The organism is Thioclava sp. 'Guangxiensis', from assembly GCF_045348365.1.
Taxonomy (GTDB): Bacteria; Pseudomonadota; Alphaproteobacteria; order Rhodobacterales; family Rhodobacteraceae; genus Thioclava; species Thioclava kandeliae.
Window position 1 is genome coordinate 2,318,631 of the sequence record NZ_CP155822.1, and the last position, 56,929, is coordinate 2,375,559.

At 62.4% G+C, this 56,929-nt stretch carries 53 protein-coding genes (2 of these 53 only partly in view); 34 read left to right on the forward strand and 19 right to left on the reverse strand.

Features of this window, described 5'->3' with window-relative positions; genetic code table 11:
* The 5 genes from ABEB22_RS11495 to ABEB22_RS11515 all read left to right on the forward strand — a co-directional run.
* On the forward strand, positions 1-549 hold the final stretch of the coding sequence (locus ABEB22_RS11495; RefSeq protein ID WP_406870324.1) for a cryptochrome/photolyase family protein. It extends 867 nt beyond the left edge of the window; the window shows 549 of its 1,416 coding nt (coding positions 868-1,416); its start codon lies beyond the left edge, outside the window; its stop codon occupies positions 547-549.
* 75 nt (positions 550-624) lie between these two features.
* Positions 625-1,113 (forward strand): TrgA family protein, encoded by a 489-nt coding sequence (locus ABEB22_RS11500; RefSeq protein ID WP_406870325.1) that lies wholly within the window; start codon positions 625-627, stop codon positions 1,111-1,113.
* Positions 1,114-1,160: 47 nt separating this feature from the next.
* The gene (locus ABEB22_RS11505) at positions 1,161-2,300 is read left to right on the forward strand and encodes an NUDIX domain-containing protein (protein ID WP_406870326.1); all 1,140 of its coding nucleotides are present in this window, start codon (positions 1,161-1,163) and stop codon (positions 2,298-2,300) included.
* A 253-nt stretch (positions 2,301-2,553) separates the two neighbouring features.
* Positions 2,554-3,585 carry a cysteine synthase A gene (locus tag ABEB22_RS11510; RefSeq protein ID WP_350935869.1) on the forward strand — a complete coding sequence of 344 codons (1,032 nt, stop codon included), beginning with the start codon at positions 2,554-2,556 and terminating at the stop codon, positions 3,583-3,585.
* Positions 3,582-6,104 carry a DUF3772 domain-containing protein gene (locus ABEB22_RS11515; protein ID WP_406870327.1) on the forward strand — a complete coding sequence of 841 codons (2,523 nt, stop codon included), beginning with the start codon at positions 3,582-3,584 and terminating at the stop codon, positions 6,102-6,104. Before ABEB22_RS11510 ends, ABEB22_RS11515 begins: the two co-directional genes overlap by 4 nt.
* Positions 6,105-6,137: 33 nt before the next feature.
* On the opposite strand, the gene dld is transcribed toward ABEB22_RS11515, so the two are convergent.
* A complete protein-coding gene (dld, locus tag ABEB22_RS11520) occupies positions 6,138-7,817 on the reverse strand; it encodes a D-lactate dehydrogenase (RefSeq protein WP_406870328.1) in 1,680 nt (559 codons plus the stop codon).
* 181 nt (positions 7,818-7,998) lie between these two features.
* Between dld and prfA the strand changes: the two genes are divergently transcribed.
* The 3 genes from prfA (at position 7,999) to ABEB22_RS11535 (ending at position 11,045) form a co-directional block, all read left to right on the forward strand.
* The gene (prfA, locus tag ABEB22_RS11525; RefSeq protein ID WP_339112686.1) at positions 7,999-9,060 is read left to right on the forward strand and encodes a peptide chain release factor 1; all 1,062 of its coding nucleotides are present in this window, start codon (positions 7,999-8,001) and stop codon (positions 9,058-9,060) included.
* 14 nt (positions 9,061-9,074) lie between these two features.
* Entirely contained in the window at positions 9,075-9,908 is an 834-nt protein-coding gene (gene prmC, locus ABEB22_RS11530; protein ID WP_406871148.1) for a peptide chain release factor N(5)-glutamine methyltransferase, read from the forward strand.
* Positions 9,909-10,232: 324 nt separating this feature from the next.
* Complete coding sequence (locus tag ABEB22_RS11535) at positions 10,233-11,045, forward strand: DUF4167 domain-containing protein (RefSeq protein WP_406870329.1); 813 nt, start codon at positions 10,233-10,235, stop codon at positions 11,043-11,045.
* Between the two features lie 56 nt (positions 11,046-11,101).
* On the opposite strand, the gene rsmA is transcribed toward ABEB22_RS11535, so the two are convergent.
* The 6 genes from rsmA to lptF form a co-directional block, all read right to left on the reverse strand.
* The gene (rsmA, locus tag ABEB22_RS11540; protein WP_406870330.1) at positions 11,102-11,944 is read right to left on the reverse strand and encodes a 16S rRNA (adenine(1518)-N(6)/adenine(1519)-N(6))-dimethyltransferase RsmA; all 843 of its coding nucleotides are present in this window, start codon (positions 11,942-11,944) and stop codon (positions 11,102-11,104) included.
* Between the two features lie 95 nt (positions 11,945-12,039).
* Positions 12,040-13,011 carry a 4-hydroxythreonine-4-phosphate dehydrogenase PdxA gene (gene pdxA / locus ABEB22_RS11545; protein WP_406870331.1) on the reverse strand — a complete coding sequence of 324 codons (972 nt, stop codon included), beginning with the start codon at positions 13,009-13,011 and terminating at the stop codon, positions 12,040-12,042.
* A 79-nt stretch (positions 13,012-13,090) separates the two neighbouring features.
* Positions 13,091-14,371, reverse strand: a complete 1,281-nt coding sequence (locus tag ABEB22_RS11550; protein ID WP_406870332.1) for a peptidylprolyl isomerase — start codon at positions 14,369-14,371, stop codon at positions 13,091-13,093.
* Between the two features lie 56 nt (positions 14,372-14,427).
* The gene (locus ABEB22_RS11555) at positions 14,428-16,689 is read right to left on the reverse strand and encodes an LPS-assembly protein LptD (RefSeq protein ID WP_406870333.1); all 2,262 of its coding nucleotides are present in this window, start codon (positions 16,687-16,689) and stop codon (positions 14,428-14,430) included.
* 3 nt (positions 16,690-16,692) lie between these two features.
* Positions 16,693-17,808 carry an LPS export ABC transporter permease LptG gene (lptG, locus tag ABEB22_RS11560; RefSeq protein ID WP_406870334.1) on the reverse strand — a complete coding sequence of 372 codons (1,116 nt, stop codon included), beginning with the start codon at positions 17,806-17,808 and terminating at the stop codon, positions 16,693-16,695.
* Complete coding sequence (gene lptF / locus ABEB22_RS11565) at positions 17,805-18,926, reverse strand: LPS export ABC transporter permease LptF (protein ID WP_339112678.1); 1,122 nt, start codon at positions 18,924-18,926, stop codon at positions 17,805-17,807. Before lptF ends, lptG begins: the two co-directional genes overlap by 4 nt.
* A 229-nt stretch (positions 18,927-19,155) precedes the next feature.
* Here lptF and ABEB22_RS11570 point away from each other — a divergent pair, with 229 nt between their 5' ends.
* The 4 genes from ABEB22_RS11570 to tgt all read left to right on the forward strand — a co-directional run bounded on the left by ABEB22_RS11570 (position 19,156) and on the right by tgt (position 23,298).
* The gene (locus ABEB22_RS11570) at positions 19,156-20,619 is read left to right on the forward strand and encodes a leucyl aminopeptidase (protein ID WP_339112677.1); all 1,464 of its coding nucleotides are present in this window, start codon (positions 19,156-19,158) and stop codon (positions 20,617-20,619) included.
* Between the two features lie 3 nt (positions 20,620-20,622).
* Entirely contained in the window at positions 20,623-21,084 is a 462-nt protein-coding gene (locus ABEB22_RS11575; protein ID WP_339112676.1) for a DNA polymerase III subunit chi, read from the forward strand.
* A 213-nt stretch (positions 21,085-21,297) separates the two neighbouring features.
* A complete protein-coding gene (locus tag ABEB22_RS11580; protein WP_339112675.1) occupies positions 21,298-22,050 on the forward strand; it encodes a YoaK family protein in 753 nt (250 codons plus the stop codon).
* A 117-nt stretch (positions 22,051-22,167) separates the two neighbouring features.
* Positions 22,168-23,298, forward strand: a complete 1,131-nt coding sequence (tgt, locus tag ABEB22_RS11585; RefSeq protein ID WP_406870335.1) for a tRNA guanosine(34) transglycosylase Tgt — start codon at positions 22,168-22,170, stop codon at positions 23,296-23,298.
* Positions 23,299-23,408: 110 nt separating this feature from the next.
* On the opposite strand, the gene ABEB22_RS11590 is transcribed toward tgt, so the two are convergent.
* Both ABEB22_RS11590 and ABEB22_RS11595 read right to left on the reverse strand, forming a co-directional pair.
* Positions 23,409-24,113, reverse strand: coding sequence for a hypothetical protein (locus tag ABEB22_RS11590; RefSeq protein WP_406870336.1), 705 nt, complete (start codon positions 24,111-24,113; stop codon positions 23,409-23,411).
* Between the two features lie 3 nt (positions 24,114-24,116).
* Positions 24,117-24,737: a thiamine phosphate synthase gene (locus ABEB22_RS11595; protein ID WP_339112672.1), complete on the reverse strand. Its 621-nt coding sequence runs from the start codon at positions 24,735-24,737 to the stop codon at positions 24,117-24,119.
* 129 nt (positions 24,738-24,866) lie between these two features.
* Here ABEB22_RS11595 and ABEB22_RS11600 point away from each other — a divergent pair, with 129 nt between their 5' ends.
* The 5 genes from ABEB22_RS11600 (at position 24,867) to ABEB22_RS11620 (ending at position 30,307) form a co-directional block, all read left to right on the forward strand.
* A complete protein-coding gene (locus ABEB22_RS11600) occupies positions 24,867-25,634 on the forward strand; it encodes an RNA methyltransferase (RefSeq protein ID WP_406870337.1) in 768 nt (255 codons plus the stop codon).
* A 39-nt stretch (positions 25,635-25,673) separates the two neighbouring features.
* Positions 25,674-25,925 (forward strand): hypothetical protein, encoded by a 252-nt coding sequence (locus ABEB22_RS11605; RefSeq protein ID WP_339112670.1) that lies wholly within the window; start codon positions 25,674-25,676, stop codon positions 25,923-25,925.
* A gap of 104 nt (positions 25,926-26,029) precedes the next feature.
* Complete coding sequence (gene ctaA / locus ABEB22_RS11610) at positions 26,030-27,172, forward strand: heme A synthase (protein WP_339112669.1); 1,143 nt, start codon at positions 26,030-26,032, stop codon at positions 27,170-27,172.
* A gap of 5 nt (positions 27,173-27,177) precedes the next feature.
* Positions 27,178-28,650, forward strand: coding sequence for a carboxypeptidase M32 (locus ABEB22_RS11615; protein ID WP_406870338.1), 1,473 nt, complete (start codon positions 27,178-27,180; stop codon positions 28,648-28,650).
* Positions 28,651-28,852: 202 nt separating this feature from the next.
* Positions 28,853-30,307 carry a sugar porter family MFS transporter gene (locus tag ABEB22_RS11620; protein WP_406870339.1) on the forward strand — a complete coding sequence of 485 codons (1,455 nt, stop codon included), beginning with the start codon at positions 28,853-28,855 and terminating at the stop codon, positions 30,305-30,307.
* A gap of 27 nt (positions 30,308-30,334) precedes the next feature.
* On the opposite strand, the gene ABEB22_RS11625 is transcribed toward ABEB22_RS11620, so the two are convergent.
* The 8 genes from ABEB22_RS11625 to queF form a co-directional block, all read right to left on the reverse strand.
* The gene (locus ABEB22_RS11625) at positions 30,335-31,699 is read right to left on the reverse strand and encodes a cytochrome P450 (RefSeq protein WP_406870340.1); all 1,365 of its coding nucleotides are present in this window, start codon (positions 31,697-31,699) and stop codon (positions 30,335-30,337) included.
* Positions 31,696-32,928 (reverse strand): hypothetical protein, encoded by a 1,233-nt coding sequence (locus tag ABEB22_RS11630; protein WP_406870341.1) that lies wholly within the window; start codon positions 32,926-32,928, stop codon positions 31,696-31,698. The genes ABEB22_RS11625 and ABEB22_RS11630 overlap by 4 nt, the downstream gene beginning before the upstream one ends.
* Before the next feature lie 60 nt (positions 32,929-32,988).
* A complete protein-coding gene (locus tag ABEB22_RS11635; RefSeq protein WP_406870342.1) occupies positions 32,989-33,690 on the reverse strand; it encodes a M48 family metallopeptidase in 702 nt (233 codons plus the stop codon).
* Positions 33,687-34,337 (reverse strand): DedA family protein, encoded by a 651-nt coding sequence (locus tag ABEB22_RS11640; protein WP_339112663.1) that lies wholly within the window; start codon positions 34,335-34,337, stop codon positions 33,687-33,689. Before ABEB22_RS11640 ends, ABEB22_RS11635 begins: the two co-directional genes overlap by 4 nt.
* Positions 34,334-34,702, reverse strand: a complete 369-nt coding sequence (locus tag ABEB22_RS11645) for a hypothetical protein (RefSeq protein WP_406870343.1) — start codon at positions 34,700-34,702, stop codon at positions 34,334-34,336. The genes ABEB22_RS11640 and ABEB22_RS11645 overlap by 4 nt, the downstream gene beginning before the upstream one ends.
* Complete coding sequence (locus tag ABEB22_RS11650) at positions 34,699-35,880, reverse strand: vWA domain-containing protein (RefSeq protein ID WP_406870344.1); 1,182 nt, start codon at positions 35,878-35,880, stop codon at positions 34,699-34,701. The genes ABEB22_RS11645 and ABEB22_RS11650 overlap by 4 nt, the downstream gene beginning before the upstream one ends.
* A 113-nt stretch (positions 35,881-35,993) precedes the next feature.
* On the reverse strand, positions 35,994-37,253 hold the full coding sequence (locus ABEB22_RS11655; protein ID WP_339112660.1) for a DUF2927 domain-containing protein: 1,260 nt from the start codon (positions 37,251-37,253) through the stop codon (positions 35,994-35,996).
* 782 nt (positions 37,254-38,035) lie between these two features.
* Positions 38,036-38,500, reverse strand: a complete 465-nt coding sequence (queF, locus tag ABEB22_RS11660) for a preQ(1) synthase (RefSeq protein WP_350935818.1) — start codon at positions 38,498-38,500, stop codon at positions 38,036-38,038.
* Positions 38,501-38,707: 207 nt separating this feature from the next.
* Here queF and ABEB22_RS11665 point away from each other — a divergent pair, with 207 nt between their 5' ends.
* The 6 genes from ABEB22_RS11665 (at position 38,708) to ABEB22_RS11690 (ending at position 44,167) form a co-directional block, all read left to right on the forward strand.
* On the forward strand, positions 38,708-39,820 hold the full coding sequence (locus tag ABEB22_RS11665; RefSeq protein WP_406870345.1) for a Ppx/GppA phosphatase family protein: 1,113 nt from the start codon (positions 38,708-38,710) through the stop codon (positions 39,818-39,820).
* A gap of 3 nt (positions 39,821-39,823) precedes the next feature.
* Positions 39,824-40,576, forward strand: coding sequence for an RlmE family RNA methyltransferase (locus tag ABEB22_RS11670; RefSeq protein WP_339112657.1), 753 nt, complete (start codon positions 39,824-39,826; stop codon positions 40,574-40,576).
* A 118-nt stretch (positions 40,577-40,694) separates the two neighbouring features.
* Positions 40,695-41,666, forward strand: a complete 972-nt coding sequence (locus ABEB22_RS11675) for a helix-turn-helix domain-containing protein (protein ID WP_406870346.1) — start codon at positions 40,695-40,697, stop codon at positions 41,664-41,666.
* A gap of 158 nt (positions 41,667-41,824) precedes the next feature.
* Positions 41,825-43,354, forward strand: coding sequence for an aldehyde dehydrogenase (gene adh / locus ABEB22_RS11680; RefSeq protein ID WP_339112655.1), 1,530 nt, complete (start codon positions 41,825-41,827; stop codon positions 43,352-43,354).
* An 82-nt stretch (positions 43,355-43,436) separates the two neighbouring features.
* Entirely contained in the window at positions 43,437-43,778 is a 342-nt protein-coding gene (locus tag ABEB22_RS11685) for a DUF779 domain-containing protein (RefSeq protein ID WP_339112654.1), read from the forward strand.
* 149 nt (positions 43,779-43,927) lie between these two features.
* Positions 43,928-44,167, forward strand: coding sequence for a hypothetical protein (locus ABEB22_RS11690; protein WP_406870347.1), 240 nt, complete (start codon positions 43,928-43,930; stop codon positions 44,165-44,167).
* A 159-nt stretch (positions 44,168-44,326) separates the two neighbouring features.
* Here ABEB22_RS11690 and ABEB22_RS11695 read toward each other — a convergent pair whose 3' ends face one another.
* The gene (locus ABEB22_RS11695) at positions 44,327-45,193 is read right to left on the reverse strand and encodes an AraC family transcriptional regulator (protein WP_406870348.1); all 867 of its coding nucleotides are present in this window, start codon (positions 45,191-45,193) and stop codon (positions 44,327-44,329) included.
* Positions 45,194-45,291: 98 nt separating this feature from the next.
* On the reverse strand, positions 45,292-46,182 hold the full coding sequence (miaA, locus tag ABEB22_RS11700; RefSeq protein WP_406870349.1) for a tRNA (adenosine(37)-N6)-dimethylallyltransferase MiaA: 891 nt from the start codon (positions 46,180-46,182) through the stop codon (positions 45,292-45,294).
* A gap of 133 nt (positions 46,183-46,315) precedes the next feature.
* Here miaA and pyrH point away from each other — a divergent pair, with 133 nt between their 5' ends.
* The 11 genes from pyrH to ABEB22_RS11755 all read left to right on the forward strand — a co-directional run.
* A complete protein-coding gene (pyrH, locus tag ABEB22_RS11705; protein WP_339107381.1) occupies positions 46,316-47,050 on the forward strand; it encodes a UMP kinase in 735 nt (244 codons plus the stop codon).
* Positions 47,051-47,150: 100 nt separating this feature from the next.
* Entirely contained in the window at positions 47,151-47,714 is a 564-nt protein-coding gene (frr, locus tag ABEB22_RS11710) for a ribosome recycling factor (RefSeq protein WP_339112650.1), read from the forward strand.
* Between the two features lie 36 nt (positions 47,715-47,750).
* Positions 47,751-48,542, forward strand: a complete 792-nt coding sequence (gene uppS / locus ABEB22_RS11715; protein WP_406870350.1) for a polyprenyl diphosphate synthase — start codon at positions 47,751-47,753, stop codon at positions 48,540-48,542.
* Positions 48,539-49,333: a phosphatidate cytidylyltransferase gene (locus ABEB22_RS11720; protein WP_350935803.1), complete on the forward strand. Its 795-nt coding sequence runs from the start codon at positions 48,539-48,541 to the stop codon at positions 49,331-49,333. The genes uppS and ABEB22_RS11720 overlap by 4 nt, the downstream gene beginning before the upstream one ends.
* A gap of 4 nt (positions 49,334-49,337) precedes the next feature.
* Positions 49,338-50,501: a 1-deoxy-D-xylulose-5-phosphate reductoisomerase gene (dxr, locus tag ABEB22_RS11725; protein WP_406870351.1), complete on the forward strand. Its 1,164-nt coding sequence runs from the start codon at positions 49,338-49,340 to the stop codon at positions 50,499-50,501.
* A 12-nt stretch (positions 50,502-50,513) separates the two neighbouring features.
* Positions 50,514-51,860: an RIP metalloprotease RseP gene (gene rseP, locus ABEB22_RS11730; protein WP_406871149.1), complete on the forward strand. Its 1,347-nt coding sequence runs from the start codon at positions 50,514-50,516 to the stop codon at positions 51,858-51,860.
* 140 nt (positions 51,861-52,000) lie between these two features.
* The gene (bamA, locus tag ABEB22_RS11735) at positions 52,001-54,346 is read left to right on the forward strand and encodes an outer membrane protein assembly factor BamA (protein WP_406870352.1); all 2,346 of its coding nucleotides are present in this window, start codon (positions 52,001-52,003) and stop codon (positions 54,344-54,346) included.
* A 3-nt stretch (positions 54,347-54,349) separates the two neighbouring features.
* Positions 54,350-55,069: an OmpH family outer membrane protein gene (locus tag ABEB22_RS11740; RefSeq protein ID WP_406870353.1), complete on the forward strand. Its 720-nt coding sequence runs from the start codon at positions 54,350-54,352 to the stop codon at positions 55,067-55,069.
* A gap of 137 nt (positions 55,070-55,206) precedes the next feature.
* A complete protein-coding gene (gene fabZ, locus ABEB22_RS11745) occupies positions 55,207-55,668 on the forward strand; it encodes a 3-hydroxyacyl-ACP dehydratase FabZ (protein WP_339112645.1) in 462 nt (153 codons plus the stop codon).
* 10 nt (positions 55,669-55,678) lie between these two features.
* Complete coding sequence (gene lpxA / locus ABEB22_RS11750; RefSeq protein WP_339112644.1) at positions 55,679-56,479, forward strand: acyl-ACP--UDP-N-acetylglucosamine O-acyltransferase; 801 nt, start codon at positions 55,679-55,681, stop codon at positions 56,477-56,479.
* 22 nt (positions 56,480-56,501) lie between these two features.
* Positions 56,502-56,929, forward strand: the 5' portion of a protein-coding gene (locus ABEB22_RS11755; protein WP_350935794.1) for a UDP-2,3-diacylglucosamine diphosphatase LpxI domain-containing protein. Its footprint extends 370 nt past the window's final position; only the first 428 of its 798 coding nucleotides appear in the window; it begins with the start codon at positions 56,502-56,504; the stop codon falls past the right edge of the window.

Sequence of the window (56,929 nt, forward strand, 5' to 3'; positions counted from 1 at the left end):
CTCGACCATGCGAACTGGCGGGAGGAGTGGAACGGGTTCGAGTGGCGGCGCGATAATAACGAGGCCGAGGACTGGCGGCGCGGACGCACCGGCGAGCCCTTCGTCGATGCCGCCATGCGCGAGATGTTCGTAACAGGCCAGATGCATAATCGCGCGCGGATGATTGTGGCCTCCTATCTGACGAAACATCTGCTGACCGATTGGCGGGTGGGGCTGCGCTGGTTCGAGGACTGTCTGACCGATTGGGATCCGGCCTCCAACGCGATGGGCTGGCAATGGGTGGCAGGGTGCGGCCCCGATGCCTCACCCTATTTCCGCATTTTCAATCCTGCCACACAGGCCGAGAAATTCGACCCCAAGGGCAGCTATCGCCGCAAATGGATCGCGGAAGGGGCGAAAAACCCACCGCAGACCGCGCTGCATTATTTCGAGGCGATCCCGAAATCATGGGAGATGACGCCCGATGACCGCTATCCCGATCCGCTGGTGGACCTCAAGGCGGGGCGCGAAAAAGCGTTGGCGGCCTATGAGCGCCATCGTAACGGGTAAGCGGGCGTCGAATTGCGCCAGTATTTCCAATTTTCGACATATTCCTATGGCATCAAGCCTCTTATCTGAGGCGGCATGGGGCAGGATATGCAGAAGATCGGCTATGGCAATCCGCGGGCGCGAATGCCCACGGCCTCGCGCGCGGTTGCGGCAGTGCTACTGGCGGCAGTGGCGGGTGGCGGGGCGGTGCTTGCGCTGAGGGCATTGCCAGGGGCCGCCATCTATAGTGGCTATAGCATGGTCATGGCAGCCACGGGGCTTTTGTGTGGCTGGTACGGGCTCGGGCGCGAAGGGCTGAACTCGCTCTACCGCGCGATCCTCGGCGGTTTGCGGATGGCCCTCTATCTGGGGGCGATGACCGTAGTCTATCTGGGCGGCTCCGAGATGTTCCGCCATGCGCAGATGGTGAAAAGCACCAATGTTCTGGGCACATTGCTTGATGGTGTAGGCTTCGGGATCAGGGCGGCCGAAAAATTACTTTCTGTTGAGATTGCCGGTATGGTTGTTGCGGGTTGCGTTATGGCTGCTATCTTGACATGGCTTACACAGCGGCGTCTGCCCTGAGGGTGGACCGTTCTTGTATGACCTCCAAGTCCTGATCGGGTGATTGCGTGACCAAAACCTATTTCTTTTACGGAACACTCAGTTACCCGCCGCTTCTGGAGCGCGTTCTGGGACGGATGCCCAATATGCGCCCGGCCTTTCTGGATGGCTACGAGCCGCGCACCGCGCGCCGCAACGGCGAGGACCAGCCTTTCCCGATCCTCGTGCCCTCCGATCTGGGCGTGCCCGGCATCCTGATTGACACCGAGACCTCGGCAGAGGAAAACCGGCTTGCCGCCTATGAGGGGGGCTACCGGCTGCATGCCGTCGAGGTGGTGGCCGATGGCACCGGCGGCACGACACCTGCACAGGTCTTTATGCCCGACGAGGGCGCATGGGAGGTTGGCGAGCCGTGGGATATTGCCGAATGGGCAGAGACATGGGGCGAGCTGGCCACGGAGGCGGTCGAAGACACTATGGCGAGCCTCGCCGATCTGAGTTTCGACGAGATCTATGACCGCCGTGACCAGATGCTGGTGCGCGCTGCCGCCCGTGTGCGGGCGCGCGAGACGAGCCCTGCATCCTTGCGCCGGCAGGCCGCTTTGACGGATGTGGTGGTGCGCGAACGCCGTTCGCCCTATGCCAAATTCTTCGCGGTCGAGGATTGTGATCTGCAGTTCCGCAAGTTCAACGGTGCGTTTTCCGCACCGATGGAGCGGGCGGTGTTCGTATCCTGCGATGCGGCGGTTGTGCTGCCCTATGACCCGCTGCGCGACAGGGTGCTACTGATCGAGCAGTTCCGCGTCGGACCTATGGCACGGGGCGATGGCAATCCGTGGCTTCTCGAGGCGATCGCGGGGCGCGTCGATGCATTGGAAAGCCCCGAACAAACCGCTCTGCGCGAAGCCGAGGAAGAGGCGCATCTGACGCTCAAAGAGCTGGTGCCGGTGGCGCAATATTACTCCTCGCCGGGAGCCAAGACCGAATATATCTATTCTTATATCGGGATTGCGGATCTGGATGATCAGGCGGCCGCACCCGGTGGTCTGGACGAGGAGGGCGAGGATATCCGCCCGCATATGATCAGTTTCGAGCGCATGGTCGAGCTGCTCGATAGCGGCGAGCTGAACAACTCCATGGTCGTCATCTGTGCGCAGGCCCTGATCCGTAAGCGCGAGGCGCTGCGTGCGCAGTTCGGTGCGGCCTGACCACCTTGCGGGGTGCAGGATAAACTAAGGACATTGGCACGTTTGTCGGAGCTTTGATCCGATCACGGCCCGTTCCTGTCCTATACACGGAACGTATGTTTCGCGTATTGCTGTTTCGATATACGTTTGTTCGCCGATATGGCGCAGTGCCGTCCCATCCTGATAAGAATATGACTTGAGGCCGCTCTGGTGGCGTCCTAAGTCTGGTGCCAAGAAAACGGCCGTGACGCGCGGCAAGCGATGGAGGAAGACCATGAGAACATGCGAGGATCTGGCACAGGCGGTTGGTAATACGCCGCTGATCAAGCTTAAGAAAGCCTCCGAGCTGACCGGCTGCGACATCTACGGTAAGGCGGAGTTCCTTAATCCGGGCCAGTCTGTGAAAGACCGCGCGGCATTGTTCATCATCCGTGACGCCATCGCGCGCGGGCAGCTGAAGCCTGGCGGGACGATCGTCGAGGGGACTGCGGGCAATACCGGCATCGGTCTGGCGCTGGTTGGCGCCTCGATGGGCTTCAAGACCGTGATCGTCATCCCCGAGACCCAGTCTCAGGAGAAAAAGGACATGATCCGTCTGGCAGGCGCCGAACTGGTGCAGGTGCCGGCGGCGCCCTACAAGAACCCCAATAACTATGTCCATTACTCGCGCCGTCTCGCCGAGGAACTGGCCAAGACCGACCCCAATGGCGTGATCTGGGCCAACCAGTTCGACAATACCGCCAACCGCGAGGCCCATATCCAGACTACGGGCCCGGAAATCTGGGAACAGACAGACGGCAAAGTGGATGGTTTCATCTGCTCGGTGGGCTCGGGCGGCACCTTCGCCGGCACCGGTATGGCGTTGCAGCCCAAAGGCGTGAAGATCGGCCTTGCCGATCCCGATGGCGCGGCGTTGCATAGCTATTATACGACCGGCGAGCTGAAAGCCGAAGGGTCTTCCATCACTGAAGGCATCGGTCAGGGTCGGATCACCGCCAATCTCGACGGGTTCAAACCGGACTTTTCCTATAACGTGCATGATGCCGAGGCTTTGCCGATCGTGTTCGATCTGCTGCAGGACGAAGGGCTCGTCTTGGGGGGCTCGTCGGGCATCAATATCGCTGGCGCGATCAGGATGGCGCAGGAAATGGGGCCGGGCCACAAGATCGTGACGATCCTGTGCGACTATGGCAACCGCTACCAGTCCAAGCTCTTCAATCCCGAGTTCCTCAAAGAGAAATCGCTGCCGGTTCCCGAATGGCTGGACCGTGCGCCCAAAGCGATGCCCGAGGTCTTCGAGGGATGATCTCAAGCCTTCTGCGCGCAGTCGCCACCGTCTTCTTCCTTATGGTTGCGGGCATGGCCTGCGCGCAGGACCAGACTACCCCCGATTATAAATCATGGGAAAAGCAGGCCGCCTCCGCACAGGCTTTGCTCGACAAGGAGCAGGCGCAGGTCGGCGATAGGGAACTCGAGGACCTACGCGCGAGCCTTGTGACATGGCGCGACAAATTCACCGCTGCGCGTGACACGAATTCCGGTCAGATCAAGACGATACGCGATCAGATTGATGCGTTAGGTCCAGCGCCTGCCGAAGGCGAGACCGAAGACGAGGCGATTGCCAAACGGCGTAGTGACCTCAATGATCAGCTGTCGAAATTGCAGGCTCCCTCGATTACCGCGACCGAGGCCGCGACGCGCGCCGACGGGTTGATCCGCTCTATCGATAGCGAATTGCGCACCCGCTCCACCGACAAGCTGCTGCGGCTCTCTCCATCGCCTCTGAACCCCGTCAACTGGGGCTCTGCGCTTTCGCTTGCGGGCACTCTGACCGGTGCGCTCTATGACGAGAGCGTCACTCAGCTCGAAAGCACGACGCGTTTCGAGCAGCTGCGCGAGAACGGCCCCGTCATAGGCGGGCTTGTCTTGGTGGCGCTGGTGCTCTTGGGGCGTGGGCGACGCTGGATGGAGGACCTTTCGCAATGGCTTTTGGACAGATCCTCGATGCGGGCGCGGATGCTGATCGAGATGATCGTCTCGATCGGGCAGATCCTCGTGCCGCTGGGCGGGATCGTTCTGCTGCTTCTGGCGCTGCAATATTCAGGGCTGTTCGGCGCGACCTGGCAACAGTTCCTGCGTGTGCTGGCAGGGGTGGCAACGGTCACGCTGTTCTCGGCATGGCTGGCGGGGCGGCTTTTCCCGTGGAATGACCGTCAGGCAAGCCCGTTCAACCTGCTCAGCGAGCGCCGCGCCGAGGGACGGCTCCTCGTTGTGTCCATGGGCTTCCTGCAGGCTATGTGGGACCCACTCGGGCGCTGGGTCGTTGATCAGTCTATGGTGCTGACGCGGGCGGAGATCAGTTCGGCCACTGCTGATGCGGCAAGTTCGGCGGCTACCCAGATGGACGGGGCGCTGGCCTCTTTGACCTTGCCGCTGCAGATCCTTGCGGGGCTGGCGCTGTTCCGCACAGGCGCGATCCTGCGCCGTCATGTGCGCAACGATGACCGGCAATCGGCAGACCGTGCCTTTGGAGACGGAATTGTCAAGCTCGTCGGCAATGCGGTCATTCTGGTGGCCGTCATGGGGCCCGTGCTGGGCGCGATCGGCTATATCAACGCCGCCAACCAGCTGATCTGGCCGATGATCAAATCGCTCTTCCTCGCGGGGCTTGTGCTCGTGCTGCAGCGCTTCTTTGCAGAGCTTTATGTGGTGGTGACCAAGCGTGAGGATGACGGGCGCGACAGCCTCGTGCCGATTCTCGCGGGTTTCTTGCTGGTGTTGGCGGCCCTGCCGGTTCTGGCGCTCAACTGGGGCGCGCGGGTCGAGGACCTGATGGAGCTGTGGACGACCTTCCGCAACGGGTTCGACATGGGAGGCGTGCGGATTTCGCCCAGCATCTTTATGGTCCTGGCGATCGTTTTCAGCATCGGCTATGTGATTACACGCGGTGTTCAGGCAGCCCTGCGCTCCACGATCCTTCCCAAAACCAAGATCGACAAGGGCGGGCAGAACGCGATCCTGTCAGGGATCGGCTATCTGGGGATTTTCCTTGCCGCTCTGGTGGCGATCTCCTCGGCGGGGATCGATCTCAGTTCGCTTGCCATCGTGGCAGGGGCGCTGTCGGTGGGCGTGGGCTTCGGTCTCCAGACCATCGTGCAGAACTTTGTCTCCGGCATCATCCTTCTGATCGAGCGTCCGATTTCCGAGGGCGACTGGATCGAGGTGGGCACCCAGATGGGGGTGGTAAAGGCGATCTCGGTGCGCTCTACGCGGATCGAGACCTTCGACCGCACCGAGGTCATCGTGCCCAATGCCGATCTGATCTCGGGGCAGGTCACCAACTGGACGCGCGGCAATATGACGGGGCGGCTTATCGTGCCGCTGGGCGTGGCCTATGGCACCGATACCCGCAAGATCGAGAAGATCCTGCTGGAGATTGCCGAAGACCAGCCGACGGTCATGATGGATCCGGCGCCCAATGTTGTCTTCATGGGCTTTGGTGCCGATAGTCTGAATTTCGAGATCAGGGTGATCCTGTCGGATGTGAACTTCAAGCTGCGGGTCATGTCGGAGATCAACCACCAGATCGCGGCACGCTTCGCACGCGAGGGGATCGAGATTCCGTTTGCACAGCGCGATATCTGGCTGCGGAACCCCGAGGCGCTTTCGGGGCGCTACGAGGACCGTCCTGCGCGTTGGCGCGATACCGATGACGAAGGGCATCGCCGCAAGGCAGGCGATCTGGCACAGGCCGAAAAGCCGCGCCCGCTCGGAACACCACAACCCGGTGAGGGGATGGAAGATCCCGGAGGAGATGGCCGCTGAGGCAAATGAAAAAGGCCCCCGAGGGGGCCTTTTTCAATGGTAGTGCTTCTTGCGGGACTGTTTGCCAAGCCCCGGATTGAAACTGTTTGTCGGATCGCAGGCGCAGTAATGGGCGGCCAGTTCTGGCTTGGCCTCGTAGAGATGGCCCACATTATGCTCGGCCGGATATTCGGCCCCACGCTGGTCGAGGATCTCGAGCATCGCGTATTTGAGCACCTTGGGATCGGCGCTTTTCTTCACGACATAATCCTGATGCAGCACATGGCAGAAGAAATGCCCGTAATAGAGCTTGTGCGCAATCTGGGCGTCGAGCGCTGCGGGCAGGGTCTCGAACCAGTCCTCGTCATTGCGGCGCAGCGCGATATCGAGGGCGACGATATCGGCCACATCCTTCTCGTGCAGCGCCATATAGCGCACCGCAGCCCCTGCGGCGGCAAAGCGGTGCAGTCCTGCGATCTTGGTCTCCCGCGCATCGCAGGCGAAGAAATCGGCGTCCTCGCCGTTACAAAGCGCTTCGAGCGTCTGTTCGGCAGCCTCGATCCCCTCATCTCGCATCTTCAGGATCAGATGATGCTCGAACCGGTCGCGGAAGGCGGTCAGCCGTTTGGGCAGGATCGAGGGCCAGAGAGTGGCAAAGAGTTGCAGGGCCTTGTCGGTCAGGTGGCGGGTCGGGCCGAACCGGTTCAGACGTCCGTCGATCGCGCCCTTGAGCGCGAAGAAGGCGGGCAGCCGGTCTGTGCCGAGCTTGTCGATGGCCAGCACGGTGTCCTTGCCGTATTTCTCGGTGATGTCGAAGGCGTCGCGATGCATGTATTCGCCGGAGATCGGCAGGACGGGGAAATCCTTGAGGATCGTCCGGCGCAAGCGCGTGAGGATCTCGGTCGAATTGGTGCCGATATAGAAGGTCTTGGAACGGTCGGGCCGCGCGAAAGTGTCGAGACGCACGGCAAAGACCGCGAGCTTTCCGGCACAGCCCGAAGCCTCGTAAAGCCGTCCCGGATCGGCGTTGAAACGCGCAGGCGTCGCGGCCTCGATATCGCGCACCCGCGCCGCATAGCCCTGATCGGAGGCATTGCGGTTACCGCCCGTGTCGATAGCCCCCCAGTCCCCGTGCTCGACGCGGCGCAAGATCTCTTCGGGTGATGATCCAAGATCGATTCCCAAGTGATTGACAAGATGCAGATTTCCATCGGCGTCGAGCTGGGCGAAAAGCGCCATCTCGGTATAGGAAGGGCCGCGCTCGATCAGGGCACCGCCCGAATTGTTACAGACACCGCCGATGACAGACGAGCCGATACAGCTCGATCCGATCACCGAATGCGGATCACGCCCGAGCGGGTCGAGCGCCTTTTCCAGTCCGAATAATGTGGCTCCCGGAAGCGCCACGACCTGCCGGCCCCCATCGAGAAGGTGGATCGCGTCGATGCGCAGCGTGGAGAGGATCACCACATCACGGTCATAGCTGCCCTTGGGAGTCGATCCCTCGGTGAGGCCGGTATTGGCCGATTGCATGATGATGATTGTGTCCGCCTTCACGCAGGCCTGCAGCACCTTCCACTGTTCCACGAGAGAGCCGGGGCGCACGACCGCCAGCGCCTCGCCGCTCCCCGATCGGTAACCATGCCGGAAGCGTTCGGTGGCCCGCGGATCGGTGAGAACATGGCGCGCACCCACGATGGATTTCAATTCGGCAATCAGGGGCGTCTCGGCCATGGGGCTCATCCTCGGGTGAAGGGTTACAGACTGGATCGGCATCAAGGATAGGGCGTGGATCCGGCGCAGTCATCCGAAAAATCAGTAATTGGTAAGAAAGTTTATCCAATACTGGTATTGGGTCGCGTAATCCGGCGTGAGCCTCTTGACCGGCGGGTGGAAAACGGCAACAGCGAAACGCATGATACCCACTGACCGCCTGCATCAGATCCGCGACCGTTACGGTTTTCTCGAAGCCCAGCTTTCGAGCGGGCCGGACCCTGCCGCCATTGCGCGTATCTCGCGCGAATATGCCGAGCTAAAGCCGGTGGTCGAGCAGATCGAGAACTGGTTGCAGGCGCAAAACGATCTGGCCGAGGCCGAGGGCTGGCTGGCAGATCCCGAAATGAGGGATCTGGCCGAGGAGGAGCTGCCGCTGATCCGCGCGCGCCTGCCGCAACTCGAACAGGCGCTGCGTCTGGCACTTCTGCCCAAGGATGCCGCCGATGCGCGGCCCGCAATTCTCGAGATCCGTCCCGGAACGGGGGGCGATGAGGCCGCGCTTTTTGCGGGCGATCTTTTGCGGATGTATCAGCGCTATGCCGACCAACGTGGCTGGCGCGTCGAAATGCTGGAATATGCCGAGACCGAGCTCGGCGGGATCAAGGAAGTCATGCTGCGGATCGAAGGCGAGGGCGTGTTCGCGCGGCTCAAGTTCGAATCGGGAGTTCATCGGGTCCAGCGCGTGCCCGCGACCGAAGCGGGCGGGCGTATCCATACCTCTGCGGCCACTGTGGCCGTGCTGCCAGAGGCCGAGGAGGTTGATATCGATATTCCTGCCAGCGATATCCGTATCGATACGATGCGGGCGTCGGGCGCGGGCGGCCAGCACGTCAATACAACCGATTCTGCCGTGCGGATCACGCACCTGCCCACGGGGCTCGTGGTGACCTCCTCGGAGAAATCACAGCACCAGAACCGCGCCAATGCCATGGCGGTGCTGCGCGCAAGGCTCTATGATATGGAGCGCGCGCGGATGGATGCCGAGCGTTCTGCCGCGCGCAAGGGGCAGGTCGGCTCTGGCGACCGCTCCGAGCGCATCCGCACCTATAATTTCCCGCAAGGACGGTTGACCGATCACCGGATCAACCTCACGCTCTATGCGCTGACACAGGTGATGGCGGGCGAGCTGGACGAGATCATCGACGCGCTGATCGCCGACGATCAGGCGCGGCTTCTGGCCGAGATGGAAGGGCAGTCGTGAGGATGCCGGTCATACTGCAGGGCGGGGTCTTGTTGCGCGAGGGCGTGGTGCTTTTGCGCGAGGCGGGGGTGGAGAGTGCCGCGGGCGATGCGCGCAGGCTTCTGGCCCATGCGCTGAAGATCGCGCCGGACCGGTTGACGCTGGCGTTGCATGACCCGGTGGACGAGGCGGCACAGGCGCGTTTCCGGACCTATATCGCGGCGCGCAGCCAGTTCCGGCCGGTGGCGCAGATCACCGGCGAGCGGCTGTTCTGGGGGCGGCCATTCCGTGTGACATCCGATACGCTCGATCCGCGCCCCGAAACGGAGGTTCTGATCGAACATGCGCTCGCGGCGCCGTTTGAGAGAGTGCTGGATCTGGGCACCGGAACGGGCTGTATCCTGTTGACCCTGCTTGCCGAAATGCAATCCGCGCAGGGGCTGGGGGTGGATGTGTCCAGCGCGGCTCTGGCCGTCGCGCAGACCAATGCCGTAGATCTCGGGCTCCAGCAACGTGCGGAATTCTGTCTCTCGGACTGGTTTTCCTCGGTGAGCGGACAGTTCGATCTGATCGTCTCGAACCCGCCCTATATCGCTGAAGACGAGATGGCGGGGCTGTCACGCGATGTGCGCGACTGGGAGCCCCATCTGGCGCTGACCCCCGGAGGGGACGGTCTCTCGCCTTACCAGCGGATTGCCGAAGGGCTGGCGCGGCATCTGGCCCCTGCGGGGCGCGTGCTTTTCGAAATCGGTCCGACTCAGGGCAAGGCCGTCTGTGACTTCTTGAAGCATCAGGGGCTTGAAGAGTGCCGTATCTGGCCCGATCTTGATGGAAGAGATCGCGTGGTCGCGGCACGACGCCCCGCCTGAGGCGGCGCGCGCACATCATTGCGGGCGGAGCGGGCTTCGCTTTACGAAAATGTCACGCCATTTCGGCGACAATGAGCGAAAAAAGCGGAGAGAGAGGCAAATCCAGCTTGCAGGAACCGCCGTGACATGCTTATCAGGGGATGTGCACGGAGAAACCGAGTTTCCCGGCATGGCTCAGCTTCACACTGCGGGCTTGGTTGGAGGGCGCTAGACGCTTCGCACAACCAGACTGTCCCGCTCGGCGCGGTCTGATCACTTTCTGATCCGACCCAGACCTTGTCAAAACCGCTAGAATATATAGGCGGATAAATCGAACGAAAGCAGATGAGATCATCCAAATCACGTTCGCGTTCCAAATCGAACCGGCAGCGTTCCATCGGTAACATCATCAACCGGGTTTTCGAAAGCTCGGGGCCGGAGGGCAAGGTTCGCGGAACGCCGCAGCAGATCATCGAGAAATATCTTGGACTTGCACGGGATGCACAGCTCTCCAACGACCGCGTTGCAGAGCAGAACTTCCTGCAGCATGCCGAGCATTACACGCGTCTTCTGCATGAAGCACAGCGCGAGATGGCGCAACGCCAGAACAACAATCAGGGCAATGGCAACCAGAGCAATGGAAGCCAGAGCAACGGCAATGACGGGCAGGACGGGAATGGCCAATCGAACGGTCAGCCCAATATGCACTCGAACGGCAATGCCGATCAACGGCAGCCCGAAACGTCGGATGCAGAGACAGACACCCAGAGCGAATCCCGGAGCTGGCGCAAGCACGAGAGTGCAGGCGAGAGCGATGCCGTCGAGGCCGATGATTCCAATCTGGTAGAGACCCCCGAGAGCCGTTCGGAGCCACGCGGGAACCGCCGCGCGCCGCGTTCGGTCGAGACGGTCGTCTCCGATGCCGCCGATCTTCCGCTGGAGGCGCCGAAATCCTCGCAACCCGAGGACGCTCCTGCAGAGGCCCCTGCGGCCGAGGAAAAGCCCAAACGCCCGCGCAAGCCGCGTGCGAAGAAAGCCGATGCGGCCGAGGGCGAGAAGCCCAAGACCACGCGCAATCGTCGGAAGCCCAAAGCGGCTGAGGGGGATGCAGCGGACGGCGCGAAATCTGCCGAAGATACATCCAAAGCAGCGAGCTGATCTTCCGTTCCCTATTGAAAAGCCGCCCGTGGTCACCACGGGCGGCTTTTTAGTGTTCAGCGGGCATCGATAATGCGGGACAGGCGGCACCATTCCTCGATGGTGACCCGCTCGGCGCGCTGGGTCGGCGGAATACCGGCGGCATCCAGCTTGGCCTCGATATCGGGAGCGACCGATTTGAGCGAGGCACGCAGCATCTTGCGCCGCTGGTTGAAGCCAGCCGCCACGACGCGCGAGAGGGTCTTGGCATCGGCCGGATAGCGTGGCTCGGGCAGGGCCTTGAGATGGACGACTGCCGAATGCACCTTGGGCGCAGGCGTGAAGGCCTCGGGCGGCAGCGACATCACGATACGTGCTGTCGTGCGCCACTGCGCCAGAATTGCCAGCCGTCCGTAATGGTTATCCCCCGGCTGTGCAACGATCCGTTCGGCCACCTCGCGCTGGAACATCAGGGTCAGGCTATCCCATTGCGGAGGCCATTCCTTGGGGGTGAGCCAGCGTACCAGAAGCTCGGTGCCTACATTATAGGGCAGGTTGGCGGCGATCTTGTAGGGCGTGCGCAGATGGGCGCTGACATCCACCTCCAGCGCATCGCCATTGATCACCTCGAGCCGTCCGGGATAGTGCGCTGCGATCTCGGCCAGCACCGGCATACAGCGCGGATCCTTCTCGATCGCCAGCACCTTGCGTGCGCCCTCGGCCAAAAGGCCACGGGTCAGCCCTCCCGGACCGGGGCCGACTTCCAGCACGTCGTGGCCTTCCAGCGCACCGGCGGAACGGGCGATCTTGGCCGTCAGGTTCAGATCCAGCAGGAAGTTCTGGCCAAGCTGTTTCTTCGCAACCAGCTCGTGGTCGCGGATTACGTCCCGCAGAGGCGGAAGCCCGTCGATCGCTGCCATGGCTCTATCCTGTCTGTTCTCATGCAAAAGGCCCGAAAGCACGGGCTTCCGGACCTGCATGGGGATAGGGGAGCCTCGCGCCTTAGGCAAGGGCCTTAGCGGCGGGCACGACCCATCGTATCGGCCATCTCGAGCGCGGCAATCAGGCTTGCGGGGCTGGCTTGACCGGTGCCCGCAATGTTGAAGGCAGTGCCATGATCGGGCGAGGTGCGCACGAAGGGCAGGCCCAGCGTGACATTTACCCCCGAGTCGAAGGCCAGCGTCTTGATCGGGATCAGCGCCTGATCGTGATAGGGGCAGATGGCGGCGTCATATTGTGCGCGGGCGGCCTTGTGGAACATGGTATCGGCGGGAAGCGGACCGCTGACTGCATAGCCCTCCGCGCGCAGATTGGCGATCTCGCGGATCATCCAGTCCTGCTCCTCGGAGCCCATCGCACCGCCTTCGCCTGCATGGGGATTGAGGCCTGCAATTGCGATCTGCGGATTCTCCAGCCCGAAATCCCGGCTCAGCCCGTTATGGGTGATCCGCACCGCTTTGCGCAGAACTTCCGCATTGAAAGCGGTTGGAACCTCGCTCAAAGCGATATGGATCGTGGCGGGCACAACGCGCAGCTCGTCACAGGCCAGCATCATCACCACATCGGCGCCGCCTGCCAGATGGGCGAGATATTCAGTATGGCCGGGAAAGGCGAAGCTGGCGCCGTCCTTGAGCACCTTCTTGTTGATCGGGGCCGTGCAAAGCGCCGAGCCCTCGCCGCGCATCACCAGATCGACGCCGCGCGCGATCACATCGACCACGGCGCGGGCATTGTCGAGATCGGGCTCTCCGGGAATGGCGGCCTTGGGGAATTCATGCACCAGCACCGGCATGGCGCTTCCGGCATGGCTGACGGCCTCGGACGGATGGCCGATCTCGCGGATCTTGCTGCCACGCGGAAGATGGGCCGGATCGCCCAGCCACACGAAGGGAAGCCGCGCGCCCAGGGCTTCCCATGCCTTCACGGCCAGTTCCGGACCGATACCCGAAGGCTCTCCGCAGGTAAGGATGACAGGTGGTTGAGCCATGGGACTTATCCCTTGTTTACAATTGGTTGGAAGGAACAGCTAGGTCTGTTCCTTCCGCAATCAAGCCCGAAGCTGCCGCTCAGGGACGGGTGATCACCGCCGCATCCCGCAGATCGGCCAATAGCCCGTCCGCCTGGATCTGGATCTGACGGTTCTCGAGACCCGATTGTGCGGATTTCACCGTAGGCGTCTCGATCTGGCCATCCTCGCCCTGGCGTGCCACCTCGCGCGAGCACAGCATCAGTAGCGCCGTATTGGCGCCCTGCGACAGAAGCTCGGTCTCGCCCGGATCAAGCGTGCTCAGCGCCACCGAGATATCCTGCGGGAAGCTCGACGGGCTGCCGCTCTCGCGCACCAGCCGGCTTGCGGGCAGATCCTGCGCCAGCGGGTAGAGCGCATCGCAGGTATGATGGGCCGCACGGACCTGCGCCAGACGGCGGGCCGCTTCCTCGCTGCCTTTGGCGCCCAGCGTATAGAGCGCGTAATCGACCTTCTGGCTGCCCGATTGCGCGGGGCCGTTCTCGTCGATCGCGCGCAGGCGGAACACGGCCACCGCATTCGGGATCTCGATCGGACCGGTGGTCTGGCCCGGTTTCAGCGCAAGGATACGGGCACGCAGCGGTCCGGGCAGGTTCGAGACCGGCATCCAGTCGAGCGCCCCCCCGTTCTCGCGCGAGCGCGAGGCGGAGACATGGCTGGCGATGTCGGCAAACTGGGCGGCGCTTGCGCTGCTGGCCTGCTGGGCCAGTTGCATGGCTTCCTGTTCATGGCCCTCGGTGGGGATGATCAACTCGGACATCAGCACACGGGTTGTCTGGCCGCGCTGCGAGGTCGGGCTCAGCGCGCGCTGGACCTGCAGTTCGGAAATCGCGATCCGGCCGCCGAATTGCGCCCGCACCACCTTGCGCCACAACAGGCCTGCTTTGGTGAAATCGCGGAATGTCTGTGCGTCGACACCTTCCTGACCGATGGCTGCGAGGAATTTCTTCGCATCGAGATTGGCGCGCGAGGCGAATTCTTCCATCCCTTGCTGGATTTCCTCATCCGTCACGCTCAGCCCCATACGCTTGGCTTCCCAGACCTGAAGCCGGTCGGAGATCAGCGCATCGATTGCGGCCTGGCGCGGGTTTTTCTCTGTCGTGCCAAGCACTTCGAGCATCCGCTCTCGCTGGCTGATCTCGTAGCTGGTGATCCCGAGGCCGTTCACGGTCAACTCGGGGGCAAACATGCCCTGCGCGCTCACTGTGCCTGCGGGGGCCAGAAGGGCCAGTGCCAGAACCGAAACGCAGCCAAGTCGCGCCACCGTCCCACGCAATGCTTTAAAGCTCTTGCTTGTCGCCATGCCTGTGATCGCCGTCATGAATATACCTGCTTTTTCGTCATTGGCCCGCCTGCCGCGACAGAGGGGCAACTGCCTTATCTTACACAGACCTTGCTGGCCGAGGTTCCGTCATTGGCACCGCCAAATCCGGCCAGAGCAACAGAAAGTCCGACGCTTGTTTCGGGGTCCACATTAGTCGAGGACGTGAAGCGGCGCGAGAGGGAAAGATCGACGCTCACGCAATCATTTACCCATGTCACGCCGAGTTTAGCTTTGGCTGCGCGCTCGGCCACCAGATCGTAGCGCGCATCGAAGGTGCCCGACCAGCCGCGTGCCCATTTCCATTCGCTATCGAGTTGAAGCTCGGAAATATCCTCGCTCGTGCCGGCCAGGATATCCTTGTCCATCCACAGATAGCCTGCCGCCAGATCGTATTTCTCGCCCGAGAAGGCCAGACGAAGCTCTTCGCGGGTGGCATCGAACTCGTCATCGAACTGCGCGCGGTTCGAGAGCGTCAGCCCGTTCGATGTCTGCAGATTGCTGGCCAGCAGCCAGTCCGAGCGGTTGCCCGACAGCGCGCTGGTGGAGGAGAACTGGTCCAGATCCTCGGCATAGAAGACGCGGCCCACCGTGCTGCCCAGCGACCAGCCGGTGGCATCATAGCGCGTATAGCTGACGCCCAGATTGGCGCGCAGGCCACGCTCGCGCGCATCAAGGCCGGGGTAGCGCGAGAGGCTGAAGAGATTGCCTTCGTCGAACTCGCGCAGCGTGCTGTCCTCGTTTGGCGCGCGGGTGAGATTGTTGGGCGCCCAGACGACCTGCGCGATGGGTTCGATCACATGGGCGGCGCGACCCGTGGATTTGGTCCAAGGCCAGCGGATCTCGGTTGCGAGCTGCGGCTGGGCGCGCAGGATCGTGCTGTCGAAGCTGTCGTCATCATTGATGGCAAAGGCATCGGCGGCCAGCTGCGCCTGCGTGCTGGCGAGAATGCCATAGCCCAGAAGCCAGTTGCGCCGCCAGTTCGCGGTCAGCGAGCTGCGGGTCATGTCGCGCCCGTCGGAGATATTGTCCCAATCGGGGCCATCGGTGGTGGCGTTCGAGCTACGGCGATAGGTCTCGAAATCCCAGCTCGCGGTCAGCTCGCCGCCGATCGTGGAGGGATGGAAGACCTTGGTCCATTCGGCATCGCCCGCAAGCATGGGGTCGGTCTCGTTGCTCTCGTCATCGCGCAGCGTATGGGTGCGACCGGCACGGGCCCAGACCAGCTCGTCGGGGCGCACCCGCTCGAGCTTCAGCCCCGACCACAGCCGGTCCGCATCGTCGATATCGTAATTCAGCAGATAGGCATCATCGGAGACGAGCTGCAGCTGCAGCCCCAGCTTGAACTCGTCGGGCAGGGTGAAGGAGCCATTGGCGAAGAGATAGCCCCGATTTGCCCCCTTGATGATCCCGTCATTGGAGAAGGCGCCCGAGATATCGATATTACCGTCATTGAATACACGGCGGTAGCGTAGGCCAAGGGTGCGGGTCCAGCCGCTCGAGATATAGGGTTCGACCAGGAGATCCTGCGTGGGATCGATGGCGAAGAAATAGGGGATCTTGACGCCCGTGCCGAGGCTCGAGGTGCTGCGGTAGCTCGGCGCCAGAAAGCCCGACATGCGGGTCACCGTAGGGTCGGGCAGACGCAGATGCGGCACCCATAGCAGCGGCACGCCTCCCACGCGGAATTGCGCATCGTCGAAGGCCAACTGGCGGGCGGCCTTGTCATGCGAGATCTGCCGCGCGCGGATCTCCCAGAGTGGGCGTTCGCCAACCACGCAGATCTGGCAGGACGAGGCCACGACATTGGTCATCCTGGTGGTGTTCTCGTCCTCGCGCTCGATCTTGGCGGCGGCGAGTTGCAATTCGCGTGCCAGAACCATCCGTGCGCCCAGAAGGATCCCGTGCTGGAGATCGCGCGACAGCTCGGCCTGATCGGCCAGAATGACCGCACCGGCTTCCTTGGGTTCGGTCAGCCGGATCGGGCCTTCCATCTTGATGGTGTTGGCATCGCGGTCATAGGTCACACGCCGTGCAGTGACGCGGTTTCCCTCGTAATAGATCTCGACCGAGCCATCGGCGACCAGCGTGGTCTTGCCGGCAATCGAGATCCGGTCGGCAATCAGGCTGGCGGGCACATCGGACATCTCGCTTTGCGTGCCCTCGCGGTCCTGCGCGAAGACGGGTGTGCCCAGAGCGGCGGTGCCGAGCACCGTGCCAAGGCACAGCGCCGCCATCAACCTTGCCGCCGGTTGGCCGTGGAAAGTGCCGGAACGGGTCGAAGGACGGGTTGCGGGCAGGGTCACGGGCAAGGTCATGGCTCAGCCATCCTCCAGATGCAAAAGCAGGGCAATCGAAAACATCACCGCAATTCCCGGCGGTGCCCATGCCGCCAGAAGGATCGGGATCTGGCCGCTATCGCCCAGAACCTGCGCCACGTTGCGCAGGAAGAAGACCCCCAACCCAGCGATCAGCGCCAGAAGAACCCGTTTGCCGATCCCGCCAAAACGGGTCGGGCGCATGGTGAACCCTGCCGCCAGTAGCACCATTGCCATCATCATAAGCGGTTGTGCAAGCTCCATCTGGAACCAGACCCGATGCTTTAGGGCCGAGAACCCTGCGGCATCGAGCGTGTCGATGAAGGCGGGCAATTGCCAGAGCGGAATCGAGGAGGGCGCGCCAAAGCTGTCACGGATCGAGCTTGCGGTAAGGCTCGTGGCCACCGTCAGCTGCGAGGAGGTCGAGGCATCGCGCTCGGGATTGGTCGAGCGGCCCAAGGGCCAGTCCTTGGCATTGAAGAGCCGCCAATGGCCTTTTTCCAGAACCGCACGGTCGGCCACGATACGGCGCACGGCGAGGTTGTCGCCATCAAGCACGAGGAAGCTGACATCATAGAGCGAGGTCGCATCGCCATTGGCGCGGGCCGCCGAGATGACCGCCTGACCGCTGCGCTGGACGCCTGCGCTGTCCTTGTAGACGGCGCTCTGGCGCATCCAGACGCCATTGCGCCCGACCGAGACCACATCGCGCGTGCCATCGGTCTGGCTCAGCTCGTCATAGCGGTTCTGCGTGGCCGAAACCATCGGGTTGCCGACGCTGATCAGCAGCCCGCCCAGCACGAGCGCGGTCAATAGAGGGCTGATCAGGATGCCCAGAGCCGAGCGTCCCGAGGCGCGCATCACCACCAGTTCCGAGCTGCGCGCGAGATTGAGAAACAGCACCACCGCCCCGAGCAGCATCACCAGCGGCATGATCGTATAGAGCGTCTCGGGAATATTCAGAAGCGACAGCACGACGGCGCGGGTGAAGGTCGCATCCTCGTCAAGCTTGCGCACCTCCTCGACCAGACCGATCAGGAACAGGATGCCCCAGAAACTGCCCAGCACCAGTGCGAAGCTGCGCAGGAATTTGCGCGCGGTATACCAAGCGAGGATCATACCGCACCTGCCTTATGTCTCACGCGCTTGCGCCGCGCTGAAAGAGCCAGTAGCCCGATACTGAAAATCGCCCCGATGACCGCTGGCGCGAAGAGCACGGGCCAAAGGTCGGGCTGCGATTTGGCGAGGCTTTCGCCGACATTGGTCAGCACCTGCACCAGCACCAGAATGACCACCGCAAGCACGATCTGACGCCAGATCCCGAAGCGCGAGAAACTGCCCACCATCAGCGCGGCAAAGCCCACAAGGGCGGCCACCGGCGCCAGCAGCGGCTGGGCCAGACGCATCTTCAGTTCGAGCCCGATCTGGCCGGCGCTACTGCCTGTCTCCTGCGCCGATTGCGCGGGATGGCGCACGAGTTCCCATGTGGTCAGCTGTTCGAGTTTGCGGTTCACCTCCGTCGAGCCCTTGATCAGGCTGCCCAGATCATAGGTAAAGCTCGAGAACCGCGTGACCGAGAGATTGCGTCCCTCCGCGCGCAGGCTTTGCGCGATCCCGTTGAACAGCACGAGTTTCGGGCCGGTCTCTGTGCGCATGATGACCGCCTTCTTGGCCAGATAGCTCATCCGGTTCTCGGGCTTGCGGTTGTCCCAGAGGTAGAAATCCTCCAGCTCGCCATTATCCGAGATCTTGCGAATGTAGATCGAGACCCCGTTCACCGGATGCTGGAACCGTCCCGGTGTCAGCAGGCTGGCGGTAACATTCTCGGCCAGCTGTGCCTGTCGTACGGCCAGTTGCGCGCGCGATTGCGGCACCAGAAAATGGGTCAGCACCGCCATCATCAGCCCGACGAGCACTCCGAAAAACAGGACCGAGCGCGCGATCCGCCACGGCGAGGCCCCTGCGGCCTGCATCGCCACCAGCTCGGATTCGCTCGATAGCCGGTTGATCGCATAGACCGTCGCGGCAAAGGCCGCCAGCGGCAGCACGACCCGGATCACATAGGGCAGGGTGAGGGCCGTGAATTCCAGCACCACGAGCGCGGTCTGGCCGTCCGAGATCAGTTGCTCGAACAGGCTTACCGCCCGGTTGACCCAGTAGATCGATACCAGAACAAGGGCGAAAAACCCGAATATCGCCATGAATTGCGATAGAAGATATCGGTCCAGACGGGTCACGGGGGCGTTTCTCTCCAAATCGCGGCGCTTGCGCGGCAGTCTTTGTCCCGTCTCTACCGCCTTGGCGCGCGCGGGAAAAGCCCGCATGCGGAATTTAGGCGCACCAAACCTGTGAAACCGTGCAGAAATCCGCCGCTCCCCTGCGCTCCACCGCTTTGCCGCATCCGCTTTTCAATCCCTCCGAAGCTTTGTAGGGTCGGGCCAACCGTGGACCAAAAGGGAGACCACCATGACCGACCCCGTTGCCATCAGCTTCACCGAAACAGATCTGGACGCGCTCGAGACCGCGCCCGGTCTGGTGGTCGTCTTTGCCGAGGCCGGACGCAATCTGGGGCTCGCGGGGCGGCGGGTGAACCGGCTGACGCGCGGGGCGCTCAAGCGCGCGGCGGACTCGGAGGCGTTTGCCAAGCTGGAGGCAGGGGCCGCGCTTCGGCTCGAATGGCCCTCGGGGATGGAGGCCGAGCTGGTGCTTCTGGTGCAATTGCCGCGCCGCGCCGATGTGGCGGTTGCCCGCAAGGCGGGCGCCACAATCGCCAGGGCTCTGGGGGAGAAGGGCGCGACCGTGCTCGTCGAAGGTCAGGTGCGCGCGGCGGAGATTTCCTTCGGGCTGGCATTGCGGGCCTACCGCTTCGATTACCACAGCACCGAGACACCCGCCTATGGGGCTGTGCGCTTCATGGCGACGAACCCCGAGAAGCTGGCGCAGGAAAGCGCGCCGATGGCCGCCTTGGCCGAAGGGGTGTTCTTTACCCGCGATCTGGTGAACGAGCCCGCCAATATCCTGACCACCTCCGATTTTGCCGCCCGTCTGGCGGCGATGCAGGAGCTGGGGCTCGATGTCGAGATCCTCGAGGAGGCCGATCTAGAGGCGCTCGGGATGCGCGCGCTTCTGGCTGTGGGGCAGGGCTCGGAAAGTCCTTCCAAGGTTGTAGTCATGAAATGGAATGGCGGAGGGGACGAGCCGCCGCTCGCGCTGATCGGTAAGGGCGTGGTGTTCGATACCGGCGGGATTTCCCTCAAGCCGGGCGCGGGTATGGAAGAGATGACCATGGATATGGGCGGCGCGGGCACGGTGGCGGGCGTCATGCGCACGCTCGCGCTGCGCAAGGCGCGGGCCAATGTGGTGGGTCTGGTCGGCCTCGTCGAGAACATGCCTGACGGGAAGGCCCAGCGTCCGGGTGATATCGTGACCTCGGCCAAGGGCGTGACCATCGAGGTGATCAATACCGATGCCGAAGGCCGCCTCGTGCTGGCCGATGTGCTCTGGTATGCGCAGGAGCATTTCGCGCCCTCGGCGATGATCGATCTGGCAACGTTGACGGGGGCGGTGATCGTGGGGCTCGGGCACGAGAATGCGGGCGTGTTCACCAATAACGAGAGCTTCTCCGAGGCCGTGCTCAAGGCGGCAAAACTCGAGGGCGAGGGCGCATGGCCGCTGCCCTTGCAACCCGCCTATGACAAGCTGATCAAATCGCGTCTGGCAGATATCAAGAACACCGGCGGTCGCGCGGCCGGTTCGATCACGGCGGCGGCCTTCCTCAAGCGCTTTGTCGAGGCGGATGTACCGTGGTGCCATATCGATATCGCAGGCGTGGCGCTGCCGCCCTCCGAGACGGAACTGGCACCGAAAGGCCCGACCGGCTGGGGCGTGATGACGCTCAACCGGCTGATTGCCGAGAAGTTCGAGGGCTGATCGATGGGGGCTGCGCTGTTCTATCATGTCACCCAGTCCTCGGTGCCGGAAGTGGTGGTCAATCTGGCGACCCGCGCGCTCGATCAGGGATGGAAGATAGAGTTGCGCGGCACGCATCCCGAACGGATGCAATGGTATGACCGCAGCTTGTGGGAGATGGGCGGGCCGGAAGGCTTCCTGCCGCACGGGCTGTCGGGGGGCGCATATGACGCGCTGCAACCGGTCCTGCTGTCGACCTCGCCCATGGGCGAGGGACGTCAGGCGGTGCTCAGTGTCGACGGGGCTGCCGTGACCCCCGAGGAGTTGGACCGCCACGAGCGTGTCTGGATCCTGTTCGACGGCCATGACCACGAGGCGCTCGCAACCGCACGCGCCCAGTGGAAAGAGTTCACGCAGGCCGGTGCTAAAGCGCAATACTGGTCCGAAGAAAGCGGGCGCTGGCAGATGAAAACCGAAAGCAGATAACCTCTGGCTGCGTTATCATCACGATAAGTTCATGGAAATACTGGATAAGGTTTTTTGATGCCGGCATATTGATGCCTCAATCTTACACCTTTGGCGGGAATTTGCTGCACCGCCGCATATCCGACGCGGGGACACTCTTGCCCGCGCGAAAATACTCCCGACATGATGGGAATGGTCCTCCAACCTCCCCGCAACTTCATCGAGGGTTTGCCCATGCCTCATAGAAATGCCTCCCTGAAAGCGATGCGCCTGTTCACTGCCCATCGCCGTGCCCCCGAAGCCGATCGCTGGCTCGGGATCGTTCTTGCGCTTATCTCCGGCTCGCTCAATGCGGGCGCATTTCTTATGATGAGCCAGTATGCCTCGCATATGACGGGCCATCTGTCGCAGATGGCGGGCAGTCTGGTAGCCCATAACATGCGGCTTGTGCTGCTCAGCTTCTGCGTGCTGGTCCTGTTTGTTTCGGGGGCGGCGCTGGCCTCGGCCATGATCGCGCGCGGCTTTACCCGCCACTCGCGGCTGACCTATTATGCGCCGCTTGCGCTGCAGGCGCTGCTGATGGCGGTTCTGTCCAGCGCCGAGATCCTGCCACAGCCCTGGGAGGGGCATGTGGGGTTGGGGCTTCTGGCCTTTATTATGGGGCTGCAGAATGCCACCATCACCCGTATCTCGGGCGCGCGGATCCGCACCACCCATGCCACGGGTCTGCTGACCGATATGGGAATCGAGATCGGGCGCGGGCTATACGGGCGCGGTCGCGAGAGCTGCGAGGACGGGTTCGACCGCGCGCGGCTGATGCTCTTCGTGCAACTTGTTGCGGCCTTCGTGCTGGGCGGGATCGCGGGCGGGCTGGGTCATGGCGCCTTTGGCTGGACCTTCGCGCTTGTGCCCGCGGTCGTGCTGTTGGCGATTGCCGGTCTGACCGCGCCGCGTGCGGTGAAGGCCATGAGCCAGAACATCGCCTGAAACTTGCCAGAAATGCGCGAAACGGGGCCGCTTTGGCCCCGTTTTCATGTTGTCCTGCAGGAGATGCTTTTCAAATGCCCGCATTCGGCCTATGGGGGCTGCGCAAGGAGACAGGTGATGACAGAAAAATTCAGCTTCGAGCTTCAGTCGACGGATGGTGCGGCCCGTAAGGGGGTGATCCATACCCCGCGCGGTGAGATCCGCACACCTGCCTTCATGCCGGTAGGGACGGCAGCGACCGTGAAGGGCATGATGCCCGAATCCGTGGCCGCAACCGGTGCCGATATCCTGCTGGGCAATACCTATCACCTGATGCTGCGTCCCACTGCCGAACGTGTGGCCGCGCTCGGGGGCTTGCACAAATTCATGAACTGGCAAAAACCGATCCTGACGGATTCGGGCGGGTTCCAGGTCATGTCTCTGGCAGGGCTGCGCAAGCTGACCGAAGAGGGCGTAACCTTCTCTAGCCATGTTGACGGCTCCAAACATATGCTGAGCCCCGAACGCTCGATGGAGATCCAGAAGCTTCTGGGGTCTGACATTGTGATGTGTTTCGATGAATGCCCCGCGCTACCGGCAACCGATAAGGAAGTGGCCCGCGCGATGCAGCTGTCCATGCGATGGGCGCAGCGGTCCAAGGACGCATTTGGCGACCGTCCGGGCCATGCGCTCTTCGGGATCATGCAGGGCGGTGTGACGCCTGAGCTGCGCGAGGAATCGGCCAAAGCCCTGACCGAGATCGGTTTTGACGGCTATGCCATTGGTGGTCTGGCCGTGGGTGAGGGGCAGGAGGCGATGTTTGGCGTGCTGGACTATGCTACCGATTTCCTGCCTGCCGACAAGCCGCGCTATCTGATGGGCGTGGGCAAGCCCGACGATATCGTGGGCGCGGTCGAGCGCGGCGTCGATATGATGGATTGCGTTCTGCCCTCGCGCTCGGGGCGCACGGGCCAGGCCTGGACCCGCCACGGGCAGATCAACATCAAGAACGCGCGTCACCGCGACGACCCGCGCCCGCTGGACGAAAACTGCGCCTGTCCTGCCTGCCGCAGCTATTCGCGCGCCTATCTGCACCATGTCTTCCGCTCGAACGAGATGATCTCCGGGATGCTGATGACATGGCACAACCTGCATTATTATCAGGATCTTATGCAGGGGATGCGCGATGCGATCGAGGCGGGGACATTCAAGGCGTTTGTCGCCGATTTCCACGCCAATCGTGCCGAGGGCGATATCGAGCCGATCTGAGCGGCGTGTGTTCGGGGATGGAATAAAAAGGGGGCGCTCGCGCCCCCTTCTTCCGGTCTCCCTGCGGGAGCCGGAATTCAACCCCCGAGGATATTTGGGGACGCTGGAAATCAGCTGTAATCGAGAACGCGCAGATCGGCGGCGCGGCCTTCGGTCAGCAGGATACGGCCATTGGGCAGGTCGTTCTCCTCGACGCGGCGCGTGATTTCATCAGCGGGCAAGCCGTATTTCTTCCAGCGGCGCGTGAGGCGGTCGCGGAGTTCGTCTTCGGGCACATGCAGCCGGATCGTAAGATCGAAAAGCGGGAAGAGATCGCGCCAGCCGTCGCGGTTGAGGAGCAGGTAATTGCCCTCGGTGATGATGATGCGCGTCTGTGCTTCGATCTCGCAGCCTGCGGGAATCACCGCATCTGTATCCCGGTCGAAGGTCGGCACGCTCAGCGGCTGGCCGGCCATGCGCGCCTTTTGCAGGAGTGCGGCAAAACCTGTCGTATCGAAGGTTTCGGGTGCGCCCTTGCGCGGACGCAGGCCACGCGCATCGAGCCAGTCATTGGAGCGGTGGAACCCGTCCATCGGCAGGATGGCGGCAGAGGCGGGGGCTTTGGCGTTGAGCGCGTCGCAGATCTCTTGTGCGAGGCGCGATTTTCCCGAGCCCGGCGCGCCCGCCACGGCGATCACCAGACGCTCGCCCTCGAGCTGGCGGATATGGCTCGCCAGATCGGCGCGGTCCACGCGCAGTTCCGAATGCATGAACGCGCCCCAGTCGCCCATCGGACCGTCGCGCTGGATCGTGGTGTCTTCGGTGCGCGTGACCATGGTTCAGCCCATTGCCGCGATGAGCGTGCCGAGGGTCGCCACCGGATCCTCGGTCTTCCAGATCTCGTCGCCGAAGGCGAACCAGTCGGAGACGGGCGCGAATTGCTGGACGAGTTCGATGGTCAGCGCGCCTTCGGCCACCACCGGCACCTCGATCACCTCGGACCACCACTGGAACAGGTCGAATTCGGCGCGTGCGCCGGTGCCGAGCGCGCTCTCGCCGATCGGACCGAAGCAGATGTAATCGGCGCCGGCCTCGCCCGCATTCATGCCGTCATGCCGCTGGGTGCCGCAATAGGCCCCTACGATCGCATCCTCGCCCAGCTCCTTGCGGGCATGGCGCACGGTGCGCGCGCCATCGGTCAGATGCACGCCGTCAAGGCCATGGCGCTCGACCAGATGGATATGGCTGTCGATCACCAATGCCACATCCTTGGCATGGGCGATCTCGCGCATGGCATCGGCGATCCGGCCCAGTTCGGCCTCGTCCTTGGAGGCATGGCAAAGGCGGATACAGGCGATGTCATGCGCGTCAAGCACCGCCTTGAGTTTGGGCAGGAACGTCTCCGGCTCGAAGCTCGTGGGCGTCAGCAGGTAGATTTGCGGGCGATCTTCGTCTGCCATGGTATGTCCTTGACTGCATCGGCCCGCATCCCGGGCCGGAAAATGGTTTGTGCCCTCATAGCGCAGGAGCCGCTTGCTTGAAAGAGCTTTGCGATGGGCTTATGGGAGGCGTTGTAAAAGGAGCCCGTGATGATCGATCAAGCCGCCGATACGAAAAATGCCCCGAAGCCCAACCAGCCGCATATGGTTCTGGTGCGTCCGCAGATGGGGGAGAATATCGGTGCGGCCGCCCGGGCCATGCTGAACTTCACGCTCAACAAGATGCGCATCGTCGAGCCGCGCGATGGCTGGCCGAACCCGAAAGCAGTGGCGATGGCCTCTGGCGCGGCGGGGCGTGTGCTGGATCATGCGGGCGTGTTCGACAGCGTGGCAGACGCTGTGGCCGATTGCGATTTCGTCTTTGCGACCACGGCGCGCGGGCGCGAACTGCCCAAGCCCATCTACACGCCCGAGACCGCGATGGTCGAGGCGCATCGCCGCATTCAGGCAGGGCAGAAAGTGGCCGTGCTTTTCGGCCCCGAACGCACGGGTCTGGAGAATGACGATATCATCCGTGCGAATGCCATCATCACCATTCCGACCAATCCCGAATTCTTTTCCCTGAACCTCGGGCAAGCTGTGCTGTTGACCTCCTACGAGTATTCGCGACATATTCTGGAGGCGGAGGAGATTACTCCGGGGCTGGCGGGCCATGATCCGGCCAGCGCGGGCGATGTCGAGGCATGGGGAGATCACATCGAGGGCCGACTGGAGGAGGCAGGGTTCTTCTACCCGCCGGAGAAGGCGCCGATGATGAAGCGCAATATGCGCAATATGTGGACACGGTTCGCGATGACGCGGTCCGAGGTCCAGACGCTGCACGGGGCGCTCAAGCAGCTTCTGCGCGGCAAGGGGTAAACCGGTCCGGTCTGGGCCGGCACTGGAGGGAGACCGGTGATGGCACAGATAGTTCCGATCCTGCTGCATCCCGCCTTTTGGGCGGTGCTCTGTGTGGCGATGATCGTGCTGGATGCGGGGCTTCATCTGTGGATGTTCCGGCTGGGCCGTCAGGGGCGGCTGCAGGAAATGTTTGACGATCTCTCGCGCTGGCAGTCGAAAGCCCTGCATCTGGGGATGCAGACGGCCGGAAAGCTGATCGTGCTCTTTGGTGGCTGCACGGCGGTAGCGCTCCTGCATCAGGTTCTCTGAGCGCAGGGGCTCACAGCTACGATAGCGGCCGGTGATCGGCGGAATGGTGCTTGAATGCGGCCCGCCACCCGCCTAGTTTGCGCGGCGACTGAAGGAGAGCCTTGATGAGCCAGAAACGCAGCATTTTCGAGGACGTGGCCGATGCCACCCAGACCCGTGCCGAGCCGAAGGGCGGGATGATCGACCGCCAGCCCAAAGGCGCGCGCAAATGGATCCGCGCCTGGCTGATCGTGATCTTCGCGCTTGTGGTCTGCATGATCGCGCTCGGGGGGGCGACGCGCCTGACCGATAGCGGGCTGTCGATCACCGAGTGGAAACCGATCTCGGGGGCACTGCCGCCGATGAACGAGACCCAGTGGCAGGCCGAGTTCGACAATTACAAACAGATCCCGCAATACGAGCTGGTGAACCCGAATATGACGCTGGAGGGCTTCAAGGGCATCTTCTGGTGGGAATGGGCGCATCGCAACCTTGGCCGTTTGATCGGTATGGTCTGGGCGCTTGGCTTCTTCGGCTTCCTTGTCGCGGGGCGTATTCCCAAGGGATGGGTGCCGAAACTTCTGGGGCTGGGCGCGCTTGGCGGGCTGCAGGGGGCAATCGGCTGGTGGATGGTCCATTCGGGCCTGTCGGGGCAAATGGTCGCCGTGGCCTCCTACCGTTTGGCGACGCATCTGGGCATTGCCTTCATCATCCTTGGCACCATCGCATGGTTCTGCCTGCAGCTCTCGCGCCGCGAGGGCGAACTGTTGCAGGCCCGGCGGATGGGCGAGCGCAAGCTGTTCGGCATGGGCACCGGCGTGATGCATCTAGCCTTTCTGCAGATCCTGCTGGGTGCATTGGTTGCGGGTATCGATGCAGGGCGTGGCTATATCGACTGGCCGTGGATGAACGGACAGTTCTTCCCTTCGGACGCGCTCAATTACCATCCGCTCTGGAAGAACTTCTTCGAGAATCCCGGCATGGTGCAATTCGTGCACCGGATGGTGGCCTATCTGCTGTTCGTCTTCGGGCTGGTTACCGTGCTGAAAGCGCGTAAATCGGCGCATCCCAACACGCGCGGGGCCTTCATGGCGATGGGCGCGATGCTGGTTCTGCAAGTCATCCTCGGGATCGTCACGGTGATGCATGCCGCGCCGATGCCGCTGGGCCTTGCGCACCAGTTCGGGGCTGTGATCTTGTGGGTGCTGATCATCCGTGCACGCTTCCATGCGCGCTATCCGGTGGTGCAATCCGTCAGAGGAGCCTGACCCGTATGACTGCCTATCAAGACCTGCTGTCGCATCTGCGTGAAACCGCAGCCCTCGAGAAGATCGCCCAGCGGCTGTCTTGGGATCAGGAAACGGTGATGCCGCGCGGTGCCGCCGATGACCGCGCGGAAGAGACGGGGGCCCTGGAGGCGATCTTGCATGCGCGGCGCACCGATCCGCGTATATCCGACTGGCTGGCCCGCGCCGAGGCCCGCAATGAGGTGGAAGCGCGTGTGCTGGATATGGCCTCGCGCGACTATAACCGTGCGATGCGTATTCCGGCGCGGCTGGCCTCCGAGCTGGCCCGCCTGACCTCGCTCTCCCAAGGGATCTGGGCCGATGCGCGCGCGGCAGAGGATCCTTCGGCCTTCCTGCCGACGTTTGAAGAGGTCGTGCGGCTCAAACGCGAGGAGGCGCAGGCGCTGTCGGACGGGCGTGACCCCTATGACGCGCTCCTTGAAGCCTACGAGCCCGGCACCTCCGCCAAGGAAATCGGCCGCGTGTTCGACCGGATGCGCCCGCGTCTGGTGGATCTGTGCGAGCGGGTGGCGGGGTCTTCGGTCAAGCCTGCCGCCCTCGATCATGTCTTCCCCGAACAGGCGCAGATGCGGCTCTCGCGGATCTGCGCCTCTGCCTTCGGCTATGACTGGACGCGGGGCCGGATGGATCTGGCGGTGCATCCGTTCTCGACCGGCTCGGGCAATGATGTGCGCATCACCACCCGTGTGGTCGAGCGCGACCCGTTCAATAATATCTACTCGACAATCCACGAGACGGGCCATGCCTGCTACGAACAGGCCATCGATCAGGCCTATAATTTCACGCCGCTCGGCGCGGGTGTGTCGATGGGGGTCCACGAGAGCCAGAGCCGGATCTACGAGAACCAGCTGGGCCGCTCGCGCGCCTTTACCGGCTGGCTCTACCAGCGCATGACCGAGATGTTCGGCGATTTCGGTGTGGCGGATGCAGACGCGTTCTTCGCCACCGCCAACCGTGTGGCGCCCGGCTATATCCGCACCGAGGCCGACGAGCTGCACTACAATCTGCACATCATGATGCGATTCGATCTCGAGCGGGACCTGATCTCGGGCAAGCTGGAGGTCATGGATCTGGAAGAGGCATGGAACACCCGTTTCAAGGCCGATTTCGGGCTGGTGGTCGATAAGCCCTCGAACGGGTTCTTGCAGGATGTGCATTGGCCGGTGGGGCTGTTTGGCTATTTCCCGACCTATGCTCTGGGCAATCTCTATGCGGGCTGTCTGATGAAATCGCTCCGCGGGTCCGTGCCCGATCTCGATACATCGCTGGCCGAGGGGCATGCCGCGCCGGCAACCGACTGGCTGCGCGAGAACCTGCAGCGCCATGGGGGGCTACGCGAGCCGGTCGAGACGATCCGCACCGCTTGCGGATTTACCCCCGATGAGACACCGCTTTTGGATTATCTCGAAGAGAAGTTCAGCGCGATCTACGATCTCTGATCCGGCAGGAACGGGCTTTGTAAGAAAATGTAACAACACCGCCCGATAACTGGCGGTGTTGACAGCGTTTTTATCGCTTGAGGGCTCTCTGGCCGGGCACTCGCCTTGACCTTTTGAGCTAGCACATCAATTGATGCTCCAAACACCGTGAACGCCCGTGGTGACTGTCTCGGGCACGTATTTGAGGTGGAGGAGGAGTATTATGAACGATAATTCGGACGACGGAGTAATGTCCGGTAAGCTATTGATGATTGCCTGCACCGCAGCGCTTGGCGGTTTCCTGTTTGGCTATGACAGCTCGATCATCAATGGCGCAGTCGACGCCGTGCGCAATGGCTTCGATCTCTCGGCAGCGGCCATTGGCTTTACCGTGTCTTGTGCGCTTCTCGGCGCGATGGCGGGCGCGTGGTATGCGGGGGTCTGCTCCGATAAATTCGGGCGCGTGAAGACGATGATGATCGCCTCGGCGCTTCTGTCGATCTCGGCGCTTGGATCGGGGATCGCATTCGGGCAATGGGATTTGATCCTGTGGCGCTTTGTGGGCGGCATCGGCGTGGGCTTTGCCTCGGTGATCGCGCCTGCCTATATTGCCGAAGTGGCGCCCAAGGACGAGCGGGGCCGGTTGGGCACGATGCAACAGATGGCCATCGTCTCGGGCATCTTCGTGGCACTTCTGGTCAGCGCGGTGGTGGCGCGCGTTGCAGGGAGTGCCGCGGGCACGCTCTGGTTCGGTATGGAAGCTTGGCGCTGGATGTTCCTCTCCGAACTGATCCCTGCGATCCTCTATGGGGTGCTGGCGCTGCGCCTGCCGGAAAGCCCGCGCTATCTGGTCGAGAAGGACCGCACCGAGGAAGCGCGCGGCATTCTGGAAACCATCGTCGGTGTCCGCCGCGAGCGTCTCGACAGCAAGATCTCCAAGATCCGTGAGACCCTGCAACGCGAGGATAGCAAGAGCTTTGCCGATCTGACGGGCGGCGCCTTCCTGTTCCGCCCGATTGTCTGGGTAGGTATCCTGATCGCGGTCTTCCAGCAGCTCGTTGGGATTAACGTTATCTTCTACTATTCGACCACGCTCTGGCAGTCGGTGGGCTTCCAGGAGAGTGACAGCTTCATGATCTCGGTCTTTTCCTCCATCGTCAATATCGTGGCCACCATCATCGCCATCCTGCTGATCGACCGTGTGGGCCGCAAGACGCTGCTTCTATGGGGCTCGGCGCTGATGACTGTGTCGCTCGGGGTGATGGCGCTGGCCTTCAGCCACGCTAATGTGACCGACGGCGCCGTGTCGCTGCCCGATCCGTGGGGGCCTGTGGCGCTGGTCATGGCCAATGTCTTCATCATCGGCTTCGGTGCCAGCTGGGGCCCTGTCATGTGGGTGCTGTTGGGCGAGATGTTCCCCAACAAGATCCGCGGTATGGCGCTGGGTGTGGGCGGTGCAGCCAACTGGCTTGCGAATTTCGTGGTCTCCACGACTTTCCCCGTGCTTTCGGCCATCGGGCTCGATCTGGCTTACAGCCTCTATGCGGGTTTCGCACTGATCTCCTTCTTCATCGTCTGGAAGATGGTGTCGGAAACGCGCGGGATGAGCCTTGAGGACATGGTCGAGGGGAAACCTTCGGGTAGGGCGCGACAGGCCGAGCGTGTTGCCGGAGAATAAGGGAAAGCCGCCCCTCGGGGCGGCTTTTTACTGGCGCGGGCTCAGCGTCAGCCAGATGCCGTTGCGGCTGCGCACCGTCAACTGGGCCGCAGGCTCGGGGATGCGGTCGCAATGGGCCTCGAGCCGGAACCTTTGCAAGATCATCGACAGGATCAGCACGCCCTCGGCCATGGCAAATCCCGCACCGGGGCAGACCCGCGCACCGGCGGAGAACGGAATATAGGCAGAACGTGCGCATGTTTTGCCATTCTCGGTTTCCCAGCGGGCAGGATCGAACCCGTCGGGGTTCTCCCACAGCCCTTCATGCCGGTGCAGATGCCAGGGCGAGATGACAATCTGCGAGCCGGGTTTTACCTCACGCTCGCGGAAGGTCTCAGGGCAGGTGGCCTCACGCACAAACATCGGCACGGGCGGATAGAGCCGCATCGCCTCGCGGAAGACGGCGCGCGAGATCTTGAGCTGTTTGAGCACTCCCATCGGCGGCGCGGCCCCGGTGTCGGGCAGGGTGGCGGCCTCAATGGCCACACGTTCCTGCCACTCGGGATGGGTCGCCAGCAGATAGAGCGCCCAGGCCAGTGCCGAGGCCGACGTCTCATGCCCCGCCAGAAAGAAGATCGCCACCTGATCGACCATCTCGCCGGTGCTCAGCCGCGTGCCTGTCTGCGGGTCTTCCATCGTCATGATCTTGGTGGCCAGATCATCGGGGGCTGTGCCTGCACGGATCGCCTCGGCGCGTCTTCGGGTGAGGGTCTCGATCAGCTTGCGGATCACTCTGGCGGTCTGCAATGTCTTGCGCGAATGCGGGCGCGGCAGCCAGCGCGGCAGCGGCAGAAGGGCCGCCAGATTGACCACCGGAGCCGAATTCTGATGCGCTCGGAAGCTCTCGAAGACGCGGGCCGCCGTCTTGTCCTCGATCGGGATGGAGAACAGCGTGCGGAAGATCACATCCGCCGCGACATGGGATGTTTCCGGTTCTATATCAATACGTTCCGAGGTGTTCTTTGCAAGGCGGTTCACGCAGTTACGCCCTGCCTGCCACATATCGGGGAAGCTGTGATGAAGCTTGCCGCCCTCGAAGGCCGGATCGATGATACGGCGCTGGCGGGCCCATGTCTCGCCATTGGTCACAAAGACCGAATTGCGCAGCAAAGGGGCCAGCCCCTCGCGGATACGGTCCGATTTCGGAAAATCGCGCGGACGCTGGCGCAGCACCAGATCCACCAGTTCGGGCGTGTTGCAGAAATAGGAGCGGAAGAAGGGTGTGCGGAATTCGGCCATCTTGGCACGGTAAAGCCTTGCGGGCTGCGCCGAGAGGATGTCCTGCCGGAAGAGCTGGAAATAGCGCCACAAAGATACGCGGTCGGGACGTGGGGCTGGTTTGGGCGGGCTCATGACATAGACCGGTAGCGGTTGACCGGCGCGGATAGGCGGCTTGGGGAATGCGCTCGGGCACCATAGCGTTGCGCCAGCGTCAGCGGGCCGGCCGTGATGCGGAAGTAATCGTAATCCTGCACGCGATCAAAGGCGCAGAGATACTGGAAATGGAGCTGGAAATAGCGTCGTCTGTCGGACTTCCAGCGCTCGGGGCTCAGCGATTGCGAGAAGGCTGCGGAGAAGACCAGCGGTCCGGTCTGCTTCTCGGGCGCGACGCCTGTCACCCCTGCGGGATCGACCAGCGCGAAGGTGCAGCCATCGCCCATCGCGGTGACATCGACCCATGTGAGGCGGCTCGTGGCGCTGAGATCATGCAGGTCGCGCCGGAGCCGCTGCGCACGGGGCAGGAAACTGACCATCGGCACCACATGGCCCAGCGTCAGGAGCGAGAGGGCTGCGCCCGACACAGCGCGCCGGTCAAGCGCGGCCAGAACAGAGATCGCCACATGCGCGCCCGAACTATGGCCCACCACCAGAACCTCGTCCCAATCCTCCTCCAGTGCCTGTGCGATGCGGTCGGCAAAGACCTCGATCCGGTCCTCGAGGGCAGGCGGGTAGGCCCCGTTCCAGCGTGCCGTGAAGGCATAATCATGCATCAGGTAATAGGCATAGAAGCGGTTATCATGCGCACGGAACCAGCGTAGCCCGAAAATCACCCCGCCGATTGCGGGCACCAGCGCCAGCCCGTGCAGCGGCCAGGCGGGCGCGATCATGCGGGCCAGAGTGGCAAGCCCCCAATAGAGCGCTCCCGCCGCCGCCATCACAGCGATGAGCTGCACCAAAAGAGCCACTACCGGATAGAGCGCGGCCAGAACCGGCCCGTTGCGTAGCCGCATCAGCCGGAAGAGCGCCCCCGAGCCGATATAGAGAAAGGCAGTGCGCAGCAGCTGCATGTAGGTTGCAAGGATCGACGAGCCCATCGAGCCGCGCACAATATCGGACCATAGCAGCACCTCGACCAGCGCCTCGACAGAATGGCCGTCTTGCGTCGAGTGGACCTGCCAGCCGTATTTGCCCCCCTCGCGACTGGCTTTCTGGTGGATCTCGTAGCCCGAGATCCGCGCCTGAGCGGTGCTTTCGCGCCGATACAGTTCGCGGTAGCGGCGCGGCGGGAACGGGTCATAGCCGGGAATATAAAAGACCCGCCGTTTTCCTAGCGGGCGCAAGGGAGTGTCTTGGTGATCCATGGGCCTGTCCGCTTTCCTCACGCCCAGACTACCGCCTGATTCCTGAAAATGTAACAAATTTCACGGCTTCGAGAGGCGTGGTCCGGTCCATTTCGCCACATTCGTGCGGATCACCTCGATCCGCCGGTGGGTCTCGGGATGGGTCAGCAGCCAGGCGGGTGTCATCCGTGGGCCCTGCTGGGTCAGAGCATCGAGTTTCTCGAAAAGGCTGATCTGCGGATCGGCGCTGAAGCCTGCCTTGATCAGAAGGGCTGTGGCAAACTCGTCGGCCTCGTATTCATCCTGCTGGCTGAGCCGCGCGGCCAGCGCCTTGGTCGCCATATTGGCAATTAGCGGCCCGATCACGGGAATCAGGCGCCCCAGAACGGTCGTAAGCAGCATCCGGATCAGGTTCTGGCCCGAAAAGTCGATCATCCGCCGTTTTGAATGACCGAGCGCTACATGCCCCAGCTCGTGCGCCACCACCGAGATCAGCTCCTCGCCCGTGACCTCGCCCGCCTCATAGCGGCGCAGGAATCCGCGCGTCAGGAACACCCGTCCGTCGGGCGCGGCCAGCCCGTTGACCACCGGCGTCTCGTGGATATGGACAGGGATATGGTCCAGCTCCATCGCAGCGGCCAGCCTGTCCACCAGTGCCAGTAGCGCAGGATCACGCAGGCGCGTCGAGTTGCGGTCGAGGCTACGCGCCCCCGACCATGCGGAATATTTCCACATCACAACCGCTACGATAACGGGCAGGAGCAGAACCAGAAGGCGGGTCATTCGCGAAGTGATCCGATCGGTTGGGACGCGGGGGCCTCCGCGCCGGTTTCATCCACCTTACGCCGGACAGAGCGCCAGAGCCAGCGGCCCAGCAAAACGGCTACGGTGGCCGCGGCAATCGTGCCGATCATGCTGCCAGCCAGATCGGCGGCCGCAGACAGATTGGCGCCGAAGAGCATACCGAGCCCGAGATAGAGCGTCACCCAGACCGCCTCACCGGCAATGGACGCCACCCAGAACCTGTGGCGCGGATAACGCGCGGTGCCTGCGGCGAAATTGACATAGGGCCCCAAGGGCGAGAACAACCAGCGAGACAGGAAGATCGCCCAGCCGCCATTGCGGTCGAGACGGGTGATGGCTTTGGCCATCAGGCGGGCGCGCTTGCTCTCCGGTTCGGGCAGACGGCGCGCCAGAAGCCGCCCGATCGCATAGCCGCTGCGGTCTCCGGCCAGCGCACCGCCCAGAGCGGCAGGGGCGAGGCTCCACAGATGCAGATCGCCCGAGGCCACGAAAGCGCCACCGGCCAGCATCACGAGCGAGGCAGGCACCGGCAGCGCGAGGCAGCTGCAGAAGGTGACAAGTGCCACCAGCCACGGTCCCCAGACCGGCAGTAGCAAAAGAAGCTCGTCGGTCAGCTCCTGCGTCATGGGCGTGTATCCTGCGCCGATCTGGCCAAGCCCGATTGCAGGCGGGCGATCAGCTCGTCGACAGGGATCCCCTCGGCACGCGCCAGATCCCGCAGGCGTTGTTTGCGCTGGGGAGATGTGGTGCCCGACAGCTGCAAAAGCGCCTCGACCTGTGATTGTGGGAGATCCCATGAGCGCGCGATATAGCGTGGCGTCATCCAGCTTTCGGGGCTGCGCTCGTGATGGTCGGGATCGGCCCAGTAGATTGCACGGTCGATCGTATGCCATGCGAAATTGGCCGTGAGGACGACCGCCAGCAGGAAGACGATCGACAGAAGCCTATGGCGGCACCAGATCCGTTGGCAGCGGCGCAAACGGGTTTTCATGAGAGGGCCTTCGTGGCTCGGGTTATTCCCTCCAATGTGAGAGGAAACATACGGTTATCAAAGATATCGGAGATCATGGCAGTGGATCGGGTATGTTCCCAGTAGCGCTCGGGCGCGGGGTTGAGCCAGATATGGCGCGGCCATTGGCTGCGGGCGCGGCGTAGCCAGACCTCGCCGGTTTCCTCGTTCCAGTGTTCGTTCGCGCCGCCTTTGATGGCGATCTCATAGGGAGACATGGCGGCATCGCCTACAAAGATACAGCGATAATCGGAACCATACTGGTTGAGGATGTCCCAGGTCGGGATCTTGTCGGTGAAGCGGCGGCGGTTTTCGGTCCAGACCTCCTCATAGAGGCAGTTATGGAAGTAGAAATGCCGGAACTGACGAAATTCGGTCTTCAGGGCCGAGAACAGTTCGTCCACCATCGCCACATGCGCATCCATCGATCCGCCGACATCCAGAAACAGAAGAAGTTTCACGCCGTTGCGTCGTTCGGGGCGGGTTTTCACATCGATATAGCCCGCATCCGCCGAGGCGCGGATCGTGTGGTCGAGGTCAAGTTCGGCCTCAGCCCCCTCGCGGACCCATTGCCGGAGCCTGCGCAGCGCGACCTTGATATTGCGCGTCCCCAGTTCGAGACTGTCATCGAAATTCCGGAATTCCCTTCGGTCCCAGACTTTTACAGCCCGTTTTTCGCGCGATCTATCCTGCCCGATCCGCACCCCTTCAGGGTTGTATCCATAGGCGCCAAAAGGCGAGCGCCCCGCAGTGCCCACCCATTTATTGCCCCCTTGATGGCGGGATTTCTGCTCCTCCAGACGCTGGCGCAAGGTCTCCATCAACTGCTCGAAACTGCCCGTTCCCGCGATCTCCGCTTTCTCGGTATCAGTGAGCGTGGTCTCGGCCAGTTTTGTCAGCCAGTCCTGCGGCAGATCAAGGGCTGTTACGACATCTTCTAAAGACAGTTCCTCAACGCCTTGAAAAATTGTAGAAAATGCCTGATCGAAACGGTCTATATGCGCCTCGTTCTTGACCAGGGAGGTTCGCGCGAAGAAATAGAATGCCTCCAGATCATAAAGGCATAGCCCCGTCGTTAACCCTTCAAGAAAGGTCAGGTATTCCCGCAGGGATACAGGCACCTGATGGCGACGTAACTGTGCGAGGAAGGGGTGGAACATTCTGGATCGGTCCTTCTGCCGGTGCCTTAGTCTGGCAGATCCGGTCCGAAAAGCTACCCGTAATGACACCGCCGCCATTTTCATGGCGGCGGTGTCAGGAGCAAGGATAGCCTTCAGTCCGCGAAGGCCAAAATCTGGCTGGAACCGACTGTCTTCTGCGCCTTGGCGCGGATGGTCATCAGCTGGGCCGAGAGTTCACCATTGCCGGACTGGCTGGCATTTAGCAGGCCACGGGTGCTGAGTTGCATGGCCTGTTGCGCACGGCCCGAACCGAGCGCATAGGCGGCAAGCTGCATATCCGTATGAGCGGTCTGCATATAGGCGCGTGGCGTGATGGCGAAATATTCGGAAGCCTGTAGATAGGCCTGCAGGGCCTGATCGGGATTGTTGGGCGACAGCCGGCCCAGAAGGTACCACGCAAAGCCCATGCGCGTATCGGTCCAGCCCTGAGCTGCGGCAATCTCGATCGCCTGTTTGGCCGCGGCCTGACGGCCCCGCGCCCCACCTGCACCCATCGCCCGATTGACCGCATTCTCGTAGCTGCGCGGCGTCGGATCGGACAGCACGCGGCTGAACTGGCCACCGGCCGGATTGATGCGCGACAGAACCGAGGGCAGCGCCGACATGACCTCGGGCTGGCTCATGCCCGAGTGGAGCGCCGGATCATACCAAGCGCGCAGGATCGTCATGTCGTGGCGGGTCAGCGTCGAGACGAAATTATCGTCATTCCAGACTGAATCCGGAATACGGTAGAGATCGTTGAGCGGTCCGAGGGCCTGACTGATTTCCTCGTTCAGGCAATCATGCAGCTCCTGAGCGCTGACATCTGCCGGAATGAAGACCGATGCCTGACGGCGCTGCGTCACACGGGTCCAGTCCGAGAGGGCCGTGCGCCGTGTCTTGCGGTAGTCTTCCCAGCTGGCCGCATTGGGCGTCACGAAGCAGGCAACAGCCGGAACGAGGCCCTTCATTTCGCGGCGCGGAACGAATTCGACATTGATCCGGTTGGCATTTCCGGGCTTCGCGGTCACCGGAATACCGGCCTCGCTTTGTAACCGGGAGATCAATGTGCCCAATTCGCTCGGTGCGCGTGGCGGAACATTGCCCTTGAGCGTTACCGAGATCGGTCCCTCGAAGCGCGTGAACTGTGCCAGTGGGCGACCCGATTCCAGCTGGAAGCCAAGCTCCAGAAAATCGGTTGCCAGCTGGCTGTTACCCGCCATACCGGTTGTAGGTGCCCGCTGGATCACTTTCGACGATATATCGTCATGTGATGCCGCAAAGGCCGCGCTGGAGGCGCGTACCGACGGCTTGACCTTTGCCGGCTCGACCGTACAACCGGCCAGAAGCGCGAAGGCGGTTCCCGCAGTCAATCCTGCAAAAACGCGTTTGGTTCTCGTGCCATAAGGCACAGTTTTTGAGTGCAGTGAACACGACCCCTCGTGCTCGACTGCTTTACGCAGATATTGGAACCGCATGGCAGTGCGTTCCCCCGTTGTTTTACCCCACTACACGCTAAAACGTGCATCTTTCTGCGTAAACGTTTCGTTTACGATTGCATAAATATTAAGGCAAATTGGAAGGAAACCTGCCGCATTTATCTCGGTTTTGCCGTGGTTTGAACACGATCTCCGATGGGCGCGGGGTTTTGCGGGAAAGCTGCCAGATTGCTGCCACATTTCCCCCGTTTCGAGGGGCGAAATTTGGGCAAATCAACGGTTTGTTTCTTAAATTTCATATAATTTGTTTGTATCTGCCGCAGTCTTTTTCGGCAGTGCGGCGATTAATATCCTTAATTCATCATAAGCAGGCTCTCATGTTCCTCTCCTGTTCTCAGGAGAGGGCAGAATCACTGGTTGGCATCCCCGCCCGGGACCCGCTGCCACAGGTTCCGGGCGGTGATGGTTGCGCGCTGATGGCGGAGGTGTGGGGTGGATGCCACCGTCAGGCGCTTGACTAGGGAGAGTGTCGATCAGCTAGGTTACGGTATTGTAAATATGCTTATCATAAGTCGATAATGTAGCCCCGATTTTCAATTCAAGGTTTAGTCAACTTGGCAAACTGTTGAATTCTAGTATCCGAAGGCACATTGGCAGAACGCAAATGGCGCACCCCGATCAGGACGCGCCATGGTTTCTAGCTTGCGATATCTTGCTCAGCCGCGACCGCGATAGGGCGGAACACCCTGATCGGGGATCCAAATGCCTTCGGGCTGCGGGCCTGTCTGGAAGAAGACGTCGATCGGGATGCCGCCGCGCGGATACCAGTAGCCGCCGATGCGCAGCCATTCGGGATCGAGCGTCTCGGCCAGACGTTTGCCGATGCCCACGGTGCAGGCCTCGTGGAAATCGCCGTGATTGCGGAACGAACCGAGGAAGAGTTTCAGCGATTTCGATTCCACTAGCCAGTCGCGAGGCACATAATCGATCACCAGATGTGCGAAATCGGGCTGTCCGGTCATCGGGCAGAGCGAGGTGAATTCGGGCGCCACGAAGCGCACCGTATATCCGGTGCCCTTATGCGGATTGGGCACGCGCTCCAGCACCGCCTTATCGGGGGAGGTCGGCAGCTTCGTCTCGCCCCCCAGCTGGGTCAGATGGCTATAGATAGACTCGCTCATGCGATACTCCTTTTCCGGCGGTTCTGTTTCGGGTCGCTGCGCACCTGCCCGAGGCGCGTGAACAGGTCAAGCGTGTTCGGTCAAAACCTGCGTGAGCGTGCCTGCCGCAGCACCGCTCCCCGAGTTGCGCGAAATCGCCCGCGATCCCTTGCACCTTCATAGTGCAAAGTTTAGGTTAGAGATAACTTGAAATCGGAGGGCGTAATCATGGCGCCCAAGCGTCCCAGGGCTGCGGGCGCGTTCCCGACACTATCGGTAGAGCACCCCGTGCGCCCCAGTGCCGATTCCGGCGAGCTTTATGCTGCGCTGGATCTGGGCACTAATAGCTGCCGCATGCTGATCGCCCGTCCGAAGGGCTCTCAGTTCCATGTGGTGGACAGCTTCTCGAAGGCTGTCCAACTCGGTCAGGGGCTCGAAGCCTCCGGCCGGTTGTCCCGGTCTGCCATGGCGCGAACCGTGCAGGCATTGCAGATATGCCGACGCAAGATCGACAAACATCATGTGAAGCGGATGCGGCTCGTCGCCACCGAGGCCTGCAGGCGGGCCCGGAACGCGCGCGATTTCATCCGCTATGTCCGGCGCGAAACCGGATTGCCGCTGGAGATTATTCCGGCGGAAGAGGAGGCGCGCCTTGCGGTGATCTCCTGCGGCTCGCTGGTGCGCCCCAATACCGAGCAGGTGCTGGTGGTCGATATCGGCGGTGGGTCCACGGAGCTGGTCTGGATCGATCTCGAGGATGTGCCGCCCGGTGACCGCGCCCGCGCGATCATGCGACTGGCACAGGGGTTCGACCAGAGTAACCTCCCCGGGCCGGCGGCGCGGGTCGTTGACTGGATCTCGGTGCCGCTGGGCGTCGCCACGCTCAAGGACCAGTATGGCGATGTCGAGGATGATGCCGCCCGCTTCGCACTGATGAGCTGGTTTTTCGAGGAGAAGCTGGCCGATTTCACCCCCTATGCCTCGGGCAGCCCGCAGGAAGGGTTCCAGATTATCGGCACTTCGGGGACGGTAACCACGGTTGCGGCTTGCCATCTCGGCCTGCGTCGCTATGACCGCAATCGGGTTGACGGGCTGATGATGAACACCAGCGAAATTGACGGGGTGATCCGGTCCTTCCTGAAACTCGGACCGGACGGGCGCAGGCTCGACCCGCGGATCGGGCGCGACCGTCATTCGCTGATCATGTCGGGGGCTGCGATCTTGCAGGCGCTGATGCGGGTCTGGCCCACCAACCAGCTTTCCGTGGCCGATCGTGGCCTGCGCGAGGGCCTATTATATGCACAGATGGCCGCCGATGGCGTCCTTGAAGAACTGGAGTAAGACATGGTCAAGACACCTACGGGCAAGAATACCTCGGGTCGCGGCCAGCGGGACCTGCGGGTGCGGGTCAAGACCGCGAAGGGCCGCAAGTTGAGCTCCACGCTCTGGCTGGAACGCCAGCTGAACGACCCCTATGTCGTGCGGGCGCGCAAGGAAGGCTATCGCGGGCGCGCGGCCTACAAGATCCTCGAGCTGGACGACAAATACCGCTTCCTCGTGCCGGGCGCGCGGGTCGTCGATCTGGGCTGTGCGCCGGGCGGCTGGTGTCAGGTGGCCGTCAAACGCGTGAACGCGCTTGGCGAGAAATCGGGCAAGAAGGTGGGCACCGTGCTGGGGGTGGACCTGCAGGAGATCGATGCCATCGCGGGCGCCGAGCTGCACCAGCTGGACTTCCTCGAAGAGGGTGCCGATGACAAGGTAAAGGAATGGCTGGGCGGCACTGCGCATGTGGTGATGTCGGATATGGCGGCGGCCTCCTCGGGCCATCAGAACACCGACCACCTGCGCATCATCACGCTGTGCGAGGCCGCGGCCTATTTCGCCTTCGATGTGCTCGAGGAGGGCGGCACTTTCGTGGCCAAGGTTCTGGCGGGCGGGGCCGAGAACGAGCTTCTCACCATCCTCAAGAAGAACTTCACCAAAGTCGCCAATGTGAAACCTCCGGCGTCGCGTTCCGACAGTTCCGAGAAATTCGTGGTGGCCCAAGGCTTCCGTGGTAAGCGCCACGAGGGCGAGGCCGACGACGACGAGGAGTGATTGGCAGGCGCGGATCACCGGTCCTTCCGCGCGATCCGTGTTGAGACAATGTTTGCAATGAAAAGCGCTTCCGTCCTATCCTTGGTGCCAGCAAGGAAGAGAGGGGAGGCTTTTCATTTTGCGTATCGACAGACATCATGCCGGGGAGCGCCATAGCGAGCGCATCCAGTCGGTGATCGCATCCAGCTCCGCCGCCAGCCGTCCGGGCGTGGCCGCAAGTTGGCGACGGTCTTTCATCCATTACAAACTCGATCCCTCGGTCCGACCCGGAGGCGAACGGCTGAGCGCGCGCGAATTGCGGCTTCTGCAGGAAGAGGCGGGGCCGATGATCCGGCTGGCCGAGGCACATCTGGACCGGCTTGCCGCCAATGTGGCCGATGCAGGGTGCAGCGTATTCCTGTCGGATGCGCGCGGCGTGGTGCTGGCCGAACGCATCCGCGCCGCCGATATGGGCGGGTTCCAGTCCTGCAATCTGGTGGCGGGCACCGACTGGTCGGAACAGGCCGAGGGCACCAACGGTATCGGCACCTGTGCCGCCGAGGAACGCCCCGTGACCATCTGGCGCGACGACCATTTCCGCGAGAGCAATACGGCGCTGTGCTGTAGCGGTGCGCCGATCTTCGGGGCATCGGGCGCTCTGGCGGGAGTGATTGATGTCAGTTCCGCCCGCCAGACGCTCGATGCGGCCTATGCGCGGCTCTTGGCCTCGAGCGTGCAGGAAACCGCGCGCCGGATCGAGGCCTCGCTGTTCCGGCAGGCCTATGAGGGCGCGCGGATCGTGTCGCTGGCCGAGGAGGGCACCGGTGCGCAGGAGATCGCGCTTCTGGCGCTCGACCGCGACGATCTGGTGATCGGGGCCAATCGTGCGGCGCGCAGGCGGCTCGATCTGGAGGAGGCCCAAATGGGGTCGCTGCCCGCCTCGGACCTTCTGGATGGCGCACCCCGTCAGGGGCTGGCCGATGCGCAGCGCGCCGAGATGGCGCGGGCCCTTGCGCGGACAGGAGGCAATGTGACAGCTGCCGCCCGTGCACTCGGGATCGGACGGGCGACCTTCTATCGCAAGGCCAAGGCCTTGGGGCTGGAGGTCTGAGGGCAGACTTTCTGGCGGTGAACTGTCTCGGTGCTGAGACAGTTCACCTCGTCGCCAGATGCATGGCACCTATGCGGTGGGGGAATATGTGTTAGAGTGGGGGCAGGATGGTCGACCACCAAACGGGCCGACCGGATTTCTTTGGGAGGAGAAAGACAATGGCCAACGATCTAACAGCAGACTTCAAGGGCGTGATGGTCTCGCCGTTCCGCAGCCGCTATGACAACTTCATCGGTGGCACCTTCAAGGCCCCCAATGCGGGCCGCTATTTCGACAATATCACCCCGCTAACCGGTGGCGTGATTGGCGAGATCGCCCGCTCGGATGCCTCCGATGTCAATGATGCGCTCGATGCCGCTCATGCCGCAAAAGAGAGCTGGGGCCACAAAACCTCGCCCGCACAGCGCGCACAGGTGCTTCTGGCGATCGCCGACCGCATGGAAGAGAACCTCGAGTTGCTGGCCACGGCGGAATGCTGGGATAACGGCAAGCCGATCCGCGAGACCCGTGCGGCTGATGTGCCGCTCGCCATCGACCATTTCCGCTATTTCGCCGGTGTGCTGCGCTCGCAGGAAGGCACCATGTCGGAGATCGATGCCGATACGGTCGCCTATCACTTCCACGAGCCGTTAGGTGTTGTGGGCCAGATCATCCCGTGGAACTTCCCGCTCCTGATGGCGGCATGGAAGATGGCGCCGGCGCTGGCGGCAGGCAATTGCATCGTCCTGAAACCCGCCGAGCAGACGCCCGCCACGATCATGGTCTTTGCCGAACTGATTGCCGATATCCTGCCGCCCGGCGTGCTGAATATCGTGAACGGCTTCGGGCTTGAAGCGGGCAAGCCGCTGGCATCGAGCAAGCGCATCTCGAAAATCGCCTTCACCGGCGAGACCTCGACGGGCCGGCTGATCATGCAATATGCCTCGGAAAACCTGATTCCGGTCACGCTGGAGCTGGGGGGCAAGTCGCCCAATATCTTCTTCTCCGATGTCTGCCGCGAGGATGATGCGTTCTTCGACAAGGCGATCGAGGGCTTCGTGCTGTTCGCACTCAATCAGGGTGAGGTCTGCACCTGCCCGTCGCGGGCGCTCATCCAGGAGGATATCTACGAGGAGTTCATGGAGCGTGCCATCAAGCGCACGCAGGCCATCATTCAGGGCGACCCGCGCGATGCCGCCACCATGATCGGGGCACAGGCCTCGGCCGAGCAGAAAGAGAAGATCCTGTCCTATATGGAGATCGGCCGCAAGGAGGGCGCCGAGGTGCTGACCGGCGGCGGGGCGGCACAGATGTCGGGCGAGCTGGCAAACGGCTACTACATCCAGCCCACCATCCTGCGCGGCCATAACAAGATGCGGGTCTTCCAGGAGGAGATCTTCGGGCCGGTTGTGTCGGTGACGACCTTCAAGGATGCCGATGATGCGCTCGAGATCGCCAATGACACGCTCTACGGGCTCGGTGCGGGCGTGTGGTCGCGCGATGCCAATACCTGCTACCGCTTCGGTCGCAAAATTCAGGCCGGCCGTGTCTGGGTCAACAACTATCATGCCTATCCGGCCCATGCGGCCTTCGGGGGCTATAAGCAATCGGGTATCGGGCGCGAGACCCATAAGATGATGCTCGATCACTACCAGCAGACCAAGAACATGCTGGTCAGCTATAACCCCAACAAGTTGGGCTTCTTCTAACGAGTTAGGATCTAACGAGTGTGGATCGCCCGACCCGCGAGGGGCGGGCGATTTTCGTCAGGGGGCATGAGAGGAGGAAGCGATGACAAAGGTTACAGCCACCGAGGTGGCTCTGGCATTTCTCGAAGAGATCGTGGCCGATCACGGGCCGGTTCTGTTCCATCAATCGGGCGGGTGCTGTGATGGCTCGGCGCCCATGTGCTATCCGCAGGGCGAGTTCCGGATCGGCGAGAATGACGTGAAACTCGGCGAGATCGGCGGCATGCCTGTCTATATCTCGGGCGCGCAGTATGAGGTCTGGAAACATACCGACATCACCATCGACGCGATCCCGGGGCTGGGGGGCGGCCAGTTCTCGCTCGATAACGGGCGGCCTTTGCGCTTCCTGACACGCTCGGAGATTTGCGACCTGCCCGAGAGCTAGGCAGTTCCTGCCCAAATTGCACGCTTGGCGGGAAGTGCCCTGTTGTAAATCAGGACTGGGGTGTATTTTGTTAAATTACTGTTAACTCTTTCATGTAATCTCGTAAGCATGGGCGGTAGGAAGCTGCCTATGCAGATGGGAGGAAGTGAATGTACCAGTCCCGTATTGTTGCGCCGGGTTTGGGGCCAGATGTGCTGGCCCGGGCGAGAACTGGTTTGGAAACATCCTGCTGTGATTATGTGCCGCAATCGGTGAGTGATCATGGTCGCGCGATGAAATTTATCGATACACATAAGTCCCGTATTCTACAGACCGATGCACAGGTCCGGCCGATGCGTAGCCGTATCACCGCCGAGCTGGATCGTATCAAGGCTGCCAACGGTTACTGAGCGGCATTCCCGCAAGAGTGGATCTTGATCCTGCACCAAAGGCCATGGGCGCATATGGGCTCCGCCTGCGAAGGATCGGGACAGGCTCCTATGTGATGAACTCTCCCCGAGCTTTTCAAACTGCAGCCGTGTCGTTTACCCAAGGACGGGTGCCCAGCCTCAATGACCCGATTGGCGGAATTTACTGGGGGTCGAGCCGGTCTGCGCGAGAAAGTTGCGCGAGAAGTAGGTCTGGCTGCGAAAGCCGAGCCGCGCGGCAATCTCCTTGATCGGCATCTGGGTATCCAGCAATAGCCTTCGTGCCTCGTAGAGGCGGCGTTCCTGCAGCAGATCGGAGGCTGGCCGCCCGCAGGCATCTCGGCAGACACGCGACAGATGGGTGGGCGTGACCCGCAATTGGCGGGCATAATCCGAAACGGTTTGGCTCGAGCGGAAATCACGTTCCACCAGCGCGGTGAAGCGGTTTACCAGCTTGCGCGCGTTTTTGGGGGGCAGGCTGTCTTGCGGTGCAACGGCTATTTGGCGTTCCAGCCAGACCGAGATCAGCCCCATCTGGAACTCCGCCGCCCTGTCCGAGCCGATCCTTGGTTGGCTGCTCTCGCGGTTGAGTGCCTCAAGAAGGGCGGTCAGCTCGCTTTGTGCGGTGGCCTCCCTGACCCGCAGATGCTGCGGATTGGCCGGCAGGGTCGGGTCATGATCGCGCCCGAAGAACAGCACGAGCCCTTGGGTGTTGGCCCCGAGTTCGAGGCAGTGCATCACGCCTGCTGGCAGGAAGATCGCATTATGGACCCCGTAACCCCGTTGCACGCCGCCCACCGTGACGCGGCCCTGACCGCGGGTGATCCAGAAGAGACAGGGCTCGGACAGGGCCCGCATCGCCTCCATCCGCCAGCGCCCGCCCTGGGCCATATGCTGGATCGTGTCCAGCCGATGGGCAGGGCCTGTCTGTGGGGGCAGGGTGTCGGGGGCACCTCGTTGGGAAAACGGTGCGGAAGTCAGCAACAACTTAGAGGAAAAGACGGCCATTCGAAAACTCCGAGCACTCGGATATACCCCACATGCCGGAGCGTAAGGCGGGTGCGGGCTTTGACCAAGTGTTTTTTGCGAATGCAGCGAGCGCGGGTTCAGGGCCGCTTTATCTTGTGCCAGTCCTTCATGCGGGCACGAAACCATGTGCGCTGCCGTTTGGCATATTGGCGCGAGGCCGCTTGCGCGCGCGCGCGCGCTTCCGCCAGAGTGGCGCGACTCAGCAGATAGTCGACCAGTTCCGGCGCACCGATCGCCTTTGCCCAGAGCGCGTCACGGTCCCAGACAGGTAGCACCGCCCGCGTTTCCTCGAGCGCGCCCTGTTCCAGCATCAGATCGAAGCGGCGGTCGATCCGCTCGGCCAGCCAGTCGCGCTCGGCATCGATCACGAAACAACTTGCCTGATCGCGCGGCAGAAGGGCCGGCGGCGTCTCGTCCTGCCATGCGGCCAGCCCGCGCCCCGTGGCCCGTAGCACCTCCCAGGCGCGCTGCACCCGCACGGGGTTCAACCTGTCCACGCGCGCGGCGCTGGCGGCATCCAGTTCGGCAAGGAGCGCGGCATGTCCCTCGGTCTCGCGCCGCCGGTTGGCCTCGGCTCGGATCGCCTCGGGCGTGGGAGGAATCTCGGCCAGCCCCTCGGTCAGCGCACTCAGATAGAGCCCCGTGCCGCCCACGATGATCGGACGCGGCCCGCCCGCCTGATGGGCGGCCAGAATATCCCCGACCTCGCGCAACCAGTGGCCTACCGAATAGCTCTCGCCACAGTGTTTATGGCCGTAAAGCAGATGCGGGGCCTGTGCCTCTTCCTCGGGCGAGGGGCGCGCGGACAGTACCCGCCAGCAGTCCCAGATCTGGAGAGCATCCGCATTGACCACCACTCCGCCCTGCGCCTGCGCGATCTGGAGCGCAAGCGCCGATTTGCCGCTCGCCGTCGCGCCGCCGATCACGACGGGCCGCGATGGGTCGAGATTTTCCAGGATATCGCGCATCTGCTGCCTTCCGTCTCTAGCTTCGCCAACCCCATCGACCAAATATCGCCGAAAGATCATTTCCCGAGTTGAACCCGACGCGCATTTGCGACATTTTGCGCACCGATGACAACTGACAAATGAGGAACCCGAGATGTCTGCGGACCAACACCCGGCAGCGAAGTATAAACGTGTCCTCTTGAAAATCTCGGGTGAGGCCCTGATGGGCGACCAGGGCTACGGCCTGCACCCGCCAACCGTTGCCCGCATCGCCAGCGAAGTGAAATCCGTCCATGATCTGGGCGTCGAGATCTGCATGGTAATCGGTGGCGGCAACATCTTCCGCGGTCTGGCCGGCAGCGCGCAGGGCATGGAACGGACCACGGCCGACTATATGGGCATGCTCGCTACCGTGATGAACGCGCTCGGCATGCAGGCACAGCTCGAGGCGCTCGGCATCCATACCCGCGTGATTTCCGCCATCCCGATGGACGAGGTCTGCGAGCCCTATATCCGCCGTCGTGCCGTTCGCCATCTCGAGAAGAAGCGCATCTGTATCTTTGCGGCAGGCACCGGCAACCCGTATTTCACCACCGATACGGCCGCGACCCTGCGCGCCAACGAGATGAATTGCGAAGCGATCTTCATGGGCAAGAACGGCGTCGACGGGGTCTATGACAAGGATCCGAAGAAATTCGATGATGCCAAGCGCTATGATCATGTGACTTACGACGAGGTGCTGCAGAAGAACCTCAAGGTGATGGATGCGTCGGCCATCGCGCTTGCACGCGACAATAACCTGCCGATCATCGTCTTCCCGCTCGACGAACCGGGCGGGTTCAAAGGTATTCTGGCAGGTCAGGGCACCTATACGCGCGTTCAGGGCTGAGACATCAGTCTTGAAAAGCGACGGGCCGCTTGGCCTATACAAGCGGCGCTTTGCGCGCTAGATACTGTTCAAGCAAGATAAAGAAGCAGACGGAGACGACATGTCTGACGATTTCGAAATCGACACCGATGATCTGGAGCGCCGCATGGAAGGCGCAATGGGTGCGCTGAAAACCGAATTTGCCTCGCTGCGCACCGGCCGTGCGGCAGGTTCCATGCTCGATCCGATCACGGTGGATGCCTATGGTCAGGCAACGCCGATCAACCAGCTGGGCACCGTCAACGTGCCCGAGCCGCGTATGGTCACCATCAATGTGTGGGACAAGGGCATGGTCGGCAAGGTCGAGAAGGCCATCCGCGAGTCCGGTCTGGGGATCAACCCGCAGCTCAACGGCACCATCATCATGCTGCCGATCCCCGAGCTGAACGAGGAACGCCGCCGCGAGCTGACCAAGGTTGCCGCCTCCTACGCCGAATCCGCGCGTGTGGCCGTGCGTAACGTGCGCCGCGATGGTATGGACCAGATCAAGAAAGCCAAGAGCAATGGCATGTCGGAAGACGATGTGAAGCTCTGGGAAGGCGAGGTTCAGGATCTCACCAACAAATACACCGCCATGGTCGACAAGGCGCTTGAGACCAAGCAAGCCGAGATTATGCAAGTCTAAGCACTCGACGAGAGTGCCGTGCGAAAGGCGGCCCAAATGGCGCTGAACAGGCGAAAACAGGGCAAGGCTCTCTCGGGGTCCAAGCCGTCCGATCCGGTGCAGGAAGGCGATGTCGATTATGGTGTGCGCCATATCGCCATCATCATGGACGGGAACGGGCGTTGGGCCAAGAACCGTGGCTGGCCGCGTCTGGCCGGTCACCGCAGAGGTGCAGAGCGGATCAAGGAAATCACCAAGATCTGCCCGACGCTCGGCGTGCGCTACCTGACCGTCTATGCGTTCTCGACCGAGAACTGGAAACGCTCGACCGAAGAGGTTCTGGGGCTGATGGCCATTTTCTCGCGCTATATCGAGAAAGAGGCCGACAGCCTGTCCGCGCTCGGTGTGCGGATGCGCTTTATCGGCGCGCGCGGGCGGCTCGATGGCAAGCTGGCCAAGTTGATGGCGAGTATCGAGGAGCGCACCAAGCATAACGAGCGGCTGACGATGACCGTGGCCATCAATTATGGTGGCCGTCACGAGCTGGGTCGTGCCGCGGCCCAGATGGCGCGCGATTTTGCCGCCGGTCTTATCACCGAGGACGAGTTGAATGCGGAGGCAGAGGCGGCGCTTGAGGCGCGGCTCGATACCGCAGGGCTCCCTGATCCGGATCTGGTGATCCGCACTTCGGGCGAGACACGGACCTCGAACTTCCTGCCATGGCAGGCCGCCTATGCGGAATACGAATTTACCCAAACCCTCTGGCCTGATTTCAGCCCTGACGAGCTGGAAGATATTCTGGCACGGTTCGGCAATCGTGAGCGGCGGTTTGGCGGAGTGAAAACATGACAGCAGCAACCGGACGCTGGGGAGACCTGCGCAAGCGGGTCGCATCGGCCATTGTAATGGCGGTGATCGGTGCCGTGGCGATCGGATGGGGCGGGCTCGCCTTCAAGGCGCTGGCCTGTATTGTGACGGGGTTGATGATCTGGGAGCTGTCGGCGATGACCGCGCCCGACCGCTCCACGCGGGCGATCCTGCTGGGGCTCATTGCGGCGGGCACGCTCGCGCTGATCCTGATCATGCATTCGCCCTTCTATCTGCCGCTCCTGATCCTGCCGCCCATCGCCGGGCTCTGGCGTCCGCGCCGCGACCGGCGGTTCTTCACCCTCTATGCTTTGGCGATCATGCTGACGGGCTACGGGCTCGTGGCGCTGCGCGAGGGGCAGGGCGTGGGCGCGATCACATGGATCATCTGTGTGGTCGTGGTGTCGGATGTGCTGGGCTATTTCGTGGGCCGTATGGTCGGCGGGCCGAAATTCTGGCCCAAGATCAGCCCCAAGAAAACCTGGTCGGGCACGGTGGCCGGCTGGATCGGCGCGCTTATCCTGGGCTTTGTCTTCACCCGCATCGGCGGCGGCACGGCGCTGATCTGGATGTCGCCGCTTCTGGCCTTTGCCGGACAGTTGGGTGATATTTTCGAGAGCTGGCTAAAGCGACGCTCGGCGGTCAAGGACAGCTCCTCGCTGATCCCCGGCCATGGCGGCGTTCTGGACCGGTTCGATGCGCTGATCGGCGTGGTGCTGGTGCTTCTCATTCTTGCACAATTCGGAGAGCTGCCGCTGACGGCAGCCGGTTAAATCAATGCGCGTTACAGTTTTCGGGTCGACGGGGTCTATCGGCGAAAGCACCTTCGATCTCTTGCAGCGATCCGATCATCAGGTCGTGGCGCTGACCGGCGGGCGCAATATCAGACGTCTGGCCGAGCAGGCGATTGCCCTGAAGGCCGAACTGGCGGTAACCGCTTATGACGACTGCCTGCCCGCGCTGCGCGAGGCGCTTTCGGGAACCGGCATCGAGACAGCGGCCGGCACGCAGGCCCTGATCGAGGCGGCCGAACGCCCGACCGATTGGGTGATGTCGGCGATCGTGGGGGCCGCGGGCCTTGCGCCGGGGTTCCGCGCGCTCCGGCAGGGCGCGACACTGGCGCTGGCCAACAAGGAAAGCCTCGTGACCGCAGGCCCGCTTCTGCTGGCCGAGGCCGAGAAACACGGCGCCCGCATCCTGCCCGTCGATAGCGAGCATTCGGCCATCTTCCAGGCGCTGGTGGGCGAGGATATCGACGCGGTCGAGCGGATCATCATCACCGCCTCGGGCGGCGCCTTCCGCGACTGGCCGATGGAGAAACTGGCAGGCGCCACCGTGGCGCAGGCGTCGAGCCACCCGAACTGGGATATGGGCCAACGGATCACCATCGACTCGGCGTCGATGTTCAACAAGGCGCTCGAGATCATCGAGACGCGCGAGTTCTTCGGTGTGGAGCCCTCGAAGATCGAGGTTCTGGTCCATCCCGAGAGCATGGTCCATGCGCTAGTAGGCTTCCGTGACGGGGCGCTGATGGCGCATATGGGCGCGCCCGATATGCGCCATGCCATCGGCTATGCCCTCAACTGGCCCGAGCGCTCCGAACTGCCCGTCGAGCGGCTCGATCTGGCAAAACTCGGTAGCCTGACCTTCCGCGCCCCCGACGCCGCGCGCTATCCCGCGCTGCGTCTGGCCTATGAGGTGATGGAGATCGGCGGCACAGCGGGAGCGGCCTTCAACGCCGCCAAGGAAATCGCGCTCGATGGGTTTATCGATGGCCGGATCGGGTTTCTCGATATGGCCCGTGTGGTCGAGGAAGTGCTGACGGAGATGTCAGCGCGTCAAGGCCTTTGCAATACGGCGATAAGTCTGGATAACATTGCCCATACCGATGCGGAGGCCCGCGATTTGGCCCGACGTTTTCTGACCAAAGTCACCCAGTGACCCCAGCCAAGGATTGATCGCGTGGAATTGCTGCCGGATCTCGGGAATTTTCTCTACACGATTGTGAGTTTCGTGATCGCGCTGTCGATTATCGTCACGGTGCATGAATATGGCCATTACATCATCGGGCGCTGGTCGGGGATCAAGGCGGATGTATTCTCGCTGGGATTCGGCCCCACGCTGGTCTCGCGGGTCGATAGACATGGCACCCGCTGGCAGATCGCGGCACTTCCCTTCGGCGGCTATGTGAAATTCAGGGGCGATGCCAATGCGGCCTCGGCCAAGGGCGATGAGGCCGAACTCGCCGCACTTACGCCCGAGGAACTGCGCCAGACCATGCATGGCGCGCCGCTCTGGGCGCGGGCCGCAACCGTTGTGGCGGGGCCTGTCTTCAACTTCATCCTGTCGATCGCGGTGATTGCGGGGTTGATGCTCTATACTGGCACGCCGACCGACAAGCCCGTGGTCGGCGAGCTTTACGCCTTGCCCGACGGCACTGGCCAGCTCCAGACCGGTGACGAGATCCTGGCCGTGGCGGGCAAATCCACGCCGGATTACCCTAGCTTCAACGAGGCGCTGGCCGATGCTCCCGAGGGGGCACAGCTGCCGCTGCAAGTGGCGCGCGACGGGCAGGTGCTGGAGATCGAGGGCCCGCAACTCTTTCCGCCGCGTCTGACGGGGGTCGCCCCCAAATCGGCTTCCTATGCGGCGGGGCTAGTGGAAGGTGATGTGATCACCGCGGTGGATGGCAATCCGATCTGGACCTTCGAGGATCTGCGTCAGGCGGTCTCGTCCTCCAAGGGTAAACCGCTCGATCTGACGGTCTGGCATGCGGCCACCCGGACAACGTCCCAGATGGTGCTCACGCCCAAGCGCACCGATGTGCCCAGCGTTGACGGCGGCTTCGAGACGCGCTGGATGATCGGGGCGACGGGGGGCTTCATCTTCGAGCCGCTGACCCGCCCGACGGGGTTGGGCGAGGCGCTGACGGGGGCCGTGTCCCAGACATGGGGCATTGTCACCCAATCGGTCTCGGGGCTGAGCAACATGATCCTCGGCAATATTTCCTCGTGCAACCTGCAAGGGGCGATCGGGATCGCGCAGGGCTCGGCTGCGGCGGCCAAATCGGGGCTCGAAAATTTTATCTGGTTCATCGCGCTCCTGTCGACCGCCGTGGGCTTCCTGAATCTCTTTCCGATCCCCGTTCTCGATGGCGGGCACCTGATGTTCTATTGCTATGAGGCGATCGCCGGAAAGCCGCCTTCCGACCGCATCATGAACGTGCTGATGTCGATCGGCGTGGCGCTTGTTTTCGGGCTGATGCTTTTCGGTCTGTCCAATGATATTCTCTGTCCCTGAGGCAGAATGCAGGCGGGAGGCAGTGACATCGGGGCACTGTCTTCCGAATTGATCAAATGGGGGCTCTTCGCTTTGACAAGCCCGCATAGACTCGGTATCGACAATTAACGAATAATGCTGCCGAAAGGCTGGAGAGGGCGATGACAAACAGGCAAACTGGCCGGCAAGGTCTTGGACAATTTTCCGGTATTCTCGTGCCGGCGGCTCTGTCGCTTGCCGTGGCTCTTACCAGCGTGGCACTCCCCGAAACGGTCTGGGCGCAGAGCTACAGCTTCTCCAGCGTTTCGATCACCGGTAACCAGCGCGTCGATAACGCGACGGTGCTGGGCACGGCAGGTATCAAAGCGGGCGAGAGCATGAGCGCGGGCGAGCTGAACGCCGCCTATCAGAAGCTGCAATCCTCCGGTCTCTTCGAGACGGTCGAGCTGGTGCCGCAAGGCTCGACTCTGAAAATCAATGTGCAGGAATACCCCACGATCAACGTGATCGCCTTCGAGGGGAACAAGCGCCTGAAGGACGAGGCGCTTGCGAAGATCGTCAAATCCGAGAGCCGTCGCGTCTATAATCCGGCAACCGTCGAGGCCGATGCCCAGCTGATCGCCGATGCCTATGCCGAAGGCGGTCGTGTGAATGCGCGTGTGACGCCCAAGGTCATCCGCCGCTCGAATAACCGCGTGGATATCGCCTTCGAGATTAAGGAAGGCGCGGTCACCGAGATCCAGCGCATCACCTTCACCGGCAACAAGGCGTTTTCTGACCGCCGCCTGCGTCAGGTCCTGCAGACCAAACAGGCCGGTATCCTGCACCAGTTCATCCAGCGTGACACCTTCGTGGCCGACCGCGTCAATCTGGATCGCCAGCTGCTGACCGATTTCTACCGCTCGCGTGGCTATCCCGATGTGCAGGTCAATGGCGTCTCCTCCGAGATGACCCGCGACCGTGACGGGTTCTTCATGACCTATAACATCTCCGAAGGTCAGATGTTCAAATTCGGCAAGATCACGACGGTCTCCGAAGTGAACGGTCTCGACGTGTCGGAATATGCGCCGCTGTCGAAGATCCGCACCGGCGCGATCTACTCGCCCAATGCCATCGATCTGGCCGTCACGCGGATGGAAGAGAAAGCCCGTCAGGAAGGGCTGAACTTCGTGCGCGTCGATCCGCAGATCACCCGCAACCCGCGCACCGGCACGCTGGATATCCAGTTCGCGCTGGTGAAAGGGCCGAAGATCTTTGTCGAGCGGATCGATATCGAAGGGAACACCGCAACGCTGGATCGCGTGATCCGTCGCGAGTTCCACACGGTCGAAGGCGACCCCTACAATCCGCGCGAGATCAAGCGCTCGGCAGAACGTATCCGCGCGCTCGGCTATTTCTCGAATGCCGATGTGAACACCAAGCCCGGCACCAATCCCGATCAGGTGATCGTGGACGTGAACGTGACCGAACAGCCCACCGGCTCGCTGACCTTCGGCGCAAGCTATGGCGCCTCGGCAGGGTTCGGGATTACGGCGGCCCTCAACGAGCGCAACTTCCTCGGCCGTGGCCAGCATCTGGCCGTGTCGATCGGAACGACCTCGGACAACCAGAGCTCGGTCATCAGCTTCACCGAACCCTATCTCTTCGGTCGCGATCTGGCGGCAACGGGCAAGGTGTTCTACACGACGACCAGCGATGACAACTCGGATTACGACACCGAACGCGCCGGCATCGAGCCGTCGATCGAGTTCCCGGTCTCCGAGAATGCGCGTCTGAAGCTGCGCTATAACCTCACGAGCGAACGCCTCTCGGGTGTCGATGACTATGATGCCGACGAGGATACCGGCTCCTCGCCGATCCTCAGCCGCGAGGAAGGCACGCGCTGGAAATCCGCAGTCGGTTATACCTATACCTATGATACCAGCGAAAATAATATCGATCCGCGTTACAGCTACCTGTTCCGCTTCGATCAGGAATTCGCGGGTCTTGGCGGGGATGTGCAGGCGGTGACGACCACCGCTCTTGGCCGCGCACAGCGTAAGGTCTGGAACGACGAGGTCACGCTGCGGGCCGAGCTGGAAGGCGGCGGGATCATCGCGGCCTCGGGCGACACCACGATCCTCGACCGCTTCACCGGCAATAACAAGATCCGTGGCTTCGAATCGAACGGCATCGGTCCGCGCGATACGGCTGCGCCCAACGAGGACGCGCTTGGCGGGAAGTATTTCGCCGTCGCACGTCTGGAGGCACAGTTCCCGCTGGGTCTGCCCGAGGAATACAAACTCGGTGGTGCGGTCTTCCTCGATGCGGGCTCTGTCTGGGGGCTCGACGATACCGATGGTGTGGAAAATGTCGATGACGGCTTCCACCTGCGGTCGGCCATCGGTGTCTCGGTCCTGTGGGACAGCTTCATCGGTCCGCTGCGTCTGAACTTCTCGAAAGCCATCGTGAAGGAAGATTACGACGAAGAGCAGAACTTCGATCTGACCGTTTCGACGAAGTTCTGATCCATGATGTCGCTGCGGCATAGGGTCGGGCTGATCGGGCTGGCGGGGTTGACCGCGCTTGTCTCGGTGCCCGCCCTTGCTCAGACGGCTGCGCAGAACGGCGCTTCCGCGACGCGCGACGGGGCCGTTTCCGCCAATATGCCGATCCTCACACTGGATTGGGACGAGCTTTACCAGAGTTCGGAATGGGCCCGCAGGGTCAAGCAGCAGTTGGCCCGCGAGACGGCCTCGCTCGGCAGCGAGAACAAGCGCATTGCCGATGATCTGGTCAGCGAGGAAAAATCGCTGACCCAGCGCCGGGCGAGCATGACCCCGCAGGCCTTCCAGAAGGCGGCCGCTGAATTCGACAAGAAAGCCACCGATATCCGCGCGGCCCAGAAAGCCAAGGCCGAGGCGCTCGCGCATCAGGTCGAGGCCGAGCAGCAGGCTTTTCTGAAAGCGGCGCTGCCGCTTCTGGATGATCTTCTGCGCGAGAAAGGTGCCCAGATCGTGATTGACCGGCGGGTGATCATCCGCGGGCTGTCTCAGATCGATGTGACCGATGACATGCGCGATATTGTTGATGCCAAACTCGGATCCGGCATTCCGCAGCCCGTGCCCGAGGAGCTCGGCGGCACGGCGCCCGATCCGGCCTCCGGTGCCGACTCCGAGGCCGCAGCGCCCAAGGACGGTGCCGATCTGCTGGAGCAGGGCGAGATGCCACCGCTTTCGACCGCGCCGTAACCTCTACCACGCCCGTATCGTTTTACGATGTGTGGCCCGCGTGGTTACCTTGCAATGTCTTGCGGGGGTTGGTATTTCATGGCTCCGGCCCGATCGGCGATCCGTCGTCGGCAAAAAGATATAAAAGGGACAGAAGAATGACCGAAGCCGCCCCCTATACCGAAGCCGATCTGGCGCTCATTAAACGTATGCTGCCGCATCGTTACCCCTTCCTTCTGGTGGACAAGGTCACGGACATCGTGCCTATGGAAAGCGGTGTAGGCATCAAATGCGTCACCTCGAACGAGCCGCATTTCGAGGGCCATTTCCCGCAGGAGCCCGTCATGCCGGGCGTGCTGATCGTGGAAGCGATGGCGCAGACGGCCGCGGTGATCACCGGGATCTCCAAGAACCTGATCGACAAGGATATGTCGGTCTATTTCATGTCGATGGATAAGGTGAAATTCCGCCGCAAAGTGGTGCCGGGCGATGTTCTGCGCATGGAAGTGAAGCTGCTGCGCGGCGGCGGCAAGGTCTGGAAATTCGAGGGCCGTGCGCTGGTCGATGGCGAGCTGGCCTGCGAGGCAGAGCTGACCGCCATGATGGCGACCGGCAAGTAAGGAGACGGGCATGGCGATCGATCCCACTGCCGAGATCCACGCCTCTTCTATCATCGAAGAGGGCGCCACCATCGGCGCGGGCTGCAAGATCGGTCCCTTCTGTCTTATCGGCCCCGAGGTTTCTCTCGGGGCGGATGTCACGCTGCATTCGCATGTGGTGGTGACCGGTGCGACCGAGATCGGCGAGGGGACGGAGGTCTATCCTTTCGCCTCGCTGGGCCAGATCCCGCAGGACCTGAAATTCCGCGGTGAGAAGACCCGTCTGGTCATCGGCAAACGCAACCGTATCCGCGAATATGTCACCATGAATACCGGCACTGCAGGCGGTGGCGGTGTGACGCGCGTGGGCGATGACGGGCTATATATGTCTTCGTGTCATGTAGGGCATGACTGCATCATTGGCGACCGCGTGATTCTGGTGAATTCCGTAGCGGTCGCGGGGCATTGCCATATCGGCGACGATGCGATCGTGGGCGGGCTTTCGGGCGTGCACCAATGGGTGCGCATCGGACGCGGCGCGATGATCGGCGCCTTGTCGATGGTGACGGCCGATGTCATGCCGAATGCGTTGGTCGCGGGCCCGCGCGCCCATGTCGAGGGGATGAACCTCGTGGGGTTGCGGCGCCGTGGCACCGACCGCGCCGAGATCACCGCGCTGCGCGATCTCTACAAAGCCCTTGGCGAAGGCAATTTCCGTGAAGTTGCCCGTGAACAGAACGAGGCAGGCTCCGACAGCGAGCTGGTGCGCGAAGTTCTTGATTTCATTCTGGGCCCGTCGGATCGTTCTTTCCTGACGCCCCATCATAAGTAAGGCCAGCATAATGGACGGACAGATGAACCCCAACACCATCGCATTGATCGCAGGCCAAGGGGCGGCGCCCAAAATGCTGGCGCAAGCCGTGCCGGGGCTGACCGTCTGCGAGATGGACGGGTTCCCTTGCGAGGTGGAGGGCGAGGTCCTGCGCTTCCGTTTCGAGCGTCTGGTGCCGTTCCTCGACGAGCTGGTCTCGCGCGGGGTCACGCATGTGGTCTTTGCGGGATCGCTGTCGCGTCCCAAGATCGAACCCGAGATGTTCGATCTCAAGACCGCGCAGCTTGTCCCGCGATTGGTGGGCGCCATGCAACAGGGCGATGATGCGACGCTGCGCGCGGTGATCGAGCTGTTTTCCGAATGGGAGATCGAGACGCTGGGGATCCACGAGATCCTGCCGCAGCTTCTGCCGCCTGCGGGATTCCGTCTGGGCACGATCAGCGAGCGCGA

What these genes read in the sequence shown, in the direction of transcription:
- ABEB22_RS11500 (WP_406870325.1), top strand. Translation starts at nt 625, where the DNA reads ATGGGGCAGGATATGCAGAAGATCGGCTATGGCAATCCGCGGGCGCGA.
- ABEB22_RS11510 (WP_350935869.1), top strand. Translation starts at nt 2,554, where the DNA reads ATGAGAACATGCGAGGATCTGGCACAGGCGGTTGGTAATACGCCGCTG.
- ABEB22_RS11515 (WP_406870327.1), top strand. Translation starts at nt 3,582, where the DNA reads ATGATCTCAAGCCTTCTGCGCGCAGTCGCCACCGTCTTCTTCCTTATG.
- dld (WP_406870328.1), bottom strand. Translation starts at nt 7,817, where the DNA reads ATGGCCGAGACGCCCCTGATTGCCGAATTGAAATCCATCGTGGGTGCG.
- prfA (WP_339112686.1), top strand. Translation starts at nt 7,999, where the DNA reads ATGATACCCACTGACCGCCTGCATCAGATCCGCGACCGTTACGGTTTT.
- ABEB22_RS11535 (WP_406870329.1), top strand. Translation starts at nt 10,233, where the DNA reads ATGAGATCATCCAAATCACGTTCGCGTTCCAAATCGAACCGGCAGCGT.
- rsmA (WP_406870330.1), bottom strand. Translation starts at nt 11,944, where the DNA reads ATGGCAGCGATCGACGGGCTTCCGCCTCTGCGGGACGTAATCCGCGAC.
- pdxA (WP_406870331.1), bottom strand. Translation starts at nt 13,011, where the DNA reads ATGGCTCAACCACCTGTCATCCTTACCTGCGGAGAGCCTTCGGGTATC.
- ABEB22_RS11550 (WP_406870332.1), bottom strand. Translation starts at nt 14,371, where the DNA reads ATGACGGCGATCACAGGCATGGCGACAAGCAAGAGCTTTAAAGCATTG.
- ABEB22_RS11555 (WP_406870333.1), bottom strand. Translation starts at nt 16,689, where the DNA reads ATGACCTTGCCCGTGACCCTGCCCGCAACCCGTCCTTCGACCCGTTCC.
- lptG (WP_406870334.1), bottom strand. Translation starts at nt 17,808, where the DNA reads ATGATCCTCGCTTGGTATACCGCGCGCAAATTCCTGCGCAGCTTCGCA.
- ABEB22_RS11570 (WP_339112677.1), top strand. Translation starts at nt 19,156, where the DNA reads ATGACCGACCCCGTTGCCATCAGCTTCACCGAAACAGATCTGGACGCG.
- ABEB22_RS11575 (WP_339112676.1), top strand. Translation starts at nt 20,623, where the DNA reads ATGGGGGCTGCGCTGTTCTATCATGTCACCCAGTCCTCGGTGCCGGAA.
- ABEB22_RS11580 (WP_339112675.1), top strand. Translation starts at nt 21,298, where the DNA reads ATGCCTCATAGAAATGCCTCCCTGAAAGCGATGCGCCTGTTCACTGCC.
- tgt (WP_406870335.1), top strand. Translation starts at nt 22,168, where the DNA reads ATGACAGAAAAATTCAGCTTCGAGCTTCAGTCGACGGATGGTGCGGCC.
- ABEB22_RS11590 (WP_406870336.1), bottom strand. Translation starts at nt 24,113, where the DNA reads ATGGTCACGCGCACCGAAGACACCACGATCCAGCGCGACGGTCCGATG.
- ABEB22_RS11595 (WP_339112672.1), bottom strand. Translation starts at nt 24,737, where the DNA reads ATGGCAGACGAAGATCGCCCGCAAATCTACCTGCTGACGCCCACGAGC.
- ABEB22_RS11600 (WP_406870337.1), top strand. Translation starts at nt 24,867, where the DNA reads ATGATCGATCAAGCCGCCGATACGAAAAATGCCCCGAAGCCCAACCAG.
- ABEB22_RS11605 (WP_339112670.1), top strand. Translation starts at nt 25,674, where the DNA reads ATGGCACAGATAGTTCCGATCCTGCTGCATCCCGCCTTTTGGGCGGTG.
- ctaA (WP_339112669.1), top strand. Translation starts at nt 26,030, where the DNA reads ATGAGCCAGAAACGCAGCATTTTCGAGGACGTGGCCGATGCCACCCAG.
- ABEB22_RS11615 (WP_406870338.1), top strand. Translation starts at nt 27,178, where the DNA reads ATGACTGCCTATCAAGACCTGCTGTCGCATCTGCGTGAAACCGCAGCC.
- ABEB22_RS11620 (WP_406870339.1), top strand. Translation starts at nt 28,853, where the DNA reads ATGAACGATAATTCGGACGACGGAGTAATGTCCGGTAAGCTATTGATG.
- ABEB22_RS11625 (WP_406870340.1), bottom strand. Translation starts at nt 31,699, where the DNA reads ATGAGCCCGCCCAAACCAGCCCCACGTCCCGACCGCGTATCTTTGTGG.
- ABEB22_RS11630 (WP_406870341.1), bottom strand. Translation starts at nt 32,928, where the DNA reads ATGGATCACCAAGACACTCCCTTGCGCCCGCTAGGAAAACGGCGGGTC.
- ABEB22_RS11635 (WP_406870342.1), bottom strand. Translation starts at nt 33,690, where the DNA reads ATGACCCGCCTTCTGGTTCTGCTCCTGCCCGTTATCGTAGCGGTTGTG.
- ABEB22_RS11640 (WP_339112663.1), bottom strand. Translation starts at nt 34,337, where the DNA reads ATGACGCAGGAGCTGACCGACGAGCTTCTTTTGCTACTGCCGGTCTGG.
- ABEB22_RS11645 (WP_406870343.1), bottom strand. Translation starts at nt 34,702, where the DNA reads ATGAAAACCCGTTTGCGCCGCTGCCAACGGATCTGGTGCCGCCATAGG.
- ABEB22_RS11650 (WP_406870344.1), bottom strand. Translation starts at nt 35,880, where the DNA reads ATGTTCCACCCCTTCCTCGCACAGTTACGTCGCCATCAGGTGCCTGTA.
- queF (WP_350935818.1), bottom strand. Translation starts at nt 38,500, where the DNA reads ATGAGCGAGTCTATCTATAGCCATCTGACCCAGCTGGGGGGCGAGACG.
- ABEB22_RS11665 (WP_406870345.1), top strand. Translation starts at nt 38,708, where the DNA reads ATGGCGCCCAAGCGTCCCAGGGCTGCGGGCGCGTTCCCGACACTATCG.
- ABEB22_RS11670 (WP_339112657.1), top strand. Translation starts at nt 39,824, where the DNA reads ATGGTCAAGACACCTACGGGCAAGAATACCTCGGGTCGCGGCCAGCGG.
- adh (WP_339112655.1), top strand. Translation starts at nt 41,825, where the DNA reads ATGGCCAACGATCTAACAGCAGACTTCAAGGGCGTGATGGTCTCGCCG.
- ABEB22_RS11685 (WP_339112654.1), top strand. Translation starts at nt 43,437, where the DNA reads ATGACAAAGGTTACAGCCACCGAGGTGGCTCTGGCATTTCTCGAAGAG.
- ABEB22_RS11690 (WP_406870347.1), top strand. Translation starts at nt 43,928, where the DNA reads ATGTACCAGTCCCGTATTGTTGCGCCGGGTTTGGGGCCAGATGTGCTG.
- ABEB22_RS11695 (WP_406870348.1), bottom strand. Translation starts at nt 45,193, where the DNA reads ATGGCCGTCTTTTCCTCTAAGTTGTTGCTGACTTCCGCACCGTTTTCC.
- miaA (WP_406870349.1), bottom strand. Translation starts at nt 46,182, where the DNA reads ATGCGCGATATCCTGGAAAATCTCGACCCATCGCGGCCCGTCGTGATC.
- pyrH (WP_339107381.1), top strand. Translation starts at nt 46,316, where the DNA reads ATGTCTGCGGACCAACACCCGGCAGCGAAGTATAAACGTGTCCTCTTG.
- frr (WP_339112650.1), top strand. Translation starts at nt 47,151, where the DNA reads ATGTCTGACGATTTCGAAATCGACACCGATGATCTGGAGCGCCGCATG.
- uppS (WP_406870350.1), top strand. Translation starts at nt 47,751, where the DNA reads ATGGCGCTGAACAGGCGAAAACAGGGCAAGGCTCTCTCGGGGTCCAAG.
- ABEB22_RS11720 (WP_350935803.1), top strand. Translation starts at nt 48,539, where the DNA reads ATGACAGCAGCAACCGGACGCTGGGGAGACCTGCGCAAGCGGGTCGCA.
- dxr (WP_406870351.1), top strand. Translation starts at nt 49,338, where the DNA reads ATGCGCGTTACAGTTTTCGGGTCGACGGGGTCTATCGGCGAAAGCACC.
- bamA (WP_406870352.1), top strand. Translation starts at nt 52,001, where the DNA reads ATGACAAACAGGCAAACTGGCCGGCAAGGTCTTGGACAATTTTCCGGT.
- ABEB22_RS11740 (WP_406870353.1), top strand. Translation starts at nt 54,350, where the DNA reads ATGATGTCGCTGCGGCATAGGGTCGGGCTGATCGGGCTGGCGGGGTTG.
- fabZ (WP_339112645.1), top strand. Translation starts at nt 55,207, where the DNA reads ATGACCGAAGCCGCCCCCTATACCGAAGCCGATCTGGCGCTCATTAAA.
- lpxA (WP_339112644.1), top strand. Translation starts at nt 55,679, where the DNA reads ATGGCGATCGATCCCACTGCCGAGATCCACGCCTCTTCTATCATCGAA.